The organism is Paenibacillus sp. TY11 (assembly GCF_059772165.1).
Genome location: NZ_JCBAIQ010000001.1, coordinates 403,206 through 460,876, shown reverse-complemented (window position 1 = coordinate 460,876; position 57,671 = coordinate 403,206). Strand labels below are relative to the sequence as shown.

The window sequence follows — 57,671 nt, the reverse complement described above, 5'->3', positions numbered from 1 at the left end:
GCTGTAAGACAAGGACTCTCCCAGCTGGGAGTAAGCCGTGAACGGGTAACCGTAAACGTGTTGGAACAGCCGTCAAAAGGATTCCTGGGGTGGCTCGGGGTCAAGAAGGCGAAGGTGGAGCTTACGCTGCTCTCTGAGCCGTCTCCCGAAACCACACACGCGGCTGAACTTCATGTATCGGCTCAAGCGCCTTCTAGCGTGGGACAGGCTTTATCAGGAACTGAGCCTGTTGCGCAGGAAGCACAGATGAACATGGAAGCACCCACGGGACTTGTAGATCCTTATGAAGAGGCGGTCCGTTTCATCCGTGAAACAGCAGCAGGAATGGGACTGGATGTTGAAGTCGATGTCCGCCACCGCAAGGATGAAAGTACACTGGATATTTCCGGTCCGTCGCTCGGTATGCTGATCGGCCGCAGAGGACAGACATTGGATGCATTGCAGTACCTGACGAATATCGTTGCCAACCGTCATTCAGACAAATTCATCCGAATTGTGCTGGATGCCGAGCAATTTCGTGCACGTCGGCAAAAAACGCTGGAGGATTTGGCGGATCGGCTGGCGAACCAGGCTATTCGTTATGGCAAGGAAGTGGTACTGGAGCCAATGCCGTCACAGGAGCGGAAGCTGATTCACGCCAAGCTCCAACAGCATGCGCTGGTTAGAACATACAGCAAGGGGGACGAGCCGAATCGGCGCGTCGTCATTGCCAAAAAATAATCCGACGCAATGGCTCTCTGCAAGATGCAGAAGCCATTGCTTTTTTTCTTATATTTCTCGCTGAAACGGGTGCCGTCCTTGATCAAGGACGGCAATGCCGTTTCTACTTGATTAGGAGGTTGAAACTATATGCTGAGCGATACCATAGCTGCCATTGCAACGGCTGTCGGCGAAGGCGGCATTGCGGTTGTACGGGTCAGTGGTCCCGAAGCGGTCACGGAAGTGGAAGCTTTGTTCCGTAGCAAAACGCCTCTAAGCAAGGCTCCAACTCACACGGTACACTATGGACATATTATAGATCCTCCAAGCCAGGAAAAGGTGGAGGAAGTTTTAGTTACAGTGATGCGGGCGCCACGCTCTTTTACAACAGAAGATGTCGTAGAAATCAGCACTCATGGCGGGGTGGTAGCCGTCAAACGGGTGATGGATTTACTACTGCTGCAAAATATACGTCTGGCCGAGCCGGGTGAATTTACGAAACGTGCTTTTTTGAATGGTCGTATTGACCTGAGTCAGGCGGAGGGTGTCATCGACTTAATTCGTTCGAAATCGGATAAAGCTTTTTCGGTAGCTTTGAAGCAGGTGGATGGACAGCTGTCCCAGAATATTCGTCGTTTGCGTCATGTTTTGGTGGAGACACTTGCTCATATCGAAGTGAACATTGATTATCCTGAGCATGATGTGGAATCTTTTACGTCTGAGTTAATCAAGGATAAAAGCAGTCAGGTCATGGCGGAAATTGATCGGCTGCTGCATACGGCGGAGCAGGGAAAAATTTTGCGTGAAGGGCTGACCACTGCGATTGTCGGAAGGCCGAATGTGGGCAAATCGTCACTGCTGAACACATTGGCTCAGGGCGAACGGGCGATTGTGACCGATATTCCGGGCACGACCCGTGACGTTATTGAGGAATATGTAACCATTAATAGTATTCCGCTTAAGCTGCTGGATACAGCTGGGATTCGTGAAACGATGGACGTAGTGGAACGGATCGGAGTAGAACGTTCGAGAACGGCGGTTAGTGAAGCGGATCTGCTACTCATCGTTATTAACGCCAATGAACCACTGCATGAGGATGAAATGGCATTAATGGAACAAATCCGCGGTAGACAAGCGATTGTCATTATGAATAAAATGGACTTACCGGCCCAAGTAGACCGGGATTTGTTGCTGCGCTATGTTCCTGAGGAGCTCATCGTACCGATGTCTGTGAAGGAAAATGAGGGAGCAGACCGACTGGAGCAGGCTATATCAAATTTATTCTTTAGCGGCAAGCTGGAATCAGCGGATATGACATATGTCAGCAACGTACGGCATATTGCTTTGCTGAAGAAGGCGCGCCAATCGCTGGTAGATGCCTATGAAGCCGCTGATCAATTTGTTCCGATCGACATGATTCAGATTGATGTAAGGCTGGCATGGGAACATTTGGGCGAGATTGTAGGCGATACTGCGCATGATGCGTTAATAGATCAAATATTTTCACAATTTTGTCTGGGTAAATAGGGACATTGCAGCATGGCTGATATAAGCCAGCTATCGTTATAGATATACAAGAACATATTCGGCGTGAAGACCGGAATGTATAAGGAGGTAAGAGAGATATGGGATATCAAGGAGGCGACTATGACGTAATTGTCGTAGGCGCAGGCCATGCAGGCGTAGAATCGGCTTTGGCAGCAGCACGGATGGGCTGTCGTACGTTGATGATCACAATTAACCTGGATATGGTCGCGTTCATGCCCTGCAACCCGTCTATTGGCGGTCCTGCAAAAGGTCATGTGGTACGAGAAATTGATGCATTGGGCGGCGAAATGGGTCGGAATATCGACAAGACATTTATCCAAATGAGAATGTTAAATACTGGTAAAGGTCCTGCGGTTCATGCATTGCGTGCACAAGCTGACAAGTTCTCTTATCAGCATGCGATGAAGGAAACGATGGAGAAGGAACCGAATCTGACCTTACGCCAAGGTATGGTTGAAGAGCTGATTATGGAAGACGGTCATTGCGTGGGTGTGATTACGAAGACGGGCACAGAGTATCGAAGTAAAGCGGTTGTCCTGACTACTGGCACCTATTTGCGCGGAAAAATCATTATGGGTGAGCTGATGTATGAGAGTGGTCCGAACAATCAGCAGCCTTCGTTGAGACTGTCTGAGCATTTGAGAGAGCTGGGTTTTGATCTGGTTCGATTTAAGACAGGGACTCCGCCGCGTGTGCATAAGGACACGATTGATTTTAGCAAAACGGAAATACAGCCGGGTGATGATCAACCGAAGTTTTTCTCCTATGAAACGAAGTCTTCAGATAATGAGCAGCTTCCTTGCTGGCTGACGTATACTTCAGTAGAAACGCATCAGATTATTAATGATAATTTGCACCGTGCGCCGATGTTCTCCGGTCTGATTGAAGGAACGGGACCACGTTATTGCCCATCTATTGAAGATAAAGTGGTGCGTTTCAGTGATAAGCCGAAGCACCAAATCTTTTTGGAGCCTGAGGGTAAAAATACATCTGAATACTATGTTCAGGGGTTGTCGACCAGCTTGCCAGAGGATGTGCAATTAGCTGTACTGCGTTCGATTCCAGGGATGGAAAAGGTAGAGATGATGCGTAACGGTTACGCTATTGAATATGATGCAATGGTACCTACACAATTGTGGCCTACTTTGGAAACGAAGAAAGTTCCTGGCTTGTTCACAGCAGGTCAGATTAACGGTACCTCCGGTTACGAAGAAGCTGCGGGTCAAGGGATTATGGCAGGGATTAACGCAGCTCGCAAGGTACAGGGCAAAGAGCCCGTCGTACTGGACCGTTCTCAAGGCTACATCGGGGTTCTGATCGACGATCTGGTTACGAAGGGGACGAATGAGCCTTATCGCTTGCTGACGTCTCGTGCAGAATATCGTCTGTTGTTGCGTCATGATAACGCGGATCTGCGATTGACTCCGATCGGGCATGATATTGGCCTAATTACGGATGAACGATACGAGCGCTTTTTGGATAAAAAGCAAAAGGTAGAGCAAGAAATTGAACGTTTGCGCTTGGCGAAGGTTCGTCCGGTTGATGTAAATGAGATGCTGGAACAAGGCGGATCTGCACCGATACAGGATGGTAGTAATTTGTTAACGGTGCTGCGTCGACCAGAGATCGGTTATGCGCAAGTAGCACAAATATCACCTTCACCTATAGCTCTTACTGAGGAAGAGCAGGAGCAGGTGGAAATCCAAATTAAGTATGCGGGCTACATCGAAAAGCAATTGATGCATGTAGAGCGTCTGCAAAAGATGGAGAAGAAGAAGCTCCCAGAGGATATTGTATACAATGAAGTTCAAGGATTGGCCATTGAAGCAAAGCAGAAACTTGAAAAGATCCGTCCGATGTCGATTGGTCAAGCATCCCGTATTTCGGGTGTAACTCCTGCGGATATTTCCATTTTGCTGGTTTATCTGGAGCATTATAACCGCGTGACGGCAGCAAGGGGATCATAATGGACACGATACAACAGCAATTTAAGCAGCGACTGGCAGAGCATAGCATTGTGATTAATGACAGTCAGTTAGAGCAGTTTGAAACGTATTACCGTGTGCTGGTTGAGTGGAATGAAAAAATGAACCTGACGGGTATTACTGAGCGTGATGCAGTGTACACCAAGCATTTCTACGATTCTCTTTCCCTAGCCTTTTATGTTCCGTTAAATGATGTGGGAAGCCTGGCTGACATTGGGTCAGGTGCAGGTTTCCCAGGTATTCCTTTGAAAATATGCTTTCCGCAGATTCAGTTGACTATTGTGGATTCGTTGAACAAACGCATACAATTTTTAGCTCATGTGGTAGAGCAGTTGGGTTTGGAAAATGTTGAACTGATTCACAGCAGGGCAGAGGAATTGGGACGTAAAACAGGACACCGTGATAGTTATGATCTGGTTACAGCCAGAGCCGTTGCCCGTCTTGCGGTACTGAATGAATTTTGTTTGCCGTTCGTTCGTGAAGGGGGCCACTTTGCCGCGATGAAGGGCAGTGATCCTACGGAAGAAATCAAGGAAGCTTCCTACAGCTTGAAAGAGCTAAAGGGAAAAATCAAACATGTTCAGGCCTTCCAACTACCTGTTGAAGATGCAGCCAGACATATGATTATTATTGAAAAAAGAGCGGCTACACCACGGAAATATCCGCGCAAGCCTGGTACACCTTTGAGGGCGCCGTTAGTGTAAATGTTTGAAAGAAAGTGAATGTTTCACGTGAAACATTCACTTTTTTTATGGCTTATAGACTCTTTACATAGCAGACTCCTAGCTAAAATGCGCCCTTGTTTACATTGGAAAGGAAGATGGCTAGATAGTTATCGAAGAGGATGCACAATTTATTCTCCGATCCTTCCGAAAAGCTGGTAGAGACGATAGGATTATGGCTGGAAAAGTGATAGAATAGAGATAATCGTTTTAATGTAGGTTGACTGCTTCCCGTACCCATGAATTCAGATATACATATAGGGGAGTGGGACAACAAATGTCAGGGGAGTACGTGGAGTGTACCCGCTTACGGCGCTGTTTCATCATAAAAGGGTCTACGATCCGCGTAAGGAACTGTTTTTCACGAAGCGCTGTTAGTATGGTGCTATTATGAAATTAGGTGGTATTATACGGAATGAAAGAACAATTTTCCAAGCTATTTGGTTTGACGGAGCGATCCACTGGGGACGAAATAAAACAAATTCCAGTTCGGGATATTGTCAGCAGTCCTTATCAGCCCCGTACCATATTTGACGACGAGAAGATTGATGAGCTATGCCAGACCATTAAGACGCATGGTGTAATTCAACCGATTGTCGTTCGTTTCCGTAATGGACAATATGAAATTATAGCAGGGGAACGTCGTTGGAGAGCTGTCACCAAACTGGGTATGGACACGATTCCAGCCATTGTTCGTGAGTTTAATGATTCACAAGCTGCATCCATCGCGTTGATTGAGAATCTTCAACGGGAAGGGCTAACTGCGATTGAAGAGGCTGTAGCTTACCAAAAGCTGATTGATCTGCATCAACTTACTCAGGAAAGCCTCGCTCAGCGACTTGGCAAAAGCCAATCCACTATTGCTAACAAGATACGGTTGCTTCATCTGCCGGAGAGAGTGAAAGAGGCTCTAATGGAACGGAAGGTGTCCGAGCGTCATGCTCGTGCGTTATTGTCATTAGAGACTGAGGAACTACAGTACAAGGTTTTAGATGAAGTCATTGCTAAGGAACTCAATGTAAAGCAGACAGAGGCACGAGTTGCCTTTTATAAACAAGTATCCACGATTAAGAAATCGAAGCGGATTTCCTTTACCAAGGATGTCCGGCTTGCGCTGAATACGATTCGTCAATCCATTGATATGGTGTCTGGCTCAGGCTTGGATATCAAAACCAAGGAATCTGATCATGAGGATCACTATGAGATTGTCATTCAAATTCCCAAACGTAAGTAAGGGATGAAGCGTACAGGCGGCAGTAATTGCCGCTTTTTCTGTCTAACGCCAAATAAAACCGCAGCATACTCGCATTCTATTCTGAAATTGCCGTTATCCGTAAGTTAAGGACTAAGTAACGTCTCCATAGAGCATTTTGCAATCATGGAATGTAGCAGGATTCCGATTAAATTATGAGGTGAATGAAGTGTCAAAAATAATAGCCGTAGCCAATCAAAAGGGCGGAGTAGGCAAAACAACTACTTCCGTGAATTTGGGCGCCGGACTTGCTTCCCTCGGCAAAAGGGTATTGCTCGTGGATATCGACCCGCAAGGTAATACAACCAGCGGTGTGGGTATCAATAAGGCGGATGTGGCAAATTGTATTTATGATGTACTCATTAACGAGGTTGATCCTAGCGAAGCGATTGTCAGTACACAGATTGAGGGATTGGATATTATTCCGGCAACCATTCAGTTAGCAGGCGCGGAAATTGAGCTGGTACCGACCATTTCTCGTGAATTGAGATTAAAAAGATCGCTTCAACTCGTCAAGCATAATTATGATTATATATTAATTGATTGCCCTCCATCGCTGGGTATTTTGACGCTTAATTCATTGACGGCTTCCGATTCAGTCATTATTCCGATCCAGTGTGAATATTACGCGTTGGAAGGATTAAGTCAATTGTTGAATACTGTGCGATTAGTACAGAAGCATCTAAACACCTCACTGCAAATTGAAGGTGTGTTGTTAACCATGTTTGATGCCCGTACGAACTTGGGTATTCAGGTGATTGAAGAAGTGAAAAAGTATTTTCAAAGCAAGGTTTATCAGACGATTATTCCACGCAATGTGAGACTCAGCGAAGCACCATCACATGGCCAGTCCATTATTACGTATGATCCCCGTTCTCGTGGGGCAGAGGTATATATTGAGTTGGCAAAGGAAGTGGTATCTTATGAGTAAACGGTTGGGAAAAGGACTGGATGCACTCATTCCCTCCCTTACGGTCAATGAAGAGGACAAGGTTGTTGACATTCCGCTCAGCCAGTTGCGTGCAAACCCGTACCAGCCTCGAAAAACATTTGATGAAGAGTCCATTAAGGAATTAGCCGAATCCATTCGTCAGCACGGTGTTATCCAACCTATTATTGCACGTAGTGTATTGAGAGGATATGAGATTATAGCCGGAGAAAGGCGGTTTCGGGCATCTCAATTTTGTGGGAATCCGACCATACCTGTGGTTGTTCGCAATTTCACTGATCAGCAGGTGATGGAAATTGCCCTGATTGAGAATTTGCAGCGTGAAAATTTGAATGCGATGGAAGTGGCAGTAGCTTATCAGGGGTTAATGGATCAATTTTCTTTAACTCAGGAAGAGTTGTCCATGAAAGTGGGAAAATCACGTTCTCATATTGCAAATTTTCTTCGCTTGCTCGCATTACCTGAGGAAGTTAAGGATCATGTTTCACGTGGAACATTATCAATGGGACACGCTAGAGCAATTGTTGGGCTCAAAGATCCAGACATGGTGAAGCAGTTAGCACAGCAATGTATTGAACAGCAGTGGAGTGTTCGCGAACTGGAGGAAGCTGTACAGCAGTTGGATCATAAGCCTGGTGAAACGAAAGCCAAAACGAAGGTACGAAAAAAGGACCCCTATATTGACCATATGGAAGAGTCCCTGCGTGAGCGTTTTAAAACAACTGTGAAGATTAAGCACAATAAGGATAAAGGCAAAATCGAATTGAATTATTACAGCCAGCAGGATTTGGAAAGATTACTGGAGCTATTACAGTAGTCTGTAAAAATATGGACATGTCTCCTTGAGCGAAATGGGAAGTGAGATATGTCTTTGCTTTGTCTGGAATTGCAGGAATTAGAATGGTTTTGATGGATAAACTAATAGCCTTGTGTTATTTGTTTCGCTGTTCTCAAACGTATAAAATAAAAGGTATGCATTAACATGATTTTTGAGGTAGAGGAGTAGAAGCAAGCATATGGCTGAATTGAATGGACTAATCATGGAACAGCTTGCCGGAATCGTTGCAGGGATCGTGCTTATTTTGCTCATCCTGTTGATTGTTATTATCGTGCAGGGTGCAAAGCTGAAGAAGATGCGGCGAAAGTATGAAACCATGATGGCAGGCAGCGGTGTCGAGAATTTGGAAACGCTGCTGATTGATTTAAAGGTACAGATGGATACGATTGAGGATGAGCAGGAAACCCATCGTGCTAGTATGAAATCACTACGTAACAAACTGACTGGCTTGAAGGGACATATAGGCATCAAACGCTATAATGCCTTTGGTGAGAGAGGGAGCGATTTAAGCTTCTCTCTGGCTATTGTAGACGACAATCAGGACGGCATGGTATTAACCGGCATTTATAACCGGGATGGCTCATATGTGTATGCCAAGCCTCTGGAAGCGGGACAATCCACCTATTCCTTATCACCTGAAGAAAAAGAAGCCATTACTCTTGCGCAGCAAGCAGGACAGAACGGTAATGCCACTCCTTAATCGCGGAGTATAAGCTACCAGCAATGATATCTGATAATTTCATTACCAAATTTAGTCTCGTATTTTGCAACACGAAGTATTCCATGAAGCCGCCGACGTTAACGATACCAGTCAAATGGATATCGCCGACCGGCGGTAATTCTTTATTTACACCCGCTCCAGGCTTGAGAGGACCATCTGAAACCTGGATGCATCCAACACTGGAGGTTTGTCCAAGACATGCATCTATGCCAATGATATAAGGCTGTTCATACCGGGCATATATGCCGTTCAGCGTCGTTTGCAGGTTCATGGCATGTACAGGCTCCTCTAATGTTCCATACAGGTTAAACAGAGGGCTTTTATAGCGTGACAAATGGGTACCTACGAGCGGACCGAGGCAATCTCCAGTAGAACGGTCGGTGCCGATGCAAATAATGACGATATTTTGCAGACTCGGCGCCTGGTGCAGATGGAACAGCAAACGATGGATGATGGCTGATTGGATCCCGGGGTCGGTGTGTGATATTTTTAAGCTTAGGGGTTCTTGCCCCGGAATGAAGTCAGATGGATGAGTCATGGAATCTTCCTTTCGCTCTGTAATGGAGTGTGGAGGTTGCACTCGCTTTATAGACCGTTATGCTGTTATGACAGCATGGATCTAAGGATGTAAACCAGCTGTATCAGCTACCTTGGACAATAACAATTAGCCTGCGGGTAACATTTATTCTCAAGATAGTAGCTAGTATATGGATAAACTTGTGCTTTTATACTCGGGGGAAGTAGATTATTCATAGCCATATGTTTGAAGTCAGTAGATAAGCTTATATAGTAGGAAATAGAATTTGGGAAGCAGGAAGAGTAGTTCCCTTGTTTAAGGAGGAGTACAGCATGACCTTTATGCATTGGCTGGAGGGCGATTCAGGCACAGAAGAGGTAGTGAAAGGTGCTATTCACTTGAAGGATGCCGCATGGAAATTCATTACAGATGGTGAAATGTGGTCGGCCTTTTTGTTTGTGATTTTGAAAATCGCAATTATTTTCATCATTACACGTATCTTTATCCGAGTTATTAATAAAATTATAGATAAGTCGATGCAACAAAAGGGAGATAACGGCAGGTTCCGATTGAATACAAGGCGGTTAACGACTGTTGGAGAACTGCTAAAAAATGTAACAAACATTGTATTCAATTTCATCTTGATCATGCTGGTGCTGTCTCAAATGGGCATTAATCTTGGTCCTCTGATTGCCGGAGCTGGAGTGCTTGGACTGGCTGTTGGTTTTGGGGCACAGAGTTTGGTTAAGGATGTAATTACCGGATTCTTTATTATTTTTGAGGATCAATTTGCCGTAGGAGACGTCATTCAGACAGGTACTTTCAAGGGTACGGTAGAAATGATCGGGCTGCGTACAACCAGACTGGTGAGCTGGAAAGGTGAGGTGTACATTTTACCGAACGGCTCAATTACGACGGTAACGAACTTCTCCATGTCTAACGCGTTGGCGGTAGTGGATGTGCCGATGAAGGCTGAGCGTAGCCTGGAGGAAGCAGTCGGCTTGGTAAAACAGGCAATCCAAGGCATTGAAGAGTCCAATGTACAGATACTAAATATACCGGATGTGCTAGGGGTTCAGTCCATGACTACATCAGAGTATATTGTGCGTGTTGTGGCAGAATGTATGCCGAATACAGGGGCCGTGGTAGAGCGTGATATTCAGAATAACATCAAGAAGGCTCTAGAGGATGAGGAACATCGTCAGGCCGCGTTGGAGACGGCGATAACCCTTGAAAAAGAAGATGAGCAAGGAAGAAAAGGGGGGGAGAAGGGTGGAGCGTAAGTCATTTGAACTGGGGGACATTGTGCAGATGAAGAAGCCTCATCCCTGTGGAACGAATGAGATGGAAATTATCCGCATGGGGATGGATATTCGAATCAAATGTGTCGGTTGCCAGCATAGTGTGCTAATTCCGCGTGCCAAGTTCGAAAAGAATATGAAGAAGGTGCTGCGCTCAAAGGCCGACGCCGACGAGCAGAACACGGAGACGAATTGAGCCGAGAAAAATGAATGGTGATGGACAAGAATCAGCTTGCGTCGGAGTTGCAATGATGATATAATTATCCTTGCTGCGGAAAGGTACCCAAGAGGTCTAAGGGGGCTGACTCGAAATCAGTTAGGCGTCGCAAGGCGTGCGTGGGTTCGACTCCCACTCTTTCCGCCACTAACTTCATTTAATAAATAAACCAATCTCTTACGTCTATGGATGTAGGAGATTTTTTGGTATATGGAAATAAACGATCATAAGACTATGATAAAGTGAACCTCTTGTGGATATGGGACGACCATGAGAGAGAAGAGGTAACCCCTTTATTTAACGATATTGAAGAAATGATCAAGAATCTATTGGGGGATGAGTAAGGCGTTACAGCAAAAGAATGCTCCTGACAGCGGAGAAATAATTGCCGTTAGGAGCATTCTTTTGTTATAGCTGGTTAGGCGGGTAATGATAGCGTTTTGTTTTTTTTGAGCCAGAGATCATCAGAAGGATCGCTGCAATCAAATGAAGAGCCCAGCCTACAAAGGGTATCCAGGCTAGCAAGGAAGTGAGCACTCCCCATACAGAGCCGTAGATCGCTTCCTGATTGCGTAACGACAGGATAAGTGTTACTGCATGCAGGACAAGCATAAATCCCAGAGCTGAGTAGCCGGTCCCCATGACAATAGCTCCCCCCACAATCGGTACGGCAAGCACCAATTCGAATATACCTGATATCCACTTTAATATTCGAGAATAGCTCATCTTTAAACCTCCGTAGATAGTAGGTCTTTGTACTTGGATATATTCTAGCAGAAGGAGCTGAATTAATCTGCATTTTACCAGTATATGCAAAAAGTCCGATAATGCAACAAAGGAGGACCACAAAGGTCCTCCATCGTAGGCGATACATTTTTAACAGGATACGATCTGTCCAATCACATCATGAAACTCGGTGTACTGACAAGCAATACCAGTGTTGAAAAGACAGTGTCCTTTTACACAAACCTAACGCTTCTAATGCCTTGAATGGATCTCCTAACAGTTTGTCCGGCTACGTAATCCAACGGAACCACACCTCTCTGTTGTATCGCCTAATCATAATATGGCCAGGATTCCGAAGAAATATACATTAGTGGACGCGAGCTTTCGTTTTTTTCTTCCACTTGCGGTTATGGTTGGTGGTCTCCGGAAAAGTTTCGCCTCTTTCCAACGTTACTTGCTGCGGGTTTTGAATTTCAGTATGGAAGCTCTTTTCTCCGACCTCCATATATACGCCGTCGTTCGGGGCCTTATCTCCTGGTTCGAACTCAGTCTTTTCACCCATGATTGTGCCTCCTTAGATAAATGAATTTGGACTGCAACGGTTATTGTGCGCTGTCTTGGACAGAAACATGCGAAATCGGGCATACAGATAGTAAGTGAATCAAATTATTTCCTTTATATATGCGAAATTTTTGATATGCTATAAAATTGTATAGAAGCTAATGATATGAAGTGTATTTAGCCGATTTAGTCTTGTGCATTGAATTTGTAGGTTGCATTCAGTTGTTCGATTTGGTAAACTGTTTTAGTGCGAGTTTAGGCTCGTTCCTTGCTCTCAACTGAGATTGAGGGCCTTATGTCCATAAGGAGGTGTAAAGAATGCGCAAATATGAAGCGATGTATATTATTCGTCCTGACATTGAACAAGAAGCTGTTCAAGCGACAGTCGATAAATTCCAAGGTATCATCTCTAACGGCGGTGGCGAAATTACGAGTCACGATGTAACTAAACGCCGTCTTGCGTATGAGATCAAGAAATTCCGTGATGGTTCTTTCGTTCTGGTAAACTTCACAGCAGAACCTGCTGTTGTTACTGAGCTTGAACGTATCATGAAAATTTCTGACGAAGTAATTCGTTATCTCATTACGAACGACGTAGCTTAATTATTGTACGTGATTTACGTAATGAACAACGCTCAAAGGAGGGGATTGGATTGTTGAACCGTGTCATTCTGATCGGTCGTTTGACCAAAGATCCAGAACTGCGCTATACACCGTCTGGTGTAGCAGTAACCCAGTTCACCCTGGCTGTAGACCGTCCGTTTACGAGTCAAGGCGGCGAACGGGAAGCGGATTTCTTGCCGATCGTAACCTGGCGTCAGCTTGCTGAAACATGCGCTAACTATCTTCGTAAAGGTCGTTTGACGGCTGTTGAAGGCCGTGTTCAGGTGCGTAATTATGAGAACAACGAAGGAAAACGTGTATACGTGACCGAAATTGTTGCTGATAATGTGCGTTTCTTGGAATCTAACCGCGATAGCGGCAACGGTGGCGGCAATAGCGGTGGAGGTATGCGTGAAGAGTCTCCTTTCGGAGGCGGTAACAGCAATAGTGGACGTGGGAATAATAACTCGCGAAACAATCAGGATCCTTTTTCCGATGACGGAAAACCGATCGATATTTCGGATGATGATCTACCATTTTAATTGGGAAAGGACTGACAAAGAATGGGCTTCAGACAAAGAGAAGGCGGAGACGATAACAAAAGACCAGCTCGTCGTGGTGGTCGCAACAAACGTCGTAAAGTATGTTTCTTCACTGTGAACAAAATTACTCACATTGACTATAAAGATACAGACCTGCTTAAAAAATTCATCAGCGAACGTGGAAAAATTCTTCCTCGTCGTGTGACTGGAACAAGCGCGAAATATCAACGTATGTTGACAATCGCTGTTAAACGTTCCCGTCAAATCGCATTGCTTCCTTACACTACTGAATAGTAGTGAGTGGAAAGAAGAGATGTTCCCGATCCCGGGGACATCTTTTTTTATGATTTTTTATATTGACAACAAGTTCCATCTATTGTAACTTACTAATAATACAATCCATGTTTACCCATAAAGCATAGTTCACCTTTTAGTGGCTTTGAAATTGCAAGCTCCCCAACTCGCCAGAGTAAACATTTCGGTCATCCGAAATGTTATTTAATATTACATGAAAACCTGGTTTTTGTCGTTTTCCACAAATAAAATTCATAAACTTTACATAAATAGATATTTTGCATTTTTATATTACATAAAAAAAGATATTGACGTGATATTATTTTACACTTAAGATAAACCTTAATAAAAATGTAATGGTTGTCAGCGCAAAAAATTGACCAAAGGTCTAAAACACGTTTTTACGCTATCATTGGTAACAGTAAGGAGGATGTGCAAACTTCATTTTCAAACCTCAAGCTTTAATGAATCACCGCAGGAATGAGACAGGCTGTTAAATAAAGAACCGACTAAGGGGGATTAACAGGATGGTGCAGACGAAGAAATGGGTTTCTTTGCTTATGGTGCTTACGATCGTTGGTGTTCTGTTTGCAGGATGTAGCGGAGGTGCTAATGAGGCACAGCCACAGCAAGGCAATGCGGGCAATAAAACAGAGGGAAATGAAGGGACTGCACCAGTTACGGAGGGCGTTATTAAAGCAACTGATCTGACGCAAAATCCTCCGGGAGCGACGAATCGGAAAGATAACATTGTAGTAGGTATGACATCACCTAAAGGGGTATTTAACCCGCTATTCTGGCAAACGACTTACGATTTATATGTAGTCAGAACAGTATTTGACTCCTTCTTACAGGTGAAGGCGGATGGTACATATGAAAATAGTTTGGCTGACAAGGTTGATGTATCGCCGGATGGTCTAAAATATACATTCCATTTGAAACCAGGCGTGAAGTATAGTGACGGCACGCCAGTAACAGTGAAGGATTACGCCTTTGTTCTCAAGGTACTGCATGATCCGAATTATGATGGAGAAACGGATGTTTTATCTTTTAAAATTAAAGGCGGTAAAGAATATCACGATGGTAAAGCAAATGATATCCCTGGTATCAAGGTCATTGATGATAACACGGTAGAGGTAACGGTTACAGAAGCAACAGCTTACACAAAAGATTTTCTGGGTGAGCAATACTTCATGCCAGAAGCTTATTACGGAAAAGGTTTCAAAAAGGGTAACCTGGACAGCATCAAGGCGCTTAATAATAAGCCAATCGGCTCCGGGCAGTATGTGCTGAAGAGCTTCTCCCCGGGTCAACAAGTCGTATTTGAAGCGAATCCAAACTACTTCAAAGGCGCACCAAAGGTGAAATCGGTTATTTTCAAAACAACGACAGAAGAAACTAACCTGTCTATGCTGCAAACAGGTGAAACGGATATAGACAATGTTACAGTTACTGAAGATAACGTAGAGGAATTGAAGTCTCTGGGCTTCCTGGACGTGAATATTATGCCGACGAACGGCTATGGATATATTGCGTTTAATCACAAAGAAAAGAAATTTAAGGACCCTAAAGTACGTCAAGCTCTAACGATTGGCTTGAACCGCAAGGAGATTGTGCAGGGCGTGTATGGTCCATATGCGAATGTCATTAACATTCCACAGTCTACAGAAGCTTGGTCTTATACGGATGAAGGCATCAATAAATACGAATTTGATACAGCTAAGGCGAAGGCTTTACTGGATGAGGCAGGCTGGAAGGTTGGCGCTGACGGAATTCGCGAAAAGGACGGCGAAAAGCTGACCATTAACTTCTCTGCGACTGCTGACAACCCAGTAGTAGAGGCCTTGCTACCGATCATGTCCAATAACTACAAGGAACTGGGCATCAAGCTGACGTCCGAAACCTTGGATTTCAATGCCATTATGGATAAAAAGGATACGGGCAAGTTTGATATGTTCTTTGCGGCTTGGGGCTTGACTCCAGATCCAGATACAACGACTTATATTACGAATGGTGCGCAAAATGATATCGGCTACTCTAATAAAAAGGTCGATGAGTTGACGCTTGCTGGCAAGCATGAACTGGATCAAGAGAAACGCAAACTGATTTACAAACAGCTCTATCAAGAGCTGAACAAAGATCTGCCAGCCATCTTTATGTATCAGCGCAGGGATATGTGGCCAGTTAATGGACGTGTAACCGGCTTAGAAATTACACCATACAAAGATTTTGAGTTCACTCTGCATAACGCTCAGATCGCTCAATAAGGGTTGCCAATCGTATGCTCAGCTCTCACGAGCTGGGCATATCACTTTATTCGTCTGGAGGAATGAATATGAAGCAGTACATTATTCGAAGACTGCTGCAGCTCATCCCCACACTTATTGGCATATCCATTATCGTATTTGCGATTTCAGCCATGGTGCCGGGTGATTATATTACAGCCAAGCAGAACCCGAATATGACCGCCGAAAAGGCGCAGCAGCTACGACATATCTACGGGCTGGATAAACCGGAGTACCAACGCTATTTTATATGGGCCGGTAATATGTTAAAGGGAAATATGGGGGATTCATTGCAGCATAAGCAGCCAGTAACGAAAGTCATTGGCAATTATGTATGGAACTCTTTTATTATCGCTTTTTTTAGTCTTATTTTTAGCTGGCTGATTGCCGTTATTGCCGGGGTATTTTCAGCCAAGTTTCAATATTCGTTATTCGATAAGTTTGTCACGTTATTCATTTTCTTATGTATGTCGCTGCCTTCATTTTTTATTGGTCTTCTGGTCATCAAAATATTTGCCCTTGAATGGGGGATCCTTCCAGTTGGGGGTATGACCACAGCAGGAATGGAGCCAGGCTCGTGGGCTTATATGGTGGATGTTTTCAAGCATATGTTCCTGCCGACACTCGTACTTACGATGCTGAGCACAGGGAGCCTGACTAGGTATTTCCGTACAGGCATGTTGGAGGTCATTCGTCAGGATTATATTCGTACCGCGCGCGCTAAAGGCTTGAAGGAACGGACGGTTATTTTCAAGCACGCACTGCGCAATGCACTGATTCCAGCAATCACACTGCTCGGCTTCGAGCTTCCGGCCTTATTTGGTGGGGCGATGATTCTGGAGAAGGTATTTGTGTGGCCGGGTGTGGGTCAGGTCTATCTGGAGTCGATTAGTATGCGGGATTATCCGTTTATGTTGGGCTTCACGATTTTCTTAGCGGTTCTTACGCTCATCGGCAATTTGCTCTCTGATGTATTGTATGGCATGGCAGATCCAAGAATTCGCTTGAAGTAGGAGGGATACTATTGTCCGCAGAAACAGTCACGATTGAAACGAATCAAAAGGCGGCGATCCGTCCTGAAGCGTCTCCATGGAGAATCGCCGTTCGCCGTTTTAACCAAAACCGTCTGGCTTTGGCTGGTCTCGTTATATTAATTCTGATGGTTATCATTTGTATATTTGGACCGATGATTTCACCTTATCATTTAGACGATTACAAGCTATCTGACAAAAATTTATCGCCTAATGCTAAGTACTGGCTCGGCACAGATAAATTTGGTAGAGATATTTTGCTGCGTACGATGCTGGCCGGCCGTATTTCTTTGACGGTGGGGCTGGTCGCCACGTTTATTTCGGTCATGATCGGAGCGACGTTGGGTGCGCTGGCAGGTTTTTATCGTAAAGGCGTGGATACGGTTATTATGCGGATTGCCGATATTTTCATGGCGCTGCCTACATTACCGCTGCTTATTATTTTAGGTGCTGTTCTGTCGGATTTGAAGGTCGATCCGTCGAATCGCATTTATTTTCTGATGCTCATTATCGGGGTCCTGAGCTGGACGAGCTTGTCCCGTCTGGTCAGGGGGCAGATTCTTACGCTGCGTGAACAGGAGTTCATGCAGGCGACGGAAGCGCTAGGCTTGAGAGACCGCCGCAAAATATTTCGACATTTGCTACCGAACACGATTCCTACCATTATTGTTACGGCTACGCTTGGAGTGGCTGGTGCGATTATTACAGAATCTGCGCTCAGTTACCTGGGAATCGGCGTTGTGCCGCCCACACCTTCGTGGGGGAACATGATATCGGCTGCGAATAACCTAATCGACTTCCGCAAACGGCCTTGGATATGGGTCCCGCCGGGAATGTGTATTCTAATTACAGTTGTAGCGATTAACCTGATTGGTGACGGTTTGCGTGACGCGCTGGACCCTAAAATGAAGAAGTAGGAGACGAACGTTTATGGAAAATGCTTTGATTGAATTTCGTAACCTGAAAACCCACTTTCATACCTCTAACGGAACTGTCAAAGCGGTCAATGACGTCAGTTTTAAAATTCGTGAGGGTGAAACGCTCTGTGTGGTAGGAGAATCTGGCTGCGGTAAGAGTGTAACAGCGATGACGATGATGCGGTTGATTGATTCTCCCCACACCTCAGACGGACAAATCTGGTTCGAGGGCAAAGACCTCCTAAAACTCAATAAAGGCCAAATGCAGCAAATTCGCGGCAATGACATCTCGATTATTTTTCAAGAGCCGATGTCTTCTCTGAATCCAGTGCTTACGATTGGGGAACAGATCACGGAGCCGTTGCTGATGCATACATTAATGAGTAAAAAAGAAGCACGTGCTCGGGCAATTGAACTGATTAATTTGGTGGGTATTTCGCGGTCAGAGGAAATATTTCATTCCTATCCTCATGAATTGAGTGGCGGTATGCGCCAGCGGATCATGATTGCCATCGCATTAAGCTGTAATCCAAAGCTATTGATTGCCGATGAACCGACAACGGCACTGGATGTTACGATTCAGGCGCAGATTCTCGATTTGATGCGGGATTTGAAGGATAAGCTTAAAACGTCCATTATGCTGATTACGCACGACTTGGGTGTCGTGGCAGAAATGGCTGATTATGTGGTCGTTATGTATGCCGGGAACGTTATTGAAGAGGCTCCTGTCATTGAGCTGTTCAAAAATCCGCAACATCCATACACTCAAGGACTATTAAAGGCGAAACCCGTCATTAATCAGAAAATGGATCGACTGTATTCTATCCCAGGACAGGTTCCAAATCCGATTGAGCTGGGAGAAAATTGTCATTTTCATGATCGGTGCTCCCATTGTATGCAAATTTGCAAGGATCAGGCTCCTCCCTTGAATGAAAAGGAGAATGGTCATAAGGTTGCCTGCTGGCTATATGAGGAAGAAGGAGGGCAACGGATATGAGCGAGCCTTTGATTCAAGTGGAAGGGCTGAAAAAGTATTTCCCAATCACAGGCGGGATTTTTCAGCGTACTGTCGGACATGTGAAAGCAGTCGATGATGTCTCTTTTAACATTCATAAGGGTGAGTCCTTCGGTCTGGTAGGAGAATCGGGTTGCGGCAAAAGTACAATTGGACGTACGATTCTCAGATTAATGGATAAGACAGAGGGATCGGTACGATACAAAGGCGAAGACTTGCACGCGTTAAACAAGGAGCAGATTCGTGCGCTTCGTCCGAAGCTGCAAATCGTTTTTCAGGACCCCTTTAGTTCACTGAACCCGAGAATTAAGGTCGGTGAAGCCATTGGAGAGGCGTTGCTGGATCACGGGCTGATTGATCGTAGTGAGCTGCGGAAGAAGGTCAACGAAACGCTGGACATTTGCGGGCTGTCCTCGTATCACTATGATCGGTATCCGCATGAGTTCTCTGGCGGTCAGCGTCAGCGGATTGGGATTGCACGGGCTTTGATTTTGAATCCTGATTTTATTGTGGCTGACGAGCCAGTATCTGCTCTGGATGTGTCTATTCAGGCCCAGATCATTAACTTGTTAAGTGATTTGCAGCAGGAGCGCCAATTGACCTATCTGTTCATCTCGCATGATCTGAGTGTAGTCGAGCATTTGTGTAGCCGGATTGGTGTGATGTATCTGGGCTCAATGGTAGAGCTGGCCTCCAAGGAGGAGCTGTTCAGCAATCCGCTTCATCCGTACACAAAGGCGCTGCTATCAGCAGTACCGATTCCCGATCCGACGATCAAGAGACAGCGGATTGTGCTGAAAGGGGACATCCCGTCTCCGGCCAATCCACCTTCAGGCTGCAAGTTTCATACGCGCTGTCCTATGGCGGAAGCACGCTGTAAAACAGAAACTCCGGTATATCGAGATGCGGGTGACCAACATTTTGTAGCCTGTCATTTTGCCTAATCGCTATAATTAGGAAGCAAAATATCCGTCATCCTGAAAGCAGGGATTGGCGGATATTTTGCCGTGGAATAGAAAAGGTAAAAAAATTGTATCTTTTTTTCAAAAAGTTGCAGACAAAATGGATTTTTCATCGTCTAATAAAGTATGGAGGTTATTACGATGATGAAAAAACACTGGTTACGTTGGGCTATTGTCGTCCCGGTACTTATTATATTGATTTTTATTACACTTGGACCCCGCTTGTTGATAGGAAAGCCGAATGTGGATGCAGAGGCTGCGGTGCTGATGGACATGCATACGGGGGAATTGCTGATGGATGTGAACGGCGATACGCCTATGCCTTCCGCAAATATGTCCAAGCTCATGACTGAGCTATTGGTGCTGGAGGATATTCGGGCTGGACGGTTAGGCTGGAATGATGAGGTGCGAATTAGCCGTTACGCCAGTACGGTGGGCGGTGTAAATCTGTCTCTCCGGTATGGTGAAAGGATGACAGTATCCGAACTGTTCCAGAGTATGGTTGTGTATTCAGCGAATGATGCCGCTGTGGCGCTGGCGGAGCGCTCCGCAGGGAATGAATCAGCTTTTGTGAAGCGTATGAATGAAAAAGCTGCCCAAATTGGGTTGTCATCCGATAGTCGCTTTAGCAATGCCTCTGGGGCAGGACATAGTGAATTAGGGCCGAATCATCCTGAGGATATTCGGGGAGAAACGAAAATGACGGCAAGCGACACGGCAAAGTTGGCCTCCTACTTGATTACGTCACATCCGGAGATTTTGAGAACGTCCAGTCGTACACAGATGGAGTTGAAGGATAAGGGCATCTACATTAGTAATACGAACTGGATGCTGCCTTCCTTGGCTGGACCATACTCTTACGCGGGAACGGACGGACTGAAAGCAGGGTATACAAGCGATGCTGGATACTGCTTTACTGGCACAGCTGAGCAGCATGGCAGACGGTTAGTTGCTGTGGTGCTGGGTGCACCGAGCAAGGAAGAGCGTTTTGAGCAGACACGGAAGTTGTTCGATTATGGTTTTTCCCTGTCTACCTCTTTCCCGGTCCGACTGCAAAATTTGGTGAAACTGGCTCCGCATTAAGGCGAAAAATGACTTTGAAAGCTACATAGAATACGGATATAAACATGAATTGGGGCTTTGACCGTGAGGTCAAAGCCTTTTTGGCATGAATTCGCTGAATTTGAGGAACTGACTACGCCATGGCACTTTTGACAACAAGGTAGCAGACCTTTTATGCTTTGAGAGGAAGTTTCCGCTTCATGAGGGACTAATTCGGTTTAATGAAGAGATGGGATTTGTGAAGGAAAGAAGGAAGGAACCTGTTATGGAGAGAAGACATAAGAGAAGGACCAGTGGAAAGCCCAAAAAGAAAAAAAGGTTTACTGCTCTATATATTTCATGTATTGTCTTGTTTTTGATTGCAGTGGGAGGTTATCTGTTCCGCAAACAGCTGATGCTGGTGGCTTTTGACTGGTTTGTATCACCGACGTTGGAAAGCAAGCTGGAGAAGTCCTATCAGCCGCGACAATCCGGGGAACAGCAGCAAGAGACAGTGGCTTACCGTAAGGAACCTTTTTCGGTGTTGTTACTGGGTACGGATCAAAGGCCAAACGAAAAGGCGCGTGGTCGCTCGGATACGGTTATTTATGCTGCAGTACGGCCCGCAGAATCGCGTGTGCTCTTGGTTTCCATTCCAAGGGATACGTATGTACAGATTGCCGGACATGATCCGAATCGAAATGGTGAGGATGATTTTGATAAGTTGGGGCATGCTTATGCGTTCGGAGGCGAAGATATGTCCATGGCTACAGTAGAGAAGCTGATGGAGCATAAGGCCGATTATTATGCTACGATTAATTTCCAGGGTATTCAGGATGCCGTGAATGCAGTGGGTGGAGTTGTGCTTCCAATCGATAAGCCAATTGAGAATAAAAACCCGCTGCATATCAAGTTCCGTATTGAGGCGGGTAAGCCGCTTTATAATGGTGAAGAAGCCATGTATTATGTTAGATATCGGGAAGATAGCGACTTCAACCGTACAAAAAGGCAGCAGATTTTTTTGAACGCTATGGCGGATAAGCTGTTAAATATCAACGGAATTACCAAGATCCCGGAGCTGCTCGATATTATGGGAGCCAATTTCAAAACCGATATGGAACCTTCTTTTATTACTGGGCTTGGCAAGCAGGCTATTTCGCAGGGCAATCCACAAATATCAAGTTTTACGATTACAGGGGAAGGGTTCAAGAAGAAGGGCTTGTATTATGACCAGGCTAATGAACAGGAACTTGAATATGCCAGACTCATGATTGCGAACTGGCTAGATTCCGATACAACCCCGCAGACGCTGAGGCTTCCCGACAAGCAGGACATTCAGTGAGTAATCATTTGATTTACATTTGATTTTGAGGGGGATTCGTTTCTCATGAATATCGCTTTTTTCTTGCTTCCCAAACAGGAAGTTGCTTGTGTAACGGCGGATGCTACTTTACGGCAAACGTTGGAACGGATGGAGTATCACCGTTTTACAGCGGTTCCTATTTTGGATAAGGAAGGTAGATATACCGGTACGGTTACAGAGGGTGATCTGTTGTGGCATATGAAAGAGTCTGAGGGGAAAATCACCTTTGAAAACGCTTCTAAGTTTATGCTGAAGGACGTTCCACTGCGGGTTTCGATGAAGCCCGTGTCCATTGATGCGAATATGGAGGATTTAATTAATTTGGCTAAGGTGCAGAACTTTGTACCCGTTGTGGATGATATGGAACGGTTTATCGGCATTGTGCGCCGCAGCCAGATTATTGAGTATTGTGAAAAATTTGTGTCCAGGGAATCGCTTAATACTTCAGGCTAAGATAAGCAGCGTAACTGCTCTGAGAATCACTGTTGCCCTATGGGGCAACAGTGTTGACAAGGTCTTGTAATAAGCAGTAAAGCTGCTCTGAAAATAACTATTTACCCTACGGGGTAACAGTTATTTTCAGAATAGGATATGCTATAATGGAGAATAAAGCTTTTTCAGAGGGGTGTGACTCTTCATCATATGCCTAAAGAAATGGATGTAGTTAAACGGGCCAAGGTTATTGAATGGCTTAAAACAGAGGTGCTTGACCAAGTTTCCCGTCTGTTTAAAGCGATGTGGGAAGGTAGTACAGCCCGCATTGGTGATTGTTTGGCAAGCTTGGTGATGAGCAGTTATATTTTGGGGAGGCGTCTTGGAGTGTCTTACCGTGAATTGGATGATCTACTCATCGACAAGCTAAGAAAGCACAGAAAAGAAGGACACCAGCTGGAGGATTGGTATCAGGACATTTCCGCACTGGAAGAACATATGCGTAAGAGGTGAAAACGTTGAAATTCCGCTTGGCAACTGTAGCATGGAGCGTCATTTATTTGCTTCTGCTGCTGACTCTATTGACACCATTAAGAATCATTACCGTATTTTTGCTGATTGTGCCTGGCGCTGTATTGTTTTCATCGCTGCCTTTCAAAGGATTTCTGGTTCACGTCATACCGGTGCTGTTAATTATAGCGCTACTCGATGTGTATTCGCTGCTTCCTGCGATTTACTTTCTGATTCCTTCTATATTGATGGGACGGATATATAAAAAGGGAGGACCTGCTTTTCAGGCGTTGATGACCGGAATGGGCATTATTTTAGCCGAGTTGTTGGTTATTCTGTTTATTGCTACGTATTCCTTTGGGTTTGATCTTTCGCAGTACCTTCGTGATCAGGCTGCGATATCGGCAAATATAGTACAGCAAGTTTTGAATGCTAATCCGATGTTTTCGAACATGAATTGGACGGCGGAAGATACGCAGAGACTCGGTACGATGCTGATTGGTAAAGTTCCATATGTGCTAATCGTGACCTCGTTCTTACTGGCGGTGATCACGCATGCTTTGGCACGTCCGGCATTGAGCAGTCTCGATGTGCCGGTACGCAAAATGAAGCCTGCCCGCGAGTGGATGCTACCGCGCGCCCTGATCTGGTATTATCTGCTGGCTATTGTAATTGAATGGATAGCAGGGTCTTCCGATAGCAGCTGGATTCAAACGGTTTCCATTAGTATGCTGCCGCTGATCCATGCATGTTTTATTATCCAGACGATCGGTTTTGTATACTTTTGGACGCATAGCCGTAAAATGAGCCCGGTGATTGCGTTGCTGCTGTCGCTCGTCGTTCTGGTGTTCCAACCGCTCCGCATTATAGGTATTATTGATTTGGCCTTTCCGCTGCGTGAAGCTATTACAAGATCAAAGAAATAGGGTGAACAGTCATGCCTAAATTTCTACAAAAACGCTGGCACGGCTATCAGACTGTATGGGCGTTTTTGCTGCTGCTGGTGCTTGTCATATGTATTTCCATGTACAACTGGGAACTGGGTGTGATGGGACTGCTGCTGTCATTCTTGCTCGGCGGGCTGATGCTGAAGACGGAACTGGCTTTCCGTCGGGAACTGAATCAATATATCAGCGGTCTTTCCTTCCGGATCAAGCGGGTGGAAGGGGAAGCGATCAGTACATTGCCGTTCGGCATCATTTTATACAGTGAAAATCGAACGGTAGAATGGCACAATCGGTTTGCTGGAGAGATGTTCGAGGAGCAATCGTTAATTGGCGAGCCCCTTCAAGACTTATTTCCTCAACTGGCAGGTGCTCTAAGCGCCAAAAAGGAAACGAAAGAGCCTGCTCGTGAGCTGAAGGTGGAGCTACAGCATGATGAGCGTCATTATCAGTTTCTGATTGTGCCCGATGAGCGTCTGATATATTTGTATGAAGTAACGGAGTTGGCGGTGCTGCGCAAGCAGTATGAAAACGAGCGATTGGCGCTCGGGATCGTCATGCTCGATAATATGGATGAGGCTGCTCAGGGAATGGACGATCAGCAGCGCACCGCGCTTATTGCGAAGGTGTCAAGCGAGATTACATCTTGGGCTAATCAGTACAATATTTATTTGCGTCGATTATCTTCTGAGCGTTATCTCATTATGCTAAATCATAAAGCGCTTCAGGAGCTGGAGCAAAGTCGATTCGTCATTCTGGATACCGTAAGGGAAATGACGGCGGATTTGAAAGTACCGATGACACTGAGTATTGGCTTGTCCTTCGGCGCAGAGAGCATCAAGGAGCTGGGTGAGCTTGCTCAATCCAGTCTGGATATGGCGCTTGGACGTGGGGGCGATCAGGCAGCAGTGAAGGCGGGACAACGCCTGTCCTTTTACGGAGGCAAGTCCAATGCTGTCGAGAAGCGTACCAGGGTGCGTGCCCGAGTCATTGCACATGCGCTGCGTGATCTGATGCAGGAGAGCGACCGCGTGCTGATCATGGGACACAAAATACCGGACATGGATGCAGTGGGAGCGGCCATCGGCGTGTGGAAGGCTGCGGCACTTTACAATGTAGAGGCACATATCGTACTGGATAAATCCAATCCGTCTATTGACCGAATGATGGAGCAGGTAAACAAGGATGAGAAGTTGTCGCAAGCGCTCATGACGCCGGAGCAGTCGCTCCAGCTGATGACTGAGCACAGTCTGCTGGTTGTGGTGGATACGCACAAGGCCTCAATGACGATTGAGCCGCGTCTGGTGCAGACGGCCAGTCGGGTGGTGGTTGTGGACCACCATCGTCGGGGTGAGGAATTTATTAACGATTCCGTTCTGATCTATTTGGAACCATATGCGTCATCAGCCTGTGAGCTGGTGACCGAGCTGCTGCAATATATCCATGAGAAGGTCCAACTGACACCGCTGGAGGCAACATCACTGTTGGCAGGGATAACGGTGGATACCAAGCATTTTTCCCTGCATACAGGCTCGCGTACATTCGAGGCGGCCGGCTTTTTACGGCGTAGCGGGGCAGATACAGTCATGATCCAGCGCATGTTAAAAGAGGACCTGGATGAATATATTGCTAAGGCGGAAATTATTAAGCATGCTAAAATGATATATGGGCATATCGCAATTGCGGTGACCGAGCCCGGACAGAAGATACCGCAGCTCCTGATTGCTCAGGTGGCGGATTCATTACTCAATATGACGGATGTACTGGCCTCTTTTGTGGTCAGTGAACGTCCTGACGGCCTGGTGGGGATCAGCGCCCGTTCACTCGGACGCATGAACGTACAGGTCGTCATGGAACGGCTAGGCGGCGGAGGACATCTGACGAATGCAGCAGTTCAGCTGGATTGCCCGCTGGAGGAAGCCAAGCGCAGAGTGGTCGACGTGCTGGCCGAAATTGATGGGGAAGAGGGGTTATTTGAATGAAAGTGATATTCATTAAAGATATGAAGGGCCAAGGTAAGAAGGGGCAAATTAAGGAAGTGTCGGACGGTTATGCAGCGAATTTCCTGTTGCCGCGTGGTGTTGCCCGTCCAGCGACAGAAGGAAACATGAAGACGCTGGAGAATCAGAACGCTGCTGAGGAAAAGCGCAAGCAAGAGGAAAAGGAAGAAGCGCAAGCACTCGGCAAAAAGCTGGAGGAGACAACGGTTCAGCTCAAAGCGAAGGCTGGTGAGGGTGGACGGCTGTTCGGCGCGATTACAAGCAAGCAAATCGCAGAGGCTGTCGCTAAAACTGGCATCAAGCTGGACAAACGCAAAATCGAGCTGGAAGAACCGATTCGTACGTTGGGCGTGACTCAAATGACCGTCAAGCTTCATCCTGAGGTCAAAGCTACGCTGAAAGTACAGGTGACTGAAGAATAATTATGGGCGGCGAATTTTTTGATCGGATTCCTCCGCAAAATCTGGAGGCAGAACAGGCGGTTATCGGGTCTATTTTGCTCCAGTCTGAAGCACTGATTACCGCAATGGAGCGGGTGCAGACCGAGGACTTTTACGATAAGGCTCATCAGATGATTTACGAAGCAATGATTGAGCTGGGTGAATCCGGGCAGCCGATTGACTTGGTTACGCTGACCTCGAAAATTCAGGACAAGGGACAGCTAGAGGATATCGGCGGTGTCAGTTATCTGGCGAAGCTGGCTCACGGGGTGCCAACAGCGGCTAACGTGGATTACTATGCCCAGATCATTGAAGAAAAAGCGATGCTTCGTCGCTTGATTCGTGCAGCTACGCAGATTGTGAGCGAAGGCTATAGCAGTGGCGAGGATGTCGCCGGTATGCTGAGCGATGCTGAGCGCAAGATTATGGAGATATCCAACGGGCGCTCAGGTAGTGGTTTTATTGCCATCCGCGATGTCGTGATGGAAGTGTTCGACCGCGTCGAATTACTGCATCAGAACAAGGGCAATACGACCGGGATTCCGTCCGGATTTGTGGATTTGGACAAGATGACGGCGGGTTTCCAGCGCAATGACTTGATCATTGTGGCCGCCCGTCCATCTGTAGGTAAAACAGCGTTCGCTCTGAATATTGCGCAAAACGTTGCAGTTCGGGCAAAGGAGACAGTAGCCATCTTCAGTCTGGAGATGTCGGCGGCTCAGCTCGTGCAGCGGATGATCTGCGCCGAGGCTAATCTGGACGCGAACGTCATGCGGACAGGTGAATTTAAAGGCGACGACGATTGGGCGAAGCTGACGATGGGTATTGCTGCCTTGTCAGAGGCGGAAATCTATATCGATGATACGCCCGGCATCACTGTGGCTGATATCCGTGCCAAGTGTCGCCGTCTCAAGGCGGAAAAGGGACTGGGCATGATTGTAATTGACTACTTGCAGCTTATTCACGGACGAGGCAAAGCAGGCGAGAACCGGCAACAGGAGGTATCTGAAATTTCACGGACATTGAAGCAGATTGCTCGTGAGCTTGAAGTGCCTGTAATTGCCCTTTCCCAGCTGAGCCGGGGTGTGGAGCAGCGTCAAGACAAGCGGCCAATGATGAGTGACTTGCGGGAATCTGGTTCCATCGAGCAGGATGCTGACATCGTCGCGTTTTTGTACCGGGATGATTACTATAATCAGGAAACGGAAAAGAAAAATATTATTGAGATTATCATTGCCAAGCAGCGTAACGGCCCGGTCGGTACGGTAGAGTTGGTGTTTCTCAAAAATTATAATAAATTCGCTAATTACGAGCGTGCCCATTCGGATGCGTTCGCCGGTTAACAGATTAATATCATTGGAAAAGGCTCTTTCGACGCGGATCTCGCGATATCGAAAGGGTCTTTTTTATAGGATTCACATATTTTCATATACGGATTGAAACTCTCAATTACGAACAATACTATTTTCATGTGATATAATGTTCGCTTTTTATTTGACTTTGAAAAATGGTACTGTTACACTTATAGTGCTGCTTCAACGCAGTGGGGAGATCATTACGCCCGGGGCTTTCCGAACCTACGGAATGTCTGCGACGGACGTTTTTTCCTGCTGTTCGAGAACGCTCCATATCTGCATGCTCAGGCGGTTGAAGTCGGATATGCGTAGTGAGTCAGCTCAAAATCAGAGTGTCTGTGGGCACTCCACGGAGGAATGAAATATGTCAACTGTAGTCGTTGTGGGAACACAATGGGGAGACGAAGGCAAAGGTAAAATCACGGACTATCTAGCGGAAAGCGCTGAAGTAGTGGCCCGTTACCAAGGCGGAAACAATGCTGGTCATACGATTCTCATTGACGGTAAAAAGTACAAGCTGAGCCTGATTCCATCCGGCGTTTTTTATGAAGATAAAAAGTGTGTTATTGGCAACGGCATGGTAGTGAATCCGGCCGCTCTTATTGAAGAAATTACTTACATTCATGATAATGGCTTTTCTACGAAAAATCTGGTCATTAGTGACCGTGCACATGTGATTATGCCGTACCATATGACGCTGGATGTGCTGGAAGAAGACCGCAAAGGTCCTAATAAAATTGGTACTACACGTAAAGGGATCGGCCCTGCTTATATGGATAAAGCTGCACGTAACGGTATTCGTATTGCTGATTTGCTGGATGCAGAGGAATTCGAAAAGAAGCTGCGCCATCTAACGAAGGAAAAGAATCAAATGATTGAGCAAGTATACGGCGGCGAGCCACTGGATGTAGAAGAAATACTGAAACAGTATCTGGAGTATGCTGAATTTATCCGTCCTTATGTAGGGGATACATCTGTTGTGTTAAATGATGCGATTGACGCGAATCAAAAGGTACTGTTTGAGGGTGCGCAAGGCGTTATGCTCGATATCGACCAAGGTACGTATCCATACGTTACGTCCTCTAACCCGTCGGCTGGCGGCGTATGTATCGGTTCCGGTGTAGGCCCGTCCAAGATTCAACAAGTCATCGGTGTAGCTAAATCGTACACAACCCGTGTAGGTGATGGACCCTTCCCAACCGAGTTGAACGATGAAGTCGGCGATTACATTCGTGAAACAGGTCATGAGTACGGTACGGTTACAGGTCGTGCTCGTCGTGTTGGCTGGTTTGACAGCGTCGTTGTGCGTCATGCCCGTCGTGTCAGCGGACTAACAGGTCTTTCCCTGAACTCGCTGGACGTATTGACAGGCCTGAAAACGGTGAAAATTTGCACAGGTTACAAGTATCGCGGCGAGGTGATTACGCATTATCCGGCTAGCTTGAAAATGCTGGCGGAATGCGAAGCGGTATATGAAGAAATGCCGGGTTGGAGCGAAGACATCACTGGTGTGAAAACGCTGGAGGAACTGCCTGAGACTACACGCAATTACGTACAACGCGTGTCTGATCTGACAGGTATCCCAATCGCTATTTTCTCGGTTGGGCGTAATCGCGATCAAACGAATCAGGTGCTTCCGATTTATTTGTAGGACAAGAATGATATAGCTATTGATACATGTTCAAGGAGAGAGGCTGTTAGCAGCCTCTCTCTTTTTTTATTCTGTGAAGTGTTAAATGGTTACTCCCCCTTTACATAATCTTATCTTCCTTGTCGATTTGTGATAACAAACCCTCTCTATAATCCAAATAGAAAAGAGATTCGGACGTCTAGACGTCTTGAGAGGGATGAATTATGAACTGGTATCTTCGCTCACTCGGCACACGCAAAATTGTGGAATTCATCGTGCTTGTCATTTTCGTCATTTTTTTCCTAGGGCCTCTGACCAATCTTCTCCTTTTGGCGGTTTCGGGAAAATGGCAGTATCCTGCACCGCTCCCGCAGAGCTTGTCACTGGAATGGTGGAAGTTTGTACTTACCCAGGATGATGTACTCAGCTCGATTTCTCTATCCTTCCTGATTGCGATTACCGTTACGGTCTGCTCCATTATCGTATGTATTCCTGCTGCTTATGCCTTCGCACGAATTTCTTTCCCGCTCAGTAAGTGGTTTCTTTTCTCATTCCTGCTTACGCATGCTTTTCCGAAAATGGGTTTGTATGTGTCCATTGCCGTACTATTCTACCAATTTGGGTTGATGAACACCTTTGCAGGCATTGTGCTTATCCATATGGTAAACACGCTCATGTATATGACCTGGATTCCTTCCTCTGCCTTCCGCAGCGTACATCGTGCACAGGAGGAGTCAGCGCGGGATGCTGGAGCCGGACCATTTCGGGTGTTTTGGAAAATCACCTTTCCTATGGCGCTGCCCGGCATTGTGGTTGCCTCCATCTTTACCTTTCTTGCTTCACTGGATGAAGCACAGGGAACACTTCTTGTCGGAACGCCGGACTATAAAACAATGCCAGTCATCATGTATTCCATCATTGCTGATTATCCGAGCACAACGGGTGCTGTTTTCTCAGTCATTCTTACTCTGCCAACGATCATTCTGCTATTGGCAGCCAAGCGTTTTGTAAGTGCGGATGTACTGGCAGGCGGATTTCAGGTGAAATAACGTAACTGGTCAAAAGAGGAGTTTGCAAAATCCTGAAAAAGGAGTCTAAGCTAATGCCCATTCAATTATCCATTCAAGAGTTAACCAAGCGCTTCAAGACAGGAGACGGAGTCAAAGGCATTTCACTTGACGTGATGAAGGGAGAACTGGTGACACTGCTGGGACCTTCAGGCTGTGGTAAAACAACTGTGCTTCGCTCCATTGGCGGCTTTTTGGACCCGGACAGTGGCGACATTCAGATTCAGGGTAAAAGCGTACTCAAGCTGCCGCCCGAAAAGCGTCCGACGGCTATGGTGTTCCAAAGTTATAATTTGTGGCCGCATATGACCGTGTATGACAACCTGGCTTTCGGGTTGAAGATTCGAAAGGTGAAGAAGACAGAAATTGACCGTCAGGTGAAGGAAGCGCTAGCGCTGGTTCGGCTAGAGAGCGCAGATCGTAAAACGCCGGGACAGCTCTCGGGCGGTCAGCAGCAGCGGGTAGCACTCGCTCGGGCTTTGCTGCTAAAGCCTGATGTATTGCTGCTGGACGAGCCTTTTTCCGCGCTTGATGCCAAATTGCGCATGGAGATGAGAGAGGAGCTGCGCGATATCCAGACCCAGACAGGAATGACGATGGTGTTCGTCACCCATGATCAGGAGGAGGCGCTGTCCATTTCCGACCGAATCGTCGTTATGAATGCGGGCCGGATTGAGCAGCTCTCTTCACCGCAGGAGATTTATGACAAGCCACAGTCACTTTTTGTAGCGGGTTTTATTGGCCGTATCAATTTATTAAAGGGGGTGAGCACAGGTCGCAGTGTCTCTGTGAGCGGAATACCGTTTGCACAAGAGCATGAATACACAGGTGAATCCATGGTTGGTGTAAGACCAGAGGATATTGTTCTGACGTCGGAAGAAAATGGCTCTCTAGCCGGAACGATCAGACAAGTGATGATTCTTGGGCATTATGCGGAAGTTTCGCTGGATAGCGGTACCCATCATCTGAAAATGTTTGTGCCGCGTGAACGAGCGGCCGAGCTGCGTAGTGGAGAGCACATCAGATTCAGCTTCAGTAAAATTGTTACTTTTCCAGCAGCACAGTGAAGATTCACGATCAACCTCTATATCGCATCAATGTCCATCACGAACGCATCATCTGGTGATGCTGCGAACTTGTGCAACTATCTAAAGGAGGCAACAACGTGTTTGGGAAAAAGAATATGGGTCTGGTTTTGGCAGGGGTACTTAGTTTATCGTTGTTGGCTGGCTGTGGAAACGGTGGTAATGCCGCCACGGCTACAGGGGAAGCCAAGTCTACAAAAGTGGGAGCCGCTACGGGAACGACGGAAATTTCCTTGTATACTGGAGGGTCTCTGAACGTCAAAGAGCTGTGGGAAACGTTAATCAAGGACTTTGAAGCTAAAAATGATCACGTTAAGGTCAAACTGGTGTATTTGCCAGCAGGGACCGGAGGCGCATCTACACTGGATCGTCTGATCGCAGCCAAGAAAAGCGGACAAACCGATACAGATATCGACCTGTACGAAGGCAGTCTGGATGACATCACTAAAGGGGTAGGCGAGAAACTGTGGGAAACGGTGGACGCTGCCAAGGTTCCAAATTTGAAGAATGTGGATGAAACGTATCTCAAGCAAGTCAACAATCAGGCCATTCCATACCGTGCCTCTTCGGTTGTCCTTGCCTATAACAGTGCAAAAGTAGCGACACCTCCGAAAACAGCCGACGAGCTGTACACATGGATTCGCCAGCATCCGGGCAAGTTTGCCTATAACGATCCGTCCACAGGTGGATCAGGCAGCTCGTTTGTGAACACGGTTATCTATAATTTCCTTCCGCCAGAGGCGATGAACAGTGATGATCCGGCAAATATGAAAAAATGGGATCAAGGCTTCTCACTGCTCAAGGAACTGGGCACTTCAATGTACCAAAAAGGAGTCTATCCTAAGAAGAACCAAGGCACGCTTGATATTTTAGCAAGTGGAGAGGTAGACATGGTCCCAGCCTGGTCTGATATGGCGCTCGAACAACTGGCTAAAGGGCTGCTTCCAGACACGGTGAAGCTGACACAAATTGATCCTGCCTTTACAGGTGGACCTTCTTATCTGATGGTTCCTTCACTTTCCTCCAAAAAAGAAGCAACCCAGGAATTCTTGAATTATATACTGACGCCCGAAGCGCAAACGGTGGTTATTAATAAAATGTATGGCTATCCAGGGATTAAGTGGAATCTGATGCCAACGGAGCTGCAAGAGAAATTCAACAGTGTATCTTCTGGATACCGCAGCTTTAACAGCGGAGAGCTTCAGCAGGAAATCTACAAACGCTGGCAAAGTGAAGTAGCGGGCGGTTGATCATGAGTTCATTGTCTAAAAGGGGGATGCTGGGGCTTGCCCTGGTCATCCCGTCTTTTCTCATTTTGCTGGTCGTCGTTATTATTCCGATTCTCTATGCCGTGAAGGAAAGCTTGATTGATCAATATGGAACGGGCTACGGACTGGCCAACTATATTCGGCTGTTCACGGAACCTGCCATGCGTAGAAATATCATGTATACGATTAATGTCACGTTAGTCTCGACGGCCCTTACTCTGGTCATCAGCTATGCTTTGGCGATTTATCTGAGATTCGGCAAAGGAGTTATCGTGAAGTGGATAGGTCGGTTGTATTTTATTCCGATGTTTGTTCCCGGTGTAATTGCAACGTATGCGATCATTACGATGTATGGCAATCACGGTTGGGCTGCACGTCTTTTGCTGCCGCTCGGCATTGAGACGATTCCGAGGATTATTTATGACTACAAAGGGTTGGTGCTGGCTAATTTGTGGTTCAACATTCCGTTCGCAACCATGTTGCTCAGCTCGGCACTTGCCAGCATTCCAAATGCTGTCGTCGAAAGCGCCAGAGATGCCGGAGCCAGCACGATGCAGCTGTTTGGGCGCTTTATTTTACCCCTTTCCTACAAAACGATGTGGGTTGCGGTGACCTTCATTTTCATGGGAATCATGGGTAGCTTTACGGCTCCCTTCCTGATCGGTGCCAACTCGCCACAAGTGCTGGGTGTTGCGATGCAGCAGGTGTTTTCTAGCTATCAGGAGACGCATACGGCCAGTGCAATGGCAGTGTTTATGTTTTTACTGTGTTCTTTTATGGGCTACTTTTATATTCGGACAATGGTGAAGGATGCGGATGCCAGCTAGACCGCCGTTATACACTAAGGAGGTTACAGGGATGAACAGCCAAGCAGAGGTGCAAATTACCGGGTTTAGTGGGCGAGTATGGGAAAAGGATCTGCTGGATTGCGGTTATCGGATTGCCTTACACAAGGCGGAGGTTGAGCTCAGCCCGGGAAACGGGTTCCGGTTTAGGTTCTCCATGCCAGAAGACGGATACGCGGAGCTTGATCTGTTCGCCAGATCAGACAGTGACTGGGCTGCGACAGATCGAGAATCTGCCTTCGTACGCCTCTACCTGAATGAAGCCTATAATCAAGATGTCATTTTGTACTATGGCAGCAGTCAGGGAGTGTATACCCGTTTGTTAGGATATTTAAAAGAAGGCGATTATGAGGTCTATGCCGAATTTCGCGAACTGGAATCGGCTCCGCTTGTATCTCGAGCATGGATCGACGGGGTTGAACTACGCTGCGTGGCTGATTCCTCTCCAAGATCGCTGATTTATCGCCATACCCCGCTTTTATATGGCCGTAATCTGTCACATCCTTATGAGAATCGCTTTACGGATACACCGCTTGTTTTGTTCTATTCCGTGGAAGGGAATGAGGAGAAGACAGTCATTGAATACCAGATGATGTTCAGCCATGAAGATGAAGGAACGCCTGCGCCGCTGCTTATGAGCAAATGGGGAAGAACCACCGATATCGAATGGATGTACCGCGTCGAGCTGGATGCAAGGGGCAATGTTCTGGAAGCTGTTTTCCAGGGGGCACATCATATTACGACTGCGTTTAATGGCAATTATGATCTGGGCGGGCATCCTGTTCTCCAATCCGCAACAACCAACGGAAACTTTAAGGATGACATTTCATCGGACTATCGCTTTATGTTACCGCCTGCTTTCCAGTGGAAACCAGAGGAAGAGCCGCGTGAGGCCGTCATGAGCCGTTTTCCTTTTGCCTATCAGGTCACTGGGTGGGAGATGGAACGTCAGCAGGAGCTGGAAATGCCGTCACAAGCGTCTTCCATTACACTTGCACACCAGCGTAGCTATGTGTTTATCCAGACTTCAAAACGCCCCTTGCGGGATTCGGACAGAGAATTGTCTCCAGGGTTCAAGCCTGGCTTCAATCGGCGTGAGGAAGATGCCTGTGTCGATGTTCAGCTTCGCCTTCACGGCTCGGAGCAGTGGTATTCATCCTGCCATCATGATCTGAGACTCGGGGAATTTAGAGCCGCTTATGAGGGGGCAGAGTCACATTTTTCTACCACGATCAAGCTATCTGGAGAGGCTGTGCTTGAGGATATAGCTGAAATCAGAGCCGTATTGCTGGAAGGCGGTGCGGACAGCATGGAAGTGGCCGGACTGTGTGCTTTTACGTTAAACGAGGATAATCTGCCGCAGTTTCCGGGTATTCGTACAGACCGGGTAATTGAGCTGACGCGGCTTCAACCCGTGGGTGTTTTATGGACAGCCGACAAGGACGTGTCGGGTGATGAAGAACATCCTTTGAATGATATGGTGAAGCAAGTTGTGGATGAACCGTCCAGCCAGGATGAGCAGTCATGAGCAGGCTGCTGTATGTGGAGGGAACGGTCGACAGAACCTGCACCCAGAGCCATATTACGTACTCTTTCCATATTCCACAGCCGACTGAAACGATCCGTATTCACTTCTCTTACACGCCCAAGTTATTGAAAGATCAAGAGCAAGCACGAGAAATCATTGAGGAAAGCATGAGCAAGTACGGATACGACGAGCCGGGGCATTCATCCGATCTATGGAAGAAGTATGTACCGCTGCAAAATTTATTAACGCTGTCTGTCGATGATCCTCTCCGTCACCGGGGAAATGCACACCGTCCCGAGATGCAGCAGGAGCATTGGCTCGGTTCGTCTGCGGCCTCGCCGGGATTCCTCGCAGGAGATAATCCGGCGGGCATGTGGCGGATTACGGTCAGTCTGCATGCCGTTGTGACCGAGACGCTTGCCTACCAAATTCATGTATTGGGGGAGGAAGCGACATATGCTTAAATGGATTCCAGCTGAGCTTCACACCCATACGCTTCACAGCGACGGAAAGCAAACGTTGGAGGAGCTTGTTCAAAGCGCAGTGAATCTGGGGCTTGAATGCATCGCTATGACAGATCACAACACGCAATCGGCACTTGCGGATCAGGAACGGGTTCAGCGGCAGTTCGGTCTCCCGATCATTCCAGGGATGGAGTGGACGACCTTTTACGGGCATATGCTGACGCTTGGGGTTGATCGCTTTATCGACTGGCGTGTGCTGGGGCCAGATGACATTCATGAGGGGATTCGGCAGGTGCATGAGCAGGGAGGCATTGCAGGGATTGCCCATCCGTTCAGGATCGGAAGTCCGATCTGTACGGGGTGCTTTTGGGAGTACACGATTCAGGATTGGCATAAGGTGGATTATATAGAGGTCTGGTCAACGCTTATGCCATCTATTAAGCGGGATAGCCAGCGGGCGTTTGCCATGTGGACCGATTTGTTGAATCAAGGGTATCGCATCACTGCGGTAAGCGGTCGGGACTGGCATGTGTCTAAACCGAATGATGCACTTCCGGCTGTTACGTATCTGGGGGTTCATGATGAAGCAGAAGAGCGAGAAGGTTTAGCAGACCGGGCAGTTGAGGCGATTCGCCACGGTTCAGTGTCAGTTACGATGGGACCGTTACTGACGATGTGGGCACAGATTAAGGACAGAGAACATCGTTATCACATCGGCGAATGTATGGAGCTGACTGTAAAGGATTCACTATCAGTGACGGTTCAATTGGATGTGGAAGCAAGAGCATCCCATTACAACCTTGAGCCTCAGAATCTTCGTCTTCTGCTGACAAGTAGTCATGGAATATGCTCCGAGATTCAGATCCCTGCTCACACAGGAGAATATACGCTGTCATTGCAAGATCCGCTAGGTAAGGGCTGGATACGAGCAGAGCTTTACGGCTGCATGGAAGACTGCGTGATGATGATTGCTTTTACGAATCCGATTTATATGGCTTAACACAATAGAAAGGCTGGGCTTCGGACGGTGTCAACAAAACAAGAGAACATAAAGCAGCGTATAGAAGAATATATGAAGGTTAATCAAATGGGTCCGGGGGATCGGCTGCCGTCGGAAACTGCACTTTCCCAATCGTTTCGTGTCTCGCGTACGACGCTACGGGGAGCTATTCGTCAACTGGAATCGGAAGGTAAGCTACTAGTAAAACACGGGAGTGGCACATTTGCGACTTGCCCGCTGCCGAGTATTCCAAGCTCGCTGGACCGCCTGTACAGCATCGGGGACATGATTCGTTCGGCAGGATTACGGGAAGACGAGCAGCTGGAATCCATTCAGAGAATATCGGTTTGTCCTCCTGATATCGCCGAACAGATGAGATTTTCCGAGAATGAGCCCATGATTGCTCTAGAGCGTACACGCACAGCCAACGGAGAGGCTGTAGCCCACTCTATAAACTGGATGCCAGAGAAATTAGCCGGACCCATTTTGGAAGATGACTCTTTTTCAGGCTCGCTTTTTCAGAGTCTTGAGTTCAAGGCCGGGGTGCGAATCGTCGGAGCGTATTCCGAGCTTACTGTTCCAAACTATGACGACGCACATATGACACGTCTGCTGAAGCATCCGCAGGCTACGGTATTACTATTGAAGCAGCTCCACTATGATGAAATGAACAGGCAGGTGCTGTATTCTCTGGATTATGTCCGCAGTGACATTTTCCGTTTCTGGGTGCGTCGTACGCGCTGATTCAATCAGAATGTGGCATCTCCTATTGAATTGTGCTAGTTTTACATATTCCATGGGTTAAAAATCGTCATATCTCGTCAATACTGATCTATATGCACTTCATGATGATACACACATGGCAGGATGCGTATAAGGAGGTAACGGGATATGAGGTGGCTTGGATGGCTGCTCAAAAAAGGAATGACGGTCGTGTTGGTTAGCGCACTAACGCTGGCAGTGACAGGTGTAGTCGTTAATGCTTATGTTCAATCGCTGCTGCGGCAGTTTAACATTCAGCTTGATCATCAGCCCATATGGGGATTAGGTTGGCTAAAAGGCAGTGCGGGTACGGACCAAGGCACAGACACGGGGAAGAACAAGACGACAGGAAGTGGCTCGGGAAGTGTAACACCGCCTGATGATGCTTTGCCTGTTATGGGACAGGGATTAGAAGAAAATGAGGGCGGAGCTGGTGGGGCATCCAATGGTAAGGGATCTCAGGAGGGTTCCACATCGGCGGGAACATCAGGTAACGAGTCACGGGAGCAGGCAGAAGGTACAGCTACACCTGAAACGAGTATTGAAGGCCAAGATTTGGTCATTACGCCCGACCATTTAACGGAGAAGAAGAACAATTTACCGGCGGCGCAGAAGCAGGAGATTTTTGCGATTCTGATGAATAAGCTGCCGCCGGAGGAGATGCAGAAAATATCAGCCGCGATGGAAGGCGGTCTTACCGAGCAGGAGCTTCAGGATATTCAGCAGGTGCTTGCGAAGTATTTGACCAAAGAGGAATATAACAAATTGATGGGTATGCTTAAATAATCAACGATGAATTCATGGGCAATGCTTATGCTCAAAACAGGACTGTAGAATCCGCGCCGGGCGCGGATTTTTTTGCGTGTCAGGAAGAAACTGGAGTGTAGTTGAATTCTTTGTAAAAGCTATGTTAAAGTAAACAGTGTTGTGAAAAGGTTAAATTTTTGAAACCTTTTACGCAACTATGCAATGATAAATAGCGACTAATATCATAGATACTTGTGAATACAGGCTAGATTCATAGTGTGAAAGACCAATAACGAACGCATTTATATAGAGATAAGATATGCCGAAAAGGAGAGAATCATGGAGGTTTTGAAGGAGAAGCATTCACCAGACAGCAGGAATGCAGATTCAAGCGTTGCGGATAAGCCTGCTGTAGAAGCTGGGAAAATAGCAAAGTGGTGGAGCGGACGGAGAAAATGGTTGAGCTGGACGGCAGGCGGTGTGGTGATTGCAGGCAGTCTTATTTTTGCGAGTAATCAGTATGTCGGAGCTAACACAGTTCCTTATTATAAAGTGTATGTAAAAGGCGTCGAGGTAGGAAATATCTTGAATGAACAACAACTTAAACAGCTGTACGCCACGAAGAGCAAACAGTATAAGGACAAGTATCCCGGGGTGGACATGGTGCTCAATACGAGCGCTGTAACGACAGACACTGAGAAGGCATACAAAGCGGATATCGACAGCGCAGCCACGCTGAAGAAGCTGGACGGTATGCTGACCGCGTATGCCAAAGGGGTAGAAGTGAAGGTCAACGGACAGACGGTTGGCATTGTAAAGGATAAAGCGACTGCACAGGCGGCTTTAAAGCAAGTGCAGAAGAAGTACACACCTGTAGGTGAGGGTACGGCTAAAGGCATCAAGGGGCTGGTTCGCAAAACATCCGTGGGCAGCAGTCATGCGAGTGCCAGTAGTAAAACCCCTAAAGCATGGCTGGAGTCTGCCAGTATTCGTGAGAAGATTTCATACGAACCTGTAAAAGCAGACCCGAACAAGGTGCTGACAGAGGCCGAAGCGGTTAAAGCGCTGACTGAGGCGCGTGAGGCACCCATAACGTACACGGTACAGGAAGGCGACTCCTTATCGTCGATCGCGAATAAATTTAATATGACCGCTTGGGAGATTAAGCAGAACAATCCCGGCTCGCGTGAGCTGTATCTGCAAATCGGGGATGAATTGAAGCTCACTGCTCCGAAGGCTCCGGTCACGGTACGAACGGTAGAGAAGGTCGTTGAGCAGATTGCCATCGAGCCTGAGGTTGAGATTCGCCAGAGCGATGAATTGAAGGCAGGAGTTACCAAAGTGGTCAGACCGGGACAAGCAGGTCTTAAAGAGATGGACTATCGTTTGACCAAGGAGAATGGTGAGGTCGTGCAGGAGGAATGGCTCGGTCAAAAGGTGCTGCAGCCGTCTGTTACCGAGGTGGTTCTGAGAGGAACGAAGGTCGTGGGAGAAGGCTCAGGACAGTTCGCTTGGCCGGTGTCCGGCGCAACAATGTCGAGTAGTTTTGGCGCACGTTGGGGGCGTATGCATGAGGGTGTCGATTTGGTCGGCAGTCCTGACATTCACGCATCGGATGAAGGCGTAGTCACATTTGCAGGTCAGCAGAATGGATACGGCAATGTCATTATGATTGATCATCGCAATGGCTATCAAACGGTGTACGGGCATTTGAGTAGCATTGGCGTTCATGTAGGACAGGTCGTTCAACAAGGCGAGTCGATCGGGGTTATGGGGAATACTGGACGCTCGACAGGAACGCATCTGCATTTTGAAATTCGTAAAGACAATACGCCACGTAATCCAATGACGTATTTAAGATAGATGGGTTGTTTATAACGATGGGTTATTGATGATTCATGAAGATCAAGGGGAAAGGCCATGTTTTTCTGCATGCTTAACAATAGGTGCAGGCATGGTTTTTTTCTGCGTAAAGAAAAGGGTCTGGAGAAGTAATGGAATGGCGCATAGGTATGATAGAATAGAATAAGCATCTTATGGGTACTGACAAACGAAAGTTATTATAGATTATGATCCGTGAGAAGAGGTGAGCGCTGTATGCAGGGAACGATTCTTGTAGTGGATGATGAACAGCCTATCGCTGATATTTTGAAATTTAATTTGGAAAAAGAGGGCTACCAGGTGATTTGCGCCTTCGATGGAATCAGCGCGGTGGATATCGCGGTCAAACAACAGCCTGACCTGATTCTGCTGGACCTAATGCTGCCGGGCATGGACGGCATGGACGTATGTCGCGAGGTGCGAGGGCATCAGCTCCAGACGCCGATTATTATGTTGACTGCCAAGGACGGCGAAATCGACAAAGTGCTGGGGCTGGAGCTGGGTGCGGACGATTATGTGACGAAGCCGTTCAGCACACGGGAATTGCTGGCACGGGTGAAGGCACAGATGCGCAGACAACAACGCGGCGGGGCAGGCACATCGGAAAGCCGACCGCAGGAGGATAAGCAGGGGCTGCGCGTGGGCGACCTCTTTTTTGATACGGATATGTATACAGCTTACAAAAACGGAACACCGCTGGACCTGACGCACCGCGAGTATGAGCTATTGTACTATATGGCGAAGAATGCCGGAAAAGTCATGACCCGCGAGCATTTGCTTCAGGCGGTGTGGGGGTTCGAATACTATGGGGATGTGCGGACGGTGGATGTGACGATTCGGCGGCTGCGTGAGAAGATTGAGGAAAACCCGAGCAAGCCGGAGACCATCCTGACACGCCGTGGCCTCGGATATATCGTTAGCGGGGGCAAAGGTGGCCTGCGGGCATGAGATGGCTGTCTTTTTTTCGCACCATTCATGCAAAGCTGATCATTATCTATGTGCTGCTAATCTTAGTGGCAATGCAACTGATTGGAGTCTATTTTGTCAGCTCGATGAAGAACTCTCTGACGAGTAATTTCACGCAGGATTTGCAAGCACGGGCGGAGATGCTGTCCGTGCTGGCGGAGCAGGATCTGAGTGGCAGTGACGGCAAAATGGAAGAAGACAGCGTGGAAAGCCTGCGTGCACGCGTGAATAATTTGTTTGATTTCAGCGGCGCGGAAATTCAGGTGCTGGATGCCAGTGGCAAAGTATTAATTACTTCTCAGGGCTCACACGCCGATTATGTCGGACGTAAAAATACGCAGACGGTGGTTAGTCGCGCACTCCAAGGAATCCGTGATAACGAGGAGTATATGGTGGACGAGGATAACGTCCGCAAGAAGGTCGTCGCCAAGCCCGTCATCAGCCAAGGCAAGATTGTCGGCGCGGTGTACATCGCCGCTTCGATGACCGAGCTCTACGATACGATGAAACGCATTAACAATGTGTTTCTCTCAGGTATGCTCATTGCGCTCGCGTTGACGGCTGTGCTGGGCGTGGTGTTGGCCCACACGATTACGCACCCGATCAAAGTGATGACGCGTCATGCAACGGAGGTCGCTGAGGGCAAGTTTGACCAGCAGATGCCGGTGTTTGGTGATGATGAGATCGGCAGGCTCAGCGTAGCCTTTAACTATATGACAGGCCGTCTGCGTGAAGCGCTGTCGCAAAATGAAGAGGAGAAGGAGAAGCTCTCCTCTATTTTGACCAATATGAGCGACGGTGTGGTCGCTACAGATGACAATGGCCGGGTTATTCTGGTCAACCGTCGGGCCAGCGCCATGCTGGGCGTGAACGAGAACGAAATGACCGGCAGACATATCGCGGTACTGCTGGGGATCGACCCGGAGGAAACCGAGGCCCTGTATAGCGGCTCTTCGGCTTCCACACTCTTGCAGCTGGAGCCATCCGGCCAGGATGAACCCATCGTCATCCGCGTGACATTCACGCCGATTCATCGGCGGGAATTTGGCATTACGGGAACGATTGCCGTGCTCCAGGACGTGACGGAGCAGGAGGAGATGGAGACGACACGGCGGGAATTCGTAGCGAATGTATCGCATGAGCTGCGCACTCCATTGACGACGATCCGCAGCTATGCTGAAGCACTGGATGACGGCGCGATGGCTGAACCGCAGCTCGCGGAGCGTTTCGTGGGCGTGATCCGCAACGAGACGGAGCGTATGATCCGGCTGGTTACGGATTTGCTGCATCTGTCGCGGCTCGATTCCAATGAGGCGCCTTTGCGGATGCAGCCTGCGGATGTGATGGAGATGCTGGACGAAGTCGCAGATCGGTTTTCTTTTCAAATGAAGCAAAAGCACATTCACTCAGGGATGTTCATAGAGCAGGGGATCGGTAAGGTCGTGATCGACCGGGATCAAATAGAGCAGGTGTTGGATAACGTGATGTCCAATGCGTTGAAATATACGCCGGAGGGCGGTAGTATTCGGATCGAAGCACGCCGCAACAGTGAGGGGATGCTGTCCATTTCGGTACAGGACACCGGAATTGGTATTCCGAAAAAAGATCTGGACCGGATTTTTGAACGGTTTTATCGTGTAGACAAGGCGAGATCACGCAATATGGGCGGCACGGGACTGGGGCTGTCGATTGCCCGGGAAATTGTAAAGGCGCATGGAGGCCAGATTTTTCTGGAGTCTGAATACGGTCAGGGAACCTGCACGACCTTTACGCTACCCATGTCGGGTGAAGGGAGGGAAGCACAGTGAAGGAACGTTTGAAGTCCTGGACGCTTATTTTGCTGGTGGCTTCCAGCCTGGTACAGACTTATTTTTTGATCTACCGCCTTCCGGGCAGTGATTCTGTGCTCACTTCAGAAACGAACTATGTTAAAACCGAAAGCATGGGGCAGGAGAAAAAGATTGAAAACCTCGTATTCCCCGATAAAATGCTAATTCACCAAGGTGAAAAGAAACATACCGTTTTTTATCCGGGTGTTGCTTTTTACGATTTAATTTATACACGGCTGGAAAGCCGGAGCTTTAACAATTTTCAACGTCGGAGTATCCAATCGGCGGACTGGGCGCGGATTCGCAGCGAAAATGAAGGCATCGAATTATCTTTTTCAGGCGGGGTCCCGGTTTCATTACTGGAGCGGGTCATGCGTCTGACGCCGGATTCGGTGTTTCAGGGAGAGACGATTAACCGCATCTGGATCTATATAGACGAAAAGAATGCCAAGCCACACGCGCTCTTTTTCAGTGCCAGAGGCGATGTGGTGTATGAGGCGAACCAGTTCGATATGACGGTAGAGGATATCCGGCAGCATGTGAATTTCGGTAAAAATGCCCCGTTGTACGAGTTGGTGGATAATCAGTACTACATTCCCGTGAATGACCTGGAGACTGTACAGCCTGTGGTATATGCCGGGTTGTTTACGACGGAGCAAATGCAGCGGAATTTGTTTTTCGATCCTGGAATTACGCGTAATATTCAGGAAAAGGACGGCTCCCAAATTTATACGGACAGCAAGCGTAGTCTGCAAATCAAGCAGGAGCAACGATGGATGAGCTATACCGATCCCAGTGCGCCGGGGGCGGATGGAAGCAGCCCGATTAGGGATGTGTTGGCCGCAGTTGATTTTGTAAATCAGCATGGCGGTTGGGATGCTTCGTATCAGCTGAAATTGAGAAGCAGCGATGAACATCGCACGACTGTGATGTTCCAGCAGTATTACGGTGCTTATCCGGTGCTGGATACACCATCGTTCCGCTTTGGTACGATTTCGCTGCAAATCCAGCAGGAAACGGCATCCGTCTATGACCGTTCGTTGCTGTATCTTAAGGGCGGGGAGCAATCCTCGAAGAAGGTTATGCTGCCAGGCGGCGAGACCTTGAAGAAGCAACTGAAGACTGTAGGCAAAGGGAAGACGATTCGAGGTCTGACTCCTGTATATCAGCCGGAACTGACCAATGATGGATTGAAGCTTGTTCCTGAGTGGCGCGTTACGCTCAGCGACGGTTCTGTTGCAGAGATTCATGCTGTTCCTGTAACGACAGCATCGAATACAACACAAACGCAGCCAGACCAGGGGACAAAGAGGTGACAGGAAGGGGGAACGGGAATGGATTGGAGCCGCGCGAAAAACGTACTGATCTGTACATTTTTGCTGCTCAATGTAGTGCTGGGACGCCAGTTGTGGAATGATGCGCAGGAAACGGCAGGGCCGAATCTGGATTTTACTTCATTGGATGAAAATACGCAGCGTTTAATGGAAGAGAAAAGCATTCAGGTGTTGGCTCCGATTCCCGGGGATACCCCGCAGCTGCCCAAGCTTTCTTACACATATGTTCATAGTGGAGAAAAGGATGATCGTGTGCAGCTAGTGAAGCCGGTAGACAGCAAACTGGTATTCACCCATGACGCGCTAGTTGAGGCATTGGAGCCGCAAATCAAGGATATCGACAACTACCAGTATGATCCACTGGATGTTCAGGAGGAGTTAGCATCCGGACAGGCAGATGCTTTTGTGCTACACCCGTTGGTACAGGGCAAGTGGCCGCTATTTAATGTGAAGCTGGCTCTGTTTTACAGCAATCAGAAGATTACAGGGTATCGCAAAATTAAGGTGGATCTTCAGCCTTCGGATGAGGCGAAGAAAATGCTGCCTGCGTCCAAGGCATTGGCAAGGCTGATCGACGGCTATTTGCCGCGTGATTCGATTGTGAAGGATATCAGGCTCGGTTATTACGGACAGACCTTTAACTCCGATAGCCAGGTGGCTGCCCCCGTATGGCGGTTTATGCTGGACAACGGGAAAGGTGTGTATTATGTGCAGATGAACGGAGATGTCATTAGTCCAAAGAAAGAACATACAGAAGGGTCTTGAACAGATATGGGGATTTCATTTACCGTGCTGTCGAGCGGTTCGACCGGCAACGCTACCGTTGTGCGGAACGAAGACACGACATTGCTCATCGACGCAGGTCTCAGCGCGAAGCGTATTGACGAATTGCTGAAAGAACGCGATCTGAGCGGAGAAGAGTTGGATGGTATTTTGGTCACGCATGAGCATTCCGATCATGTTAAAGGACTAGGCGCCATGGCGCGTAAATATAATTTACCTATATATGCCAATGAGAAGACATGGTTTGCCATCAGCAATGCTGTTGGACAAATTGCAGATGATAACCGCAGAATATTGGAGACTGGCGCGACGCGGGAATTTGAGTCATTGCGCGTGGAGTCTTTTGGTATATCCCATGATGCGGCTGAGCCCGTAGGGTATAGCTTTTATGATGGGGCAGAGAAGCTCAGTGTAGCGACTGATCTCGGCTATGTCAGCGACAAGGTGAAACAGGCGATATCAGACGCGGACGTATTGGTGCTGGAGTCTAATCATGATGTGGAAATGCTGCGTATGGGTCGTTATCCGTGGAACATCAAGCGCCGTATTCTCAGCGATATCGGTCACTTATCCAATGAGATGGCGGGCGCGATTCTTAGCGAGCTGTTAACAGGACGGACGAAGCGAACGTATTTGGCACATTTGAGCCGCGACCACAATATGATGGAGCTTGCGAAGCTGACTGTACGCGGGGCGATGGAAGACCGCGGCTGTTTTTACAAGGACAGTGAGTTTCGATTGTGCGATACGTATTATGATCGTCCTACACCTTGGGATAAGGTAAGTGAGCCATAAAGCTGTCCAGCTCGGCGGCTTTGCGTTCTACCTCTTCACGGGTCACTACGCCTTTGTCCACCAGTAGTTCAATCAATGTACTTAGCGCCAGTGTATTGCGGTAATGCTCGTCTTTCAAATCCGCAAGCTTGGCAGCCATGCGAACTTCATCCATAGCTGAACGATGTGAATTCATCATATATTCCTCCTGTAAAAATATTTTTGAAATGGCGTGCAATGAGCTTGGTTCTGCCTGTGGTTTTGCTGGGTGCTGTGATACAATAAAGCTAACAACAGAAAGCTTTCTGAAGGAAGGCTCTGATTGAAAATTATAGGCAGCTTTAAGCGAACGGGAACAGGCCAGAACGTCTCTATGAGACGATCATTTTGTAATAGAATAGAAGACTTGTTACTATTGTAGTCCATTGGTTTGGAAATCATTCCTCTTTTTTCCTCTATTCGGTGTCAGATTCGGCGTGTATGCTAATTTATAAGATTCGGTTGCTTAGGAAGGCGCCATTTGTGGTGATTAATAAGTAGGCCGGAACGATTGGTTGCTGGATTCCGATGATAGGGGATATTCAATCCATTTGAGATGTTCAACGGAGCAGGTTCTCTGTAGCATAGGTTGGCGCAAGCCCGAATAGCCCTAATTTTTTAGTGAGTGTCGGTGCATGACAACGAAGGGGAGAGGATTAGCATGGGCTTGTTTGATGACGATTTTTATTCAACGAAGGTATCCACACGTGCGGCTAAAAAAACGGCATTTAAGGCGCACCGTGGAGGACGGGGACGTTGGCCGCACAGGAACCGCAGAGTAAGCCCGGTGCAGGCTGCTGTCATTAGCGGTGCGGTCAGTGCAGTGGTTGCCGTGCTGCTGTTCAGCTTTATTACAGGTCTGCCCTCCACTACAGCGGTAACCGGAGCCAGTCACTATCCCTTGCGGCAAGCAGCGGGTGATCCGTATGACCGGATTGTGCAGGCGGCTGCCAAGGTGCGCCCAGCCGTCGTCAGCATCGTAAACCTGAAAGGGGAAGACGGTAACAGCACGGAACAATCAGCGCTTGGATCGGGTGTCATTTTCCGAGTCAGTTCAGGCAAAGCCTTCATTATGACGAACAACCATGTGATCGAAGGATCGGATGATCTGGATATTGTAACGGTGGACGGTGTCAGAAAAGAGGCAAAGCTGGTCGGAAAGGATCGCATTAGTGATATCGCTGTGCTGGCAGTTGACGATAAAGGCATTAGCACGGTAGCGGATATCGGCGACTCCAGCAAACTTCGTCTAGGCGAGACTGTCATTGCTATTGGCAACCCGCTCGGCTTGGGAGACACACTTACCTCTGGTATTGTGAGCTATACGAATCGAATCATTCCGATTTCCATTAATCAGGATGGCGTATATGACTGGGAGCAGCATGTGATCCAGACCGATGCGGCGATTAATGAGGGAAACAGCGGCGGAGCGCTGGTCGATTTGGATGGACGTGTGATTGGCATCAATACAATGAAAATCGCCGATACGGGTGTTGAAGGACTTGGCTTCGCCATTCCCGCCAATGAGGTGATGAAGACGGTGAATGAACTGGTTGAGGACGGCAAGATCACCCGCCCTTATCTGGGGGTATACACGGTGGACCTCAATAATGAATATGCACCGCTGGATGAAACTCAGCGCAAGGAGCTCAAGTTGCCTGACAGCGTGAAGAATGGGGCAGTCGTTTTGGAGGCCCATGGTCCTGCCAAGGAGGCTGGCTTGAAGCTGAATGATGTCATTACAGCGTTTGATAGTGAACCGATTAACTCTACGCTTGATTTGCGTCGCTACTTGTACGATAACAAGAAGATTGGCGATGAGCTGAAAGTTACCTTTTACCGGGCAGGCAAGGAAGAATCGGTGACGTTAGAATTAACGGATAAGCCGGAAGGCTAAGATTTTAACAATAGGCTTAACTATAAAAAAAAGGCGTTCTCCGGATCAGTTCCGGGAACGCCTTTTCGCTCTTGTGCTGCGTCTCAGATTAAGATGTCGTTCCTGTTACACGGGTTCCGCTCTTGGTGATTTTGTATGTCACCACATCGCCGCTCCAAAAATGGAATTTCAGCGTGACTTCACCATCTTTTACACTATTAAAAAATTCAGGCAGCAGCTTGATGCCATTGGTATCATAGGCAGGAGCAAAAGTATTGCCAAACTCTTTATAGGGTGTCCAATCCTGTGGACCGGCATTGCCACCATGGGTATAAACGGCTTCCATTGTGGCAAGCTGGCTGCCGCGGAAGTTCGTTGGAATGGTAAAGGCTTGTGTAGTCCCCTCGACAGCACTTAATTTCGGTGTATCATACACGACTACTTTGAAATTCCAGTCAGCCCCCTTGTTGAACTTGGCGGTAATCACTGCATGCTCACCATATTTATCGAAAGTAGTTAGACTGGTGAGCAAGCTGGCTTTCAAGGTTAATGTGTCTCCGCTCAGCGTATAGTCGGTGCCCTGTTTCAGTTGCTTGCTGTTAACACTGAGTGTGTTCAACTGGTTGCCGTTCAGGTTTAAAGTGACCTTGGCGTCCTGAACAGGAGTGCCTTTCTTCAAGTGAATGAGGTCACTGGCTGCATTGGAAGAACGTCCTTTCAGGCTGGCCTTAATGACATTAAAGAGTTCAGGATCAGACCACTTGTACGTTGTGCGGTTAAAATGCTGGCCGTTATCCCAGAGCATGCCTGTTATTTTCTTCTCTTTCATATAATAGGTCAGAAATTCAAAGAATTTCAGCTTTTCACCTTGTTCAATCACACCTGTATTTTTATCGAAGCCGAGCAGGCCGTATTCACCGACAATAACCGGGATGCCCTTGGCTACAAAGGTGTTATAGACGTTATCAAAGGTTTGAACAATATCGTTTTTGGTATCTTTCTCAAATGTAGTATATCCGGCAATATTCACACTGAAAGGCCAGAAGCCATAATAGTGAACGGTTGCAATCAGGTTGGGATCGTTCAGCCCAGTAATCGTGTTGTAAAGCTCGCTGATTCTAGCTTGGGCAGGCGAAGTTTCTACGCCGGGCAGAACAAGTGGACGAGTGGCATTTTTACCACCAGAGGCACGGACGATTTTGTGGAAGGATACATTCAGCTCATGCAGCATTCGGTTCATTTTCGCTTCATCAGTCGTTCCCCCTTCGGAGAAACGGGGTTCGTTAATACTTTCGAACATCAGCTTGTTAGGTTGATCTTTAAAGCGCTGGGCAATTTGTGTCCATAATGCGTTATAACGAGCCAGCACTTCATCATGTTTGGGCTCCATACTGCTTACCCACATCCATGAATCATGATGGACATTGATCATGACGTACAGATTGGCATCCAGGGCCCAGCGAACAACCTCATCCACACGGTTCATGTAGGCAGAGTCAACGGTATAATTCGGTGCTGCTCCGATGTGTTTATCCCAGGTAACGGGAATCCGAATACTTTTGTATCCTTGGGCAGCAATTTGCTGGATCAACGCCTGGGTAATGCGCGGATTGCCCCAGGCTGTCTCATCCGCCCCGACAGCATCCAGAGAATTTCCTAAATTCCATCCGGGCTGCATGGCTTCCACATACGATTGCATGCTGCTTGCAGCCGCAGTTTGCGGTGCTTGACCGTCAGATTCGGCAGCAGCGGCAACGGATGCGAACGTAGATAACAATAGGGTGATGGCAAGCGTCAACGACAGCAATGAAACGGGTCTTTGTTTTAACATAACAGGCCCCTTTACAAAGTTATTTTTGAAAGCGCTTTCCAATAAAACACTACCATACTTTTTGAATATGGAATACCTGTATAATTAATGTAAAAATCATGTGTTAATTAGATATTTTAATTTTGTAAGCGTTATTATTGAAAAAATACAGAAATGAGTGTAGAATCTATGGCCCTACGTGGATTGTAGTATAGCATCGGATTCGTAAACCAGGATTTTGCAAAATCCTCAAATACAAAAGAAAGAAGGAGATGAATATGAATAAGTGGGACACGGAAGAGGCGATTCGGCGCTGGAATATGCATGCGGGGAACTTTACAGCCAGGTACACAGAAGAAGGAGATCGCTCCCGTGAGGTGCTGTTAAACCCTGCATTGCAACAATGTATAGGCGCTCTTGCAGGCAAAAAAGTGCTGGATGCCGGGTGTGGCGAAGGTTATCTGAGCCGGAAAATGGTCAAGGCGGGTGCGTTGGTGGAAGCTGTCGATTATTCGACGGAGATGCTGAAGCTTGCAAGAGAGCGAACGCCATCGACATTGGGAATTACATACCACCATGGCAATCTGGAGAAGCTGGAGATGTTCGGAGACCAGAGCTTTGATCTGATCGTGTCCAATATGGTCATACAAGACCTGGCCCATTATGAGCAGGCGATTGCCGAAATGCGTCGGTTATTAGTTCCGGGGGGCAACTTTATTTTTTCTATTCTGCATCCGTGCTTTCAGACGCCGCAGAGTGGTTGGGTGAAGGACGAGGCAGGGAAAAAGCTGCATTGGAAAGTGGATCAATATTTCAACGAAGGTCCCTTGGAGCAGGATATGCCTTATGATCAGGAGGAAAAGTTTTTGTACTTTCATCGCACGCTGGGCAGCTATGTACAGACCATTGTGGGAGCCGGCCTGTTGTTGGAAGGTATGATCGAACCCAAGCCATCCGCTGAAATACTGGAGCAATATCCCGATTACCGCGAGGACCTGAACGTCAGTAATTTTCTCATTTTTAAAACCAAACGTCAGGGATAGGGGGCTGGCTCTTTCCTTTCCGCGTCAAGTGTGGTAGAACAAAAGAAGGCAGTTTTGACACACCTACAACAGGAAGAGCTTCAAACGGAAAGGGATGCAACTGAATGTACGTGGTATGTAAAGAGCATGTGGAACTGGCAATTGATATGTTCGTCGATGAATACGAGGATGCACCGGATGTCGTCGATCTTAAGGAAACGAAATTTTCGGATTGGGACCCTCCGGTGAAGTGCACGGAATGTGAGAAGAAAGCAGAGTTTTTGGTCGTCTAAAAAAACAAGCACGGGCGTTTCGGTGAGAAACGTCCTTTTTGTATACATATAACTGTGACTATATCTAGAAGAAGATGCACGCTGAGACAGGAGTGAACGATGAATGGACCCCTTGCTGCATTCACTGTTTCGTCCGATTCAAGTTAATGGAAGAGACTCCTCCACATATTATATCGAAAAAAAGCCGTCTGCTGCGCTAAGAGCTTACGTGGTATGTTATTGGGAGTCCGGCCCGGTTACTAGAGAGAGAGTAGGAGATTTCGTAGCTTCGCGTGAAGACACTGCTTTGTTAAGCTTGCCGCATGAAGAAACCATGGAGCGGGTATTACCTGACGGCTGTACGGATATTCTATTAGAATACGACCCGGTGAGTAAGCGTCAGGAACTCTCGTACTGTGGGACATTTACGCAACCGTTTGTGTCTGCCAGACAAGCAGGGTCCGAGACACGCATTTTTGCGGTGCGATTTTTTCCCGGTGGGGCACATTATTTTCACGGCATGCCGACTCATTTGTTTACAGGCGGTAATTATCGCTTGGAAGATCTCTGGCCCGAAAGCATCACCGTCTTAGGTGAGCGCATTATGGAAGCGCAGAATTTCAATGAACGGGTGCGCATAATGGATGAGTATCTTAACCAGCTTCTGCTGCGCCAACGTACGAACGATTGTGACCTGATGAAAAATCTGCTGCATCGCATCTTTGTGAGCGCTGGGAGTGTGGGGGTTAAGGAGCTTGCGGAGTGTGAGGCGATCAGTGAAAGGCAGCTTAACCGCAAGTTTGGACAATGGATCGGGATCAGCCCCAAAAAGTTCAGTGAAGTCGTCCGCTTCCAGAGTGTTCTGCACAGCATCCAAAGCGGCGGGGGTCTGGATTGGACGGAGCTGGCATTGAAGCATAGCTTTTTCGATCAGGCGCATTTAATTCGCGATTTTCGCAGGTTTTATGGAGATTCTCCGCTTACCGCGGCTAAGGATTTACGGAAGTTGTCCGATTTTTACAATACACGCCCAGAGGCTTCGGCTATACTCAAAATATGAATAAGCATGGCAAAGGAGAGATGAGAATATGAGTGGAACGCTGCAAGTTCGAGATCATCTGCTAAATGAGCTGGAGACCGGAGTACGAACGGGGGAAGCCTTGATCCGTAAAATACGTCCAGAGGATTGGAACTTTCGTCCGCAAGAAAATTTCCGCTCACTACTAGAGTTAGTACATCACTTTGTGCTTATTCCTGCTTCGGATCTTGCGATAATGCAGGAGAAGTCTGAGGGTGAAGTGGGGAGTATTGAAAATAGCCTGTCTGGAGTGGAAGATCCCGAGCGCTTGGCTGCGACTTTCAGACAGAATTTTGAAGCTTATAAGGCTTACATTCTTTCGCTTAGCGAAGACGACTATCTGAATCGTTCGACGAAGGCCTTCTATATGGAACACGGACATCTACAGGTTCAATGGCAGATTGAGACCTTGACCCACGTATTCCATCATCGTTCGCAGATTTATAATTATCTGAAGCAACTGGGACATGAAGTGAGCTTTTTTATGTTGTACGCTTGAGTATTTTTGTGAAGATTTATGGAGGGCACCTGTGCGGTGCTCTTTTTGGTTTTATTCAAGGCTTTTTTAGGTTGGAATGGCTTACTCGAACGCGCGTGAAACTTCTTTACTAACTCGTCTGAGAATCCCGATTTGATCTTCATTCAATCTGCTGGTCAATGCAACAAACTCATCTATTGCCTCTTGCCGAATAGTTTCGTCTTTAGTCATATGTTCTTTGGAAAACATTAATTCACTGATAGACACGTTTAAGGCGGTTAACACCTTCTCTAACGTATCAATCGAAAAGTTTCTTTCGCCACGCTCTACCGATCCGATATATGCATCATCTAATCCTGAAAGTTCCGCAAGTTGTTGCTGTGTTAGTCCCTTAGCCTTCCGAATCGTTCTAATTCTTTCTCCAACCGAATTCCGTAATTTTGTCATATTAACCACCTCTCCTAAAGGTTAGGAGAGTATCGATGTAATTAGCAGAGACATAAAGGCGGTAAAATATATTGAAAAAACTGCGATTAAGTACTATATTAAATTTATTGTACTACTTATTTGGAGTTTCACAAAGGAATATATTAAGAGCGAGTGCTTTTTATTCTAGTCATTTTGAAGGAGGAACCCTCTTTGCGAACTTCTATCCTGAAATCACTCAAACCGGACATCATTGTTGAAATGTTAGAGATGGCTGTGGCTTTTGAAAATTGGAAAAAGGTGATGGAGACGGCGGATATTTTGTACCAATGTGTACAGCGTATCTATGAAGAACGGCAGTATCATAAAGCAATGAAATTATCCATCCCGCATGTCAATTTAGAACGTCCTTTGGTATATTATTTTGGATTCAGTCACCTGATGTGTGGAATGGCTCACCAGAACCAGGGTGCATATGAGCAGGCAAGGGAGTGCATCTATAAGTATGCTGAGCTGGGGTGGATGGAGGATCTAAAGAAAGAAGATAATCAGGTTGTCGAGGAGTTCAGGTTTTTAGCCAAAACTAATTTATATGCAGTAGAAATTTTGTCTGGAAATATAGAGCTGATCGAGGAATACGTAGCCTTTTTGCAGGATAATCTAGAGGAAATATTACCGGGGCTAAATACCATATTACAGGCAGCGCTTATGTATCATTTGGATGTGGCAGATATTTTACATACGTTTGCAGAGCAGATTGATGAATTCGAGAGTTATGAAGACGCAGAGAATGTATCTTACTATTATAGCTACTGCTATCATTTGGCTTTATACTATCGGAAGTACGATAGATTACAGGATGCAGTGGGGCTTAATTTACAGGCGATGCAACTAGCTGACCAGTCGGGTAACGATGATCAATTTAAGAAATGTACAGCATTATTTGAGTCCCTGCGCGAGTCAGCGACTGCGGAACAAATCAGCGAATATCGGCAGCTACTAATGCAGTGTCTTGATGAATACGAAACGGATAGGCATTTCATTGTGAAGAGCGTAAATGAATGATCCGCTATGATCTGAACAGGGAATAGGCTCGTAGTGGAGAGGAAATAGATAGGTAAGAGACGTTTCAGGTGCTAAAATAACTATGTTAAAGGTATCTTTTCATGTTAGGGATCGTAAATGCGATTTTACATTATCATTCGACATAGATAGGGGGATGGAATTTGTTTATTCAGCTTATAGGTGTTGGCAAGTTAAAAGAGAAGTATTTGGTCATGGGAATTCAGGAATACGCTAAACGGCTGGGCCCATACATCAAGTTCCAAATGATTGAGGTAGCGGATGAAAAGGCCCCAGACACACTAAGCGAGGCGGAGGTTCGACAGGTTAAAGAGCGAGAGGGTGAGCGTATTCTTGCCCATGTGAAAAGTGAAGCACATGTCATTGTGCTCGCCATCGACGGCAAACTCTGGAGCTCGGAAGAACTCGCAGAGGAATTGGACAAGCTCGGTACCTACGGTACAAGCCATGTTGTCTTCGTTATTGGCGGCAGTCATGGTCTCTCTGACGAAGTCCTTCGCCGCGCCCAGCAGAAGCTGAGCTTCGGAAGGATGACCTTGCCACATCAGCTGATGCGATTGGTGCTGGTGGAGCAGATTTATCGGGCGGTGAAGATTAATCGAGGGGAACCCTACCATAAGTAACGGCGAAATTTTATTATCACGATAATCCAAGGGGTGTAATTAGTGATGTAACGAAGTGTAAAGGTGACAATTAATTCTTTATCGATCATTCACAATATGTTATATTGATGGCGAGAAGCAAGGAGTTTGAAGAGAACGCGGTATTGGATAAAGCGATGAGACTCTTCTGGGAACAGGGTTACGAGAAGACGTCCATGACCGATCTGGTCGAGCATATGGGAATCCATCGCAGAAGCTTGTATGACACATTTGGCGATAAACATCAGCTGTTTCTGAAAGCCATGGATCGGTTTGGCGATAAAATCAACGCTGTGCTTGCAGGTGCAGTTAAACGCTCCAAGTCTGCAGCGGAAGCTCTTCAGTTTATTTTTGACTTCATGATTGATGGAGAAGAAGACTCGCCTTCCGGATGCTTAATGGTGAATTCAGCTGTAGAATTGGCAGCGCGCGATGCCGATGTTAATGCCAAGTTCACTGAGGCGTTTACAATAGCAGAGCAGCAACTCAAGGAAATTATTCTCTGGGGGCAGCGGGATGGTGAATTTGCCACTGATTACGATGCCGGGGAATTGGCAGAATATCTGCATAATGTATGGGTTGGGCTAAGGGCAATGGCAAGAACCTCTGTTGCCAAAGAAAAACTTCACCGCATAGCCAATACATCGATTAAACTTATAGAAGGATAATGGTTTTTTTTCTTTAAATTAGAACGATTGTTCCCGAACTCGCGAGTCTCCTCTTTGCCTAAAGCTTTTCTTCCCATCGTAATAATTACTTGCACTTTTTTTAGAATGATCGTTCTTAAATGTGAACCCGAAACAAATAACAAGAAGCTGAGCCAGCAAGGAATAGAACTGCTGCATTCAAACAAAAGATGAAGATAAGGAAGGATGGATAAACAATGTCAAACCAAAAGATGATGAGAGCGATCGGATATTACGAACCGGGGGAAGGAGTACCGCCGTTTCAGGAGGTTGAAGTGGAGAGACCGAAAGCGTCAGGAAGGGATTTGCTCGTAGCAGTGAAGGCAGTATCCGTCAATCCGTCGGATTGGCGGTCACACAAGGACAAAAAACCGGACGATTCGTCGCTTACGATAGCCGGTCGGGATGTAGCCGGCGTGGTAGTCGAGGCAGGACCGGATTGCAATATATTCAAAGTCGGTGACGAAGTTTATTATTCTGGATCCATCATTCGCCCGGGCGGATTCAGCGAGTTTCACCTGGTCGACGAACGGATTGTCGGCAAAAAGCCTAAGAGCCTCGATTTCGCGCAGGCAGCGGCTTTACCGTTAACAACCATTACAGCGTGGGAAGCTTATTATGAACGATTGGGTATTTCCAAAAATCCATCGGATAATGAGGGCAAAAGTATCTTGATCATCGGGGCTGCGGGGGGCGTCGGATCGATCGCGACTCAACTGGCCAAGCTTGCCGGTCTAACGGTCATCGCTACGGCCTCGCGTCCTGAATCGATCAAATGGACGAAAGAACATGGTGCCGATCATGTTATCGATCACCATCGACCGCTTGAACCTCAACTAAAGGAGCTTGGCCTGGTTGGCGTTCCGTATATTTTTGTTTTGAATAATCCGGATCAGCATTTGAATGAGATGAAGAAGGTGATTTTGCCGCAGGGGAAAATCTGCTCGATTTTGCCATTCGAACAGCCGGCTGAACTTGGTGAATTGTTTATAAAAAGCGTGACGTTTGCTTGGGAATTGATGTACACTCGTTCGGCATTTCAGACGGACGATATGATTGAACAGCACCGACTGCTTAATGAAGTGTCCAATCTTGTGGATGCAGGGAAAGTACGTACAACGATGAAAGAGCTTATCAAACCAATTAATTCCGAAAACCTGAAGGAAGCATTTCACAAGAGCCTGTCAGGCAGCACAATCGGTAAAATCGTATTAGAAGGATTTGAATAAAAGCGCTGGGCAGACAGCAACTGGCATCATCGATCGTTCAAGGGAACTGTTTTAAACCTATAAGATGGAGGCCACATGATGAGAGCAATGGTAATTGAAAAATACGGGAAATACCCGCTTCAGTTAGCGGATATTCCAAAGCCCGCAGTAGACGATCACGAGGTGCTGGTGGAAATCCATGCGGCTAGCGTGAACCCCCTCGATCTTCTTGTGCGGGATGGTAAATTACGTGTCCTGCTGAAATACGATATGCCCCATGTATTAGGATATGATTTTTCGGGCGTTGTCATTCAAGCGGGACGGAAGGTTACCAGATTCAAGGTCGGGGATGAAGTATTCGGCCGACCAAGCAAGGGCGGAGCCTTCGCTGAATTTATCTCCGTGAATGAAGACGATATCGCCATAAAGCCTCGCAACCTTACCTTTGAGGAAGCGGCATCCATTCCATTGGTCGGGCTTACCTCTTATCAAGTATTGCATGAAAAATTGAAACTAAAGGCCGGGCAGAAGGTTTGATCCAAGCTGGTTCAGGCGGAGTCGGTACTTTTGCTATCCAACTTGCCAAAGTGATGGGACTTTATGTCGCAACAACGACAAGCGAAGCTGGAGCCCAATTGGTCGAGTCGCTTGGAGCCGATCGAATCATCAATTACAAAACAGAACAATTCGATACACTGTTACAAGGGTATGATGCCGTTTTTGATACCAAAGGCGGAGAGACTCTAGAGAAGGCCTTTAAAATTGTCAAAGAGCAAGGCCAAATCGTATCCGTCGTAGGGCCGCCCAATGCGCGCTTCGGAAAAGAGGAGAGAGTTGGCTTCGTCAAAACAAATGTACTTCGGTTGGTTGCCCGGAAGATTACCAAGTTAGAGAAAAAATATAAGGTCAAGTACAGCTTCCTGTTTATGAAACCAAGCGGCAGACAACTGGAGATCCTTTCTGAATGGATTGAATCCGAGAAAATAAAGCCTGTTATTGATCGAGTATTTCCTTTTGAAGACACTCAAAAAGCAATGGAGTACTCCGAATCTGGCAGAGCAAAAGGGAAGATAATCGTAAAGATAAAGTGATCGCATAACTAAAACAGACAATAAAAGGAGCATATAAAAATGATTATTTCTGAACAAGTTGCATTTGTCACCGGTGCGAACCGGGGTTTGGGCCGTCATCTTGCCCTTGAACTTCTATCCAGAGGGGCTAAGGTGTATGCTGGTGCAAGAAATCCGGAGTCCGTTAACATTCCAGGTGTGATACCTGTAAAGCTTGATATTACTAACCCGCAAGAGGTAGCTGAAGCT

At 47.1% G+C, this 57,671-nt stretch carries 57 protein-coding genes, 1 tRNA gene and 2 pseudogenes (2 of these 60 cut by a window edge); 54 read left to right on the top strand and 6 right to left on the bottom strand.

Annotated elements, in window-relative coordinates; translation table 11 throughout:
* From jag to AC6EJC_RS01990, 8 genes are all read left to right on the top strand, one after another.
* Positions 1–720: the 3' portion of an RNA-binding cell elongation regulator Jag/EloR gene (gene jag, locus AC6EJC_RS02025; protein WP_444952497.1), read on the top strand. The gene continues 39 nt to the left of window position 1, outside the view; 720 of the gene's 759 nt are visible here — the last part of the coding sequence; its start codon lies off the left edge, out of view; the stop codon is at positions 718–720.
* A 129-nt stretch (positions 721–849) separates the two neighbouring features.
* Positions 850–2,226: a tRNA uridine-5-carboxymethylaminomethyl(34) synthesis GTPase MnmE gene (gene mnmE / locus AC6EJC_RS02020; RefSeq protein ID WP_444952496.1), complete on the top strand. Its 1,377-nt coding sequence runs from the start codon at positions 850–852 to the stop codon at positions 2,224–2,226.
* Between the two features lie 98 nt (positions 2,227–2,324).
* Entirely contained in the window at positions 2,325–4,214 is a 1,890-nt protein-coding gene (gene mnmG, locus AC6EJC_RS02015) for a tRNA uridine-5-carboxymethylaminomethyl(34) synthesis enzyme MnmG (RefSeq protein ID WP_444952495.1), read from the top strand.
* Complete coding sequence (gene rsmG, locus AC6EJC_RS02010) at positions 4,214–4,936, top strand: 16S rRNA (guanine(527)-N(7))-methyltransferase RsmG (RefSeq protein WP_444952494.1); 723 nt, start codon at positions 4,214–4,216, stop codon at positions 4,934–4,936. Before mnmG ends, rsmG begins: the two co-directional genes overlap by 1 nt.
* 433 nt (positions 4,937–5,369) lie before the next feature.
* Positions 5,370–6,188, top strand: coding sequence for a nucleoid occlusion protein (noc, locus tag AC6EJC_RS02005; RefSeq protein WP_025716015.1), 819 nt, complete (start codon positions 5,370–5,372; stop codon positions 6,186–6,188).
* A 187-nt stretch (positions 6,189–6,375) separates the two neighbouring features.
* Positions 6,376–7,137, top strand: a complete 762-nt coding sequence (locus AC6EJC_RS02000) for a ParA family protein (protein ID WP_007433242.1) — start codon at positions 6,376–6,378, stop codon at positions 7,135–7,137.
* Positions 7,130–7,972, top strand: a complete 843-nt coding sequence (locus AC6EJC_RS01995; RefSeq protein WP_444952493.1) for a ParB/RepB/Spo0J family partition protein — start codon at positions 7,130–7,132, stop codon at positions 7,970–7,972. Before AC6EJC_RS02000 ends, AC6EJC_RS01995 begins: the two co-directional genes overlap by 8 nt.
* Before the next feature lie 199 nt (positions 7,973–8,171).
* Positions 8,172–8,693 (top strand): DUF4446 family protein, encoded by a 522-nt coding sequence (locus tag AC6EJC_RS01990; RefSeq protein ID WP_444952492.1) that lies wholly within the window; start codon positions 8,172–8,174, stop codon positions 8,691–8,693.
* On the opposite strand, the gene yyaC is transcribed toward AC6EJC_RS01990, so the two are convergent.
* A complete protein-coding gene (gene yyaC / locus AC6EJC_RS01985; RefSeq protein ID WP_444952491.1) occupies positions 8,647–9,252 on the bottom strand; it encodes a spore protease YyaC in 606 nt (201 codons plus the stop codon). The genes AC6EJC_RS01990 and yyaC overlap by 47 nt on opposite strands.
* A 311-nt stretch (positions 9,253–9,563) precedes the next feature.
* On the opposite strand from yyaC, the gene AC6EJC_RS01980 reads away from it, so the two are divergent.
* The 3 genes from AC6EJC_RS01980 (at position 9,564) to AC6EJC_RS01970 (ending at position 10,896) form a co-directional block, all read left to right on the top strand.
* Positions 9,564–10,514 carry a mechanosensitive ion channel family protein gene (locus tag AC6EJC_RS01980; protein WP_444952490.1) on the top strand — a complete coding sequence of 317 codons (951 nt, stop codon included), beginning with the start codon at positions 9,564–9,566 and terminating at the stop codon, positions 10,512–10,514.
* The gene (locus AC6EJC_RS01975; RefSeq protein WP_444952489.1) at positions 10,504–10,728 is read left to right on the top strand and encodes a DUF951 domain-containing protein; all 225 of its coding nucleotides are present in this window, start codon (positions 10,504–10,506) and stop codon (positions 10,726–10,728) included. The genes AC6EJC_RS01980 and AC6EJC_RS01975 overlap by 11 nt, the downstream gene beginning before the upstream one ends.
* 77 nt (positions 10,729–10,805) lie before the next feature.
* Positions 10,806–10,896: transfer RNA gene (locus tag AC6EJC_RS01970), tRNA-Ser, on the top strand.
* 261 nt (positions 10,897–11,157) lie between these two features.
* Here the strand turns inward: AC6EJC_RS01970 and AC6EJC_RS01965 are convergent.
* A complete protein-coding gene (locus AC6EJC_RS01965; protein ID WP_013312804.1) occupies positions 11,158–11,475 on the bottom strand; it encodes a hypothetical protein in 318 nt (105 codons plus the stop codon).
* 367 nt (positions 11,476–11,842) lie between these two features.
* Complete coding sequence (locus tag AC6EJC_RS01960) at positions 11,843–12,037, bottom strand: YjzC family protein (RefSeq protein WP_025683698.1); 195 nt, start codon at positions 12,035–12,037, stop codon at positions 11,843–11,845.
* Positions 12,038–12,354: 317 nt separating this feature from the next.
* Between AC6EJC_RS01960 and rpsF the strand changes: the two genes are divergently transcribed.
* From rpsF to AC6EJC_RS01800, 32 genes and pseudogenes are all read left to right on the top strand, one after another.
* A complete protein-coding gene (rpsF, locus tag AC6EJC_RS01955) occupies positions 12,355–12,639 on the top strand; it encodes a 30S ribosomal protein S6 (protein ID WP_013312802.1) in 285 nt (94 codons plus the stop codon).
* Positions 12,640–12,689: 50 nt separating this feature from the next.
* The gene (gene ssb / locus AC6EJC_RS01950; protein WP_010346813.1) at positions 12,690–13,181 is read left to right on the top strand and encodes a single-stranded DNA-binding protein; all 492 of its coding nucleotides are present in this window, start codon (positions 12,690–12,692) and stop codon (positions 13,179–13,181) included.
* 21 nt (positions 13,182–13,202) lie between these two features.
* Positions 13,203–13,475 carry a 30S ribosomal protein S18 gene (gene rpsR, locus AC6EJC_RS01945; protein WP_013312800.1) on the top strand — a complete coding sequence of 91 codons (273 nt, stop codon included), beginning with the start codon at positions 13,203–13,205 and terminating at the stop codon, positions 13,473–13,475.
* Positions 13,476–14,002: 527 nt separating this feature from the next.
* On the top strand, positions 14,003–15,742 hold the full coding sequence (locus tag AC6EJC_RS01940; RefSeq protein WP_444952488.1) for an ABC transporter substrate-binding protein: 1,740 nt from the start codon (positions 14,003–14,005) through the stop codon (positions 15,740–15,742).
* Between the two features lie 68 nt (positions 15,743–15,810).
* On the top strand, positions 15,811–16,773 hold the full coding sequence (locus AC6EJC_RS01935; RefSeq protein WP_444952487.1) for an ABC transporter permease: 963 nt from the start codon (positions 15,811–15,813) through the stop codon (positions 16,771–16,773).
* 11 nt (positions 16,774–16,784) lie between these two features.
* Positions 16,785–17,708, top strand: a complete 924-nt coding sequence (gene opp4C, locus AC6EJC_RS01930) for an oligopeptide ABC transporter permease (RefSeq protein ID WP_444952486.1) — start codon at positions 16,785–16,787, stop codon at positions 17,706–17,708.
* Between the two features lie 13 nt (positions 17,709–17,721).
* Complete coding sequence (locus AC6EJC_RS01925; RefSeq protein WP_444952485.1) at positions 17,722–18,705, top strand: ABC transporter ATP-binding protein; 984 nt, start codon at positions 17,722–17,724, stop codon at positions 18,703–18,705.
* On the top strand, positions 18,702–19,667 hold the full coding sequence (locus AC6EJC_RS01920) for an ABC transporter ATP-binding protein (protein WP_444952484.1): 966 nt from the start codon (positions 18,702–18,704) through the stop codon (positions 19,665–19,667). Before AC6EJC_RS01925 ends, AC6EJC_RS01920 begins: the two co-directional genes overlap by 4 nt.
* 159 nt (positions 19,668–19,826) lie before the next feature.
* Positions 19,827–20,768 carry a D-alanyl-D-alanine carboxypeptidase family protein gene (locus AC6EJC_RS01915; RefSeq protein ID WP_444952483.1) on the top strand — a complete coding sequence of 314 codons (942 nt, stop codon included), beginning with the start codon at positions 19,827–19,829 and terminating at the stop codon, positions 20,766–20,768.
* A gap of 244 nt (positions 20,769–21,012) precedes the next feature.
* Entirely contained in the window at positions 21,013–22,068 is a 1,056-nt protein-coding gene (locus AC6EJC_RS01910) for an LCP family protein (protein WP_444952482.1), read from the top strand.
* A gap of 45 nt (positions 22,069–22,113) precedes the next feature.
* Entirely contained in the window at positions 22,114–22,542 is a 429-nt protein-coding gene (locus tag AC6EJC_RS01905; protein ID WP_444952481.1) for a CBS domain-containing protein, read from the top strand.
* Between the two features lie 189 nt (positions 22,543–22,731).
* Positions 22,732–23,034, top strand: a complete 303-nt coding sequence (locus AC6EJC_RS01900) for a MazG-like family protein (protein WP_013312791.1) — start codon at positions 22,732–22,734, stop codon at positions 23,032–23,034.
* Between the two features lie 5 nt (positions 23,035–23,039).
* Positions 23,040–23,957: a DUF2232 domain-containing protein gene (locus AC6EJC_RS01895; RefSeq protein WP_444952480.1), complete on the top strand. Its 918-nt coding sequence runs from the start codon at positions 23,040–23,042 to the stop codon at positions 23,955–23,957.
* Between the two features lie 11 nt (positions 23,958–23,968).
* Positions 23,969–25,957, top strand: a complete 1,989-nt coding sequence (locus tag AC6EJC_RS01890) for a DHH family phosphoesterase (RefSeq protein WP_444952479.1) — start codon at positions 23,969–23,971, stop codon at positions 25,955–25,957.
* Positions 25,954–26,397, top strand: coding sequence for a 50S ribosomal protein L9 (rplI, locus tag AC6EJC_RS01885; protein WP_013312788.1), 444 nt, complete (start codon positions 25,954–25,956; stop codon positions 26,395–26,397). Before AC6EJC_RS01890 ends, rplI begins: the two co-directional genes overlap by 4 nt.
* A gap of 2 nt (positions 26,398–26,399) precedes the next feature.
* Positions 26,400–27,758: a replicative DNA helicase gene (gene dnaB / locus AC6EJC_RS01880; RefSeq protein WP_013373892.1), complete on the top strand. Its 1,359-nt coding sequence runs from the start codon at positions 26,400–26,402 to the stop codon at positions 27,756–27,758.
* A gap of 376 nt (positions 27,759–28,134) precedes the next feature.
* Positions 28,135–29,421: an adenylosuccinate synthase gene (locus tag AC6EJC_RS01875; RefSeq protein ID WP_444952478.1), complete on the top strand. Its 1,287-nt coding sequence runs from the start codon at positions 28,135–28,137 to the stop codon at positions 29,419–29,421.
* 203 nt (positions 29,422–29,624) lie between these two features.
* Complete coding sequence (locus AC6EJC_RS01870; protein WP_023991134.1) at positions 29,625–30,449, top strand: ABC transporter permease; 825 nt, start codon at positions 29,625–29,627, stop codon at positions 30,447–30,449.
* A 53-nt stretch (positions 30,450–30,502) separates the two neighbouring features.
* Entirely contained in the window at positions 30,503–31,534 is a 1,032-nt protein-coding gene (locus AC6EJC_RS01865) for an ABC transporter ATP-binding protein (RefSeq protein ID WP_103049717.1), read from the top strand.
* Positions 31,535–31,632: 98 nt separating this feature from the next.
* Positions 31,633–32,802, top strand: coding sequence for an extracellular solute-binding protein (locus tag AC6EJC_RS01860; RefSeq protein ID WP_444952477.1), 1,170 nt, complete (start codon positions 31,633–31,635; stop codon positions 32,800–32,802).
* Positions 32,803–32,804: 2 nt separating this feature from the next.
* Complete coding sequence (locus tag AC6EJC_RS01855; RefSeq protein ID WP_103049719.1) at positions 32,805–33,647, top strand: ABC transporter permease; 843 nt, start codon at positions 32,805–32,807, stop codon at positions 33,645–33,647.
* A 31-nt stretch (positions 33,648–33,678) separates the two neighbouring features.
* Positions 33,679–35,193, top strand: a complete 1,515-nt coding sequence (locus AC6EJC_RS01850; RefSeq protein WP_444952476.1) for a hypothetical protein — start codon at positions 33,679–33,681, stop codon at positions 35,191–35,193.
* Entirely contained in the window at positions 35,190–35,657 is a 468-nt protein-coding gene (locus tag AC6EJC_RS01845; RefSeq protein ID WP_444952475.1) for a hypothetical protein, read from the top strand. Before AC6EJC_RS01850 ends, AC6EJC_RS01845 begins: the two co-directional genes overlap by 4 nt.
* Positions 35,650–36,657: a CehA/McbA family metallohydrolase gene (locus tag AC6EJC_RS01840; RefSeq protein ID WP_444952474.1), complete on the top strand. Its 1,008-nt coding sequence runs from the start codon at positions 35,650–35,652 to the stop codon at positions 36,655–36,657. Before AC6EJC_RS01845 ends, AC6EJC_RS01840 begins: the two co-directional genes overlap by 8 nt.
* Positions 36,658–36,684: 27 nt before the next feature.
* A complete protein-coding gene (locus AC6EJC_RS01835) occupies positions 36,685–37,401 on the top strand; it encodes a GntR family transcriptional regulator (RefSeq protein WP_134902044.1) in 717 nt (238 codons plus the stop codon).
* A gap of 147 nt (positions 37,402–37,548) precedes the next feature.
* The gene (locus AC6EJC_RS01830) at positions 37,549–38,205 is read left to right on the top strand and encodes a hypothetical protein (RefSeq protein WP_444952473.1); all 657 of its coding nucleotides are present in this window, start codon (positions 37,549–37,551) and stop codon (positions 38,203–38,205) included.
* Between the two features lie 300 nt (positions 38,206–38,505).
* Positions 38,506–40,029 (top strand): peptidoglycan DD-metalloendopeptidase family protein, encoded by a 1,524-nt coding sequence (locus tag AC6EJC_RS01825; protein ID WP_444952472.1) that lies wholly within the window; start codon positions 38,506–38,508, stop codon positions 40,027–40,029.
* Positions 40,030–40,263: 234 nt separating this feature from the next.
* Positions 40,264–40,995, top strand: coding sequence for a response regulator YycF (gene yycF / locus AC6EJC_RS01820; protein WP_254349776.1), 732 nt, complete (start codon positions 40,264–40,266; stop codon positions 40,993–40,995).
* Positions 40,992–42,752: pseudogene (walK, locus tag AC6EJC_RS01815) on the top strand (cell wall metabolism sensor histidine kinase WalK); the annotation flags it as partial. The gene yycF and the pseudogene walK, both read left to right, overlap by 4 nt.
* Before the next feature lie 65 nt (positions 42,753–42,817).
* Positions 42,818–44,158 carry a YycH family regulatory protein gene (locus tag AC6EJC_RS01810; RefSeq protein ID WP_444952471.1) on the top strand — a complete coding sequence of 447 codons (1,341 nt, stop codon included), beginning with the start codon at positions 42,818–42,820 and terminating at the stop codon, positions 44,156–44,158.
* Between the two features lie 18 nt (positions 44,159–44,176).
* Positions 44,177–44,941, top strand: coding sequence for a two-component system regulatory protein YycI (yycI, locus tag AC6EJC_RS01805; protein ID WP_444952470.1), 765 nt, complete (start codon positions 44,177–44,179; stop codon positions 44,939–44,941).
* 6 nt (positions 44,942–44,947) lie between these two features.
* On the top strand, positions 44,948–45,754 hold the full coding sequence (locus tag AC6EJC_RS01800) for an MBL fold metallo-hydrolase (RefSeq protein ID WP_023991120.1): 807 nt from the start codon (positions 44,948–44,950) through the stop codon (positions 45,752–45,754).
* On the opposite strand, the gene AC6EJC_RS01795 is transcribed toward AC6EJC_RS01800, so the two are convergent.
* Positions 45,723–45,929 carry a hypothetical protein gene (locus AC6EJC_RS01795; protein WP_025723164.1) on the bottom strand — a complete coding sequence of 69 codons (207 nt, stop codon included), beginning with the start codon at positions 45,927–45,929 and terminating at the stop codon, positions 45,723–45,725. The genes AC6EJC_RS01800 and AC6EJC_RS01795 overlap by 32 nt on opposite strands.
* Positions 45,930–46,433: 504 nt before the next feature.
* Between AC6EJC_RS01795 and AC6EJC_RS01790 the strand changes: the two genes are divergently transcribed.
* A complete protein-coding gene (locus AC6EJC_RS01790) occupies positions 46,434–47,669 on the top strand; it encodes a S1C family serine protease (protein WP_444952469.1) in 1,236 nt (411 codons plus the stop codon).
* Between the two features lie 88 nt (positions 47,670–47,757).
* Here the strand turns inward: AC6EJC_RS01790 and AC6EJC_RS01785 are convergent, their stop codons facing one another.
* Positions 47,758–49,479 carry a cellulase family glycosylhydrolase gene (locus AC6EJC_RS01785; RefSeq protein WP_444952468.1) on the bottom strand — a complete coding sequence of 574 codons (1,722 nt, stop codon included), beginning with the start codon at positions 49,477–49,479 and terminating at the stop codon, positions 47,758–47,760.
* Positions 49,480–49,736: 257 nt separating this feature from the next.
* Between AC6EJC_RS01785 and AC6EJC_RS01780 the strand changes: the two genes are divergently transcribed.
* The 4 genes from AC6EJC_RS01780 (at position 49,737) to AC6EJC_RS01765 (ending at position 52,329) form a co-directional block, all read left to right on the top strand.
* On the top strand, positions 49,737–50,501 hold the full coding sequence (locus tag AC6EJC_RS01780) for a class I SAM-dependent methyltransferase (protein ID WP_444952467.1): 765 nt from the start codon (positions 49,737–49,739) through the stop codon (positions 50,499–50,501).
* 104 nt (positions 50,502–50,605) lie between these two features.
* Positions 50,606–50,773, top strand: coding sequence for a CxxH/CxxC protein (locus AC6EJC_RS01775; protein ID WP_444952466.1), 168 nt, complete (start codon positions 50,606–50,608; stop codon positions 50,771–50,773).
* Positions 50,774–50,876: 103 nt separating this feature from the next.
* Positions 50,877–51,812 carry a DUF6597 domain-containing transcriptional factor gene (locus tag AC6EJC_RS01770; RefSeq protein ID WP_444952465.1) on the top strand — a complete coding sequence of 312 codons (936 nt, stop codon included), beginning with the start codon at positions 50,877–50,879 and terminating at the stop codon, positions 51,810–51,812.
* A gap of 28 nt (positions 51,813–51,840) precedes the next feature.
* Positions 51,841–52,329: a DinB family protein gene (locus AC6EJC_RS01765; RefSeq protein ID WP_444952464.1), complete on the top strand. Its 489-nt coding sequence runs from the start codon at positions 51,841–51,843 to the stop codon at positions 52,327–52,329.
* An 81-nt stretch (positions 52,330–52,410) separates the two neighbouring features.
* Here AC6EJC_RS01765 and AC6EJC_RS01760 read toward each other — a convergent pair whose 3' ends face one another.
* Entirely contained in the window at positions 52,411–52,755 is a 345-nt protein-coding gene (locus AC6EJC_RS01760; RefSeq protein WP_444952463.1) for a helix-turn-helix domain-containing protein, read from the bottom strand.
* 192 nt (positions 52,756–52,947) lie between these two features.
* On the opposite strand from AC6EJC_RS01760, the gene AC6EJC_RS01755 reads away from it, so the two are divergent.
* The 6 genes and pseudogenes from AC6EJC_RS01755 to AC6EJC_RS01730 all read left to right on the top strand — a co-directional run.
* Positions 52,948–53,799 (top strand): DNA-binding protein, encoded by an 852-nt coding sequence (locus tag AC6EJC_RS01755; protein WP_444952462.1) that lies wholly within the window; start codon positions 52,948–52,950, stop codon positions 53,797–53,799.
* A gap of 161 nt (positions 53,800–53,960) precedes the next feature.
* Positions 53,961–54,440 carry a 23S rRNA (pseudouridine(1915)-N(3))-methyltransferase RlmH gene (gene rlmH, locus AC6EJC_RS01750; protein WP_013312768.1) on the top strand — a complete coding sequence of 160 codons (480 nt, stop codon included), beginning with the start codon at positions 53,961–53,963 and terminating at the stop codon, positions 54,438–54,440.
* A gap of 107 nt (positions 54,441–54,547) precedes the next feature.
* Positions 54,548–55,126, top strand: coding sequence for a TetR/AcrR family transcriptional regulator (locus AC6EJC_RS01745; protein WP_444952461.1), 579 nt, complete (start codon positions 54,548–54,550; stop codon positions 55,124–55,126).
* Between the two features lie 215 nt (positions 55,127–55,341).
* Positions 55,342–56,373 carry a zinc-binding alcohol dehydrogenase family protein gene (locus AC6EJC_RS01740; protein WP_444952460.1) on the top strand — a complete coding sequence of 344 codons (1,032 nt, stop codon included), beginning with the start codon at positions 55,342–55,344 and terminating at the stop codon, positions 56,371–56,373.
* A gap of 78 nt (positions 56,374–56,451) precedes the next feature.
* Positions 56,452–57,443 (top strand): annotated as a pseudogene (locus AC6EJC_RS01735) (NADP-dependent oxidoreductase).
* 39 nt (positions 57,444–57,482) lie between these two features.
* A protein-coding gene (locus AC6EJC_RS01730) for an SDR family oxidoreductase (RefSeq protein ID WP_444952459.1) crosses the window boundary here: on the top strand, positions 57,483–57,671 show its beginning. The gene runs 513 nt beyond the window's last position; the window shows 189 of its 702 coding nt (coding positions 1–189); the start codon lies at positions 57,483–57,485; its stop codon lies beyond the right edge, outside the window.

Coding starts and splice junctions, on each gene's coding strand:
- dnaB (WP_013373892.1), top strand. CDS start 26,400: ATGGGCGGCGAATTTTTTGATCGGATTCCTCCGCAAAATCTGGAGGCA.
- AC6EJC_RS01760 (WP_444952463.1), bottom strand. CDS start 52,755: ATGACAAAATTACGGAATTCGGTTGGAGAAAGAATTAGAACGATTCGG.
- AC6EJC_RS01740 (WP_444952460.1), top strand. CDS start 55,342: ATGTCAAACCAAAAGATGATGAGAGCGATCGGATATTACGAACCGGGG.
- AC6EJC_RS01780 (WP_444952467.1), top strand. CDS start 49,737: ATGAATAAGTGGGACACGGAAGAGGCGATTCGGCGCTGGAATATGCAT.
- AC6EJC_RS01875 (WP_444952478.1), top strand. CDS start 28,135: ATGTCAACTGTAGTCGTTGTGGGAACACAATGGGGAGACGAAGGCAAA.
- AC6EJC_RS01900 (WP_013312791.1), top strand. CDS start 22,732: ATGCCTAAAGAAATGGATGTAGTTAAACGGGCCAAGGTTATTGAATGG.
- noc (WP_025716015.1), top strand. CDS start 5,370: ATGAAAGAACAATTTTCCAAGCTATTTGGTTTGACGGAGCGATCCACT.
- AC6EJC_RS01800 (WP_023991120.1), top strand. CDS start 44,948: ATGGGGATTTCATTTACCGTGCTGTCGAGCGGTTCGACCGGCAACGCT.
- AC6EJC_RS01940 (WP_444952488.1), top strand. CDS start 14,003: ATGGTGCAGACGAAGAAATGGGTTTCTTTGCTTATGGTGCTTACGATC.
- mnmE (WP_444952496.1), top strand. CDS start 850: ATGCTGAGCGATACCATAGCTGCCATTGCAACGGCTGTCGGCGAAGGC.
- AC6EJC_RS01790 (WP_444952469.1), top strand. CDS start 46,434: ATGGGCTTGTTTGATGACGATTTTTATTCAACGAAGGTATCCACACGT.
- rpsR (WP_013312800.1), top strand. CDS start 13,203: ATGGGCTTCAGACAAAGAGAAGGCGGAGACGATAACAAAAGACCAGCT.
- AC6EJC_RS01870 (WP_023991134.1), top strand. CDS start 29,625: ATGAACTGGTATCTTCGCTCACTCGGCACACGCAAAATTGTGGAATTC.
- AC6EJC_RS01965 (WP_013312804.1), bottom strand. CDS start 11,475: ATGAGCTATTCTCGAATATTAAAGTGGATATCAGGTATATTCGAATTG.
- AC6EJC_RS01960 (WP_025683698.1), bottom strand. CDS start 12,037: ATGGGTGAAAAGACTGAGTTCGAACCAGGAGATAAGGCCCCGAACGAC.
- AC6EJC_RS01830 (WP_444952473.1), top strand. CDS start 37,549: ATGAGGTGGCTTGGATGGCTGCTCAAAAAAGGAATGACGGTCGTGTTG.
- mnmG (WP_444952495.1), top strand. CDS start 2,325: ATGGGATATCAAGGAGGCGACTATGACGTAATTGTCGTAGGCGCAGGC.
- AC6EJC_RS01990 (WP_444952492.1), top strand. CDS start 8,172: ATGGCTGAATTGAATGGACTAATCATGGAACAGCTTGCCGGAATCGTT.
- AC6EJC_RS01825 (WP_444952472.1), top strand. CDS start 38,506: ATGGAGGTTTTGAAGGAGAAGCATTCACCAGACAGCAGGAATGCAGAT.
- AC6EJC_RS01845 (WP_444952475.1), top strand. CDS start 35,190: ATGAGCAGGCTGCTGTATGTGGAGGGAACGGTCGACAGAACCTGCACC.
- AC6EJC_RS01915 (WP_444952483.1), top strand. CDS start 19,827: ATGATGAAAAAACACTGGTTACGTTGGGCTATTGTCGTCCCGGTACTT.
- AC6EJC_RS01910 (WP_444952482.1), top strand. CDS start 21,013: ATGGAGAGAAGACATAAGAGAAGGACCAGTGGAAAGCCCAAAAAGAAA.
- AC6EJC_RS01890 (WP_444952479.1), top strand. CDS start 23,969: ATGCCTAAATTTCTACAAAAACGCTGGCACGGCTATCAGACTGTATGG.
- AC6EJC_RS01995 (WP_444952493.1), top strand. CDS start 7,130: ATGAGTAAACGGTTGGGAAAAGGACTGGATGCACTCATTCCCTCCCTT.
- AC6EJC_RS01770 (WP_444952465.1), top strand. CDS start 50,877: ATGGACCCCTTGCTGCATTCACTGTTTCGTCCGATTCAAGTTAATGGA.
- rpsF (WP_013312802.1), top strand. CDS start 12,355: ATGCGCAAATATGAAGCGATGTATATTATTCGTCCTGACATTGAACAA.
- AC6EJC_RS01775 (WP_444952466.1), top strand. CDS start 50,606: ATGTACGTGGTATGTAAAGAGCATGTGGAACTGGCAATTGATATGTTC.
- AC6EJC_RS01745 (WP_444952461.1), top strand. CDS start 54,548: ATGGCGAGAAGCAAGGAGTTTGAAGAGAACGCGGTATTGGATAAAGCG.
- AC6EJC_RS01935 (WP_444952487.1), top strand. CDS start 15,811: ATGAAGCAGTACATTATTCGAAGACTGCTGCAGCTCATCCCCACACTT.
- rsmG (WP_444952494.1), top strand. CDS start 4,214: ATGGACACGATACAACAGCAATTTAAGCAGCGACTGGCAGAGCATAGC.
- AC6EJC_RS01925 (WP_444952485.1), top strand. CDS start 17,722: ATGGAAAATGCTTTGATTGAATTTCGTAACCTGAAAACCCACTTTCAT.
- AC6EJC_RS01855 (WP_103049719.1), top strand. CDS start 32,805: ATGAGTTCATTGTCTAAAAGGGGGATGCTGGGGCTTGCCCTGGTCATC.
- AC6EJC_RS01840 (WP_444952474.1), top strand. CDS start 35,650: ATGCTTAAATGGATTCCAGCTGAGCTTCACACCCATACGCTTCACAGC.
- rplI (WP_013312788.1), top strand. CDS start 25,954: ATGAAAGTGATATTCATTAAAGATATGAAGGGCCAAGGTAAGAAGGGG.
- AC6EJC_RS01905 (WP_444952481.1), top strand. CDS start 22,114: ATGAATATCGCTTTTTTCTTGCTTCCCAAACAGGAAGTTGCTTGTGTA.
- AC6EJC_RS01920 (WP_444952484.1), top strand. CDS start 18,702: ATGAGCGAGCCTTTGATTCAAGTGGAAGGGCTGAAAAAGTATTTCCCA.
- yycI (WP_444952470.1), top strand. CDS start 44,177: ATGGATTGGAGCCGCGCGAAAAACGTACTGATCTGTACATTTTTGCTG.
- AC6EJC_RS01795 (WP_025723164.1), bottom strand. CDS start 45,929: ATGAATTCACATCGTTCAGCTATGGATGAAGTTCGCATGGCTGCCAAG.
- yyaC (WP_444952491.1), bottom strand. CDS start 9,252: ATGACTCATCCATCTGACTTCATTCCGGGGCAAGAACCCCTAAGCTTA.
- yycF (WP_254349776.1), top strand. CDS start 40,264: ATGCAGGGAACGATTCTTGTAGTGGATGATGAACAGCCTATCGCTGAT.
- AC6EJC_RS01785 (WP_444952468.1), bottom strand. CDS start 49,479: ATGTTAAAACAAAGACCCGTTTCATTGCTGTCGTTGACGCTTGCCATC.
- AC6EJC_RS01850 (WP_444952476.1), top strand. CDS start 33,679: ATGAACAGCCAAGCAGAGGTGCAAATTACCGGGTTTAGTGGGCGAGTA.
- AC6EJC_RS01865 (WP_103049717.1), top strand. CDS start 30,503: ATGCCCATTCAATTATCCATTCAAGAGTTAACCAAGCGCTTCAAGACA.
- AC6EJC_RS01765 (WP_444952464.1), top strand. CDS start 51,841: ATGAGTGGAACGCTGCAAGTTCGAGATCATCTGCTAAATGAGCTGGAG.
- AC6EJC_RS01980 (WP_444952490.1), top strand. CDS start 9,564: ATGACCTTTATGCATTGGCTGGAGGGCGATTCAGGCACAGAAGAGGTA.